The sequence below is a fragment of the Pseudomonas sp. LARHCG127 genome, assembly GCF_052871455.1.
Window position 1 is genome coordinate 167183 of the sequence record NZ_JBIXJT010000009.1, and the last position, 56386, is coordinate 223568.

At 61.1% G+C, this 56386-nt stretch carries 53 protein-coding genes, 9 tRNA genes and 2 pseudogenes (2 of these 64 cut by a window edge); 17 read left to right on the forward strand and 47 right to left on the reverse strand.

Going from position 1 to position 56386, the window contains the following annotated elements; genetic code table 11:
• A protein-coding gene (locus tag ACIPQ1_RS17230) for a TetR/AcrR family transcriptional regulator (RefSeq protein ID WP_446534497.1) crosses the window boundary here: on the reverse strand, positions 1-200 show its start. It extends 361 nt beyond the left edge of the window; the window shows 200 of its 561 coding nt (coding positions 1-200); it begins with the start codon at positions 198-200; its stop codon lies beyond the left edge, outside the window.
• A 126-nt stretch (positions 201-326) separates the two neighbouring features.
• On the opposite strand from ACIPQ1_RS17230, the gene ACIPQ1_RS17235 reads away from it, so the two are divergent.
• From ACIPQ1_RS17235 to ACIPQ1_RS17245, 3 genes and pseudogenes are all read left to right on the forward strand, one after another.
• Positions 327-971 (forward strand): DJ-1/PfpI family protein, encoded by a 645-nt coding sequence (locus ACIPQ1_RS17235; RefSeq protein ID WP_411385167.1) that lies wholly within the window; start codon positions 327-329, stop codon positions 969-971.
• Positions 972-995: 24 nt separating this feature from the next.
• Positions 996-1520 carry a DUF2867 domain-containing protein gene (locus ACIPQ1_RS17240; RefSeq protein WP_186707503.1) on the forward strand — a complete coding sequence of 175 codons (525 nt, stop codon included), beginning with the start codon at positions 996-998 and terminating at the stop codon, positions 1518-1520.
• 134 nt (positions 1521-1654) lie between these two features.
• Positions 1655-1963 (forward strand): annotated as a pseudogene (locus tag ACIPQ1_RS17245) (addiction module antidote protein).
• 133 nt (positions 1964-2096) lie between these two features.
• Here ACIPQ1_RS17245 and ACIPQ1_RS17250 read toward each other — a convergent pair.
• Positions 2097-2369, reverse strand: coding sequence for a hypothetical protein (locus ACIPQ1_RS17250; RefSeq protein ID WP_018610855.1), 273 nt, complete (start codon positions 2367-2369; stop codon positions 2097-2099).
• Positions 2370-2739: 370 nt separating this feature from the next.
• On the opposite strand from ACIPQ1_RS17250, the gene ACIPQ1_RS17255 reads away from it, so the two are divergent.
• Together ACIPQ1_RS17255 and ACIPQ1_RS17260 are read left to right on the forward strand one after the other, a co-directional pair.
• Positions 2740-3027 carry a type II toxin-antitoxin system Phd/YefM family antitoxin gene (locus tag ACIPQ1_RS17255; protein ID WP_411385168.1) on the forward strand — a complete coding sequence of 96 codons (288 nt, stop codon included), beginning with the start codon at positions 2740-2742 and terminating at the stop codon, positions 3025-3027.
• Positions 3017-3304 carry a type II toxin-antitoxin system RelE family toxin gene (locus ACIPQ1_RS17260; RefSeq protein ID WP_053123438.1) on the forward strand — a complete coding sequence of 96 codons (288 nt, stop codon included), beginning with the start codon at positions 3017-3019 and terminating at the stop codon, positions 3302-3304. Before ACIPQ1_RS17255 ends, ACIPQ1_RS17260 begins: the two co-directional genes overlap by 11 nt.
• Before the next feature lie 444 nt (positions 3305-3748).
• Here the strand turns inward: ACIPQ1_RS17260 and ACIPQ1_RS17265 are convergent, their stop codons facing one another.
• From ACIPQ1_RS17265 to ACIPQ1_RS17275, 3 genes are all read right to left on the reverse strand, one after another.
• Positions 3749-4264 (reverse strand): hypothetical protein, encoded by a 516-nt coding sequence (locus tag ACIPQ1_RS17265; protein ID WP_411385169.1) that lies wholly within the window; start codon positions 4262-4264, stop codon positions 3749-3751.
• A 108-nt stretch (positions 4265-4372) separates the two neighbouring features.
• Positions 4373-4810, reverse strand: a complete 438-nt coding sequence (locus ACIPQ1_RS17270) for a type II toxin-antitoxin system YafO family toxin (protein ID WP_250963089.1) — start codon at positions 4808-4810, stop codon at positions 4373-4375.
• The gene (locus tag ACIPQ1_RS17275) at positions 4810-5262 is read right to left on the reverse strand and encodes a hypothetical protein (protein ID WP_411385171.1); all 453 of its coding nucleotides are present in this window, start codon (positions 5260-5262) and stop codon (positions 4810-4812) included. The genes ACIPQ1_RS17270 and ACIPQ1_RS17275 overlap by 1 nt, the downstream gene beginning before the upstream one ends.
• A gap of 485 nt (positions 5263-5747) precedes the next feature.
• Here ACIPQ1_RS17275 and ACIPQ1_RS17280 point away from each other — a divergent pair, with 485 nt between their 5' ends.
• Positions 5748-6035, forward strand: a complete 288-nt coding sequence (locus tag ACIPQ1_RS17280; protein WP_446534498.1) for a type II toxin-antitoxin system Phd/YefM family antitoxin — start codon at positions 5748-5750, stop codon at positions 6033-6035.
• Between the two features lie 144 nt (positions 6036-6179).
• Here the strand turns inward: ACIPQ1_RS17280 and ACIPQ1_RS17285 are convergent, their stop codons facing one another.
• From ACIPQ1_RS17285 to ACIPQ1_RS17295, 3 genes are all read right to left on the reverse strand, one after another.
• Positions 6180-7415, reverse strand: a complete 1236-nt coding sequence (locus tag ACIPQ1_RS17285) for an FYVE zinc finger domain-containing protein (RefSeq protein ID WP_446534499.1) — start codon at positions 7413-7415, stop codon at positions 6180-6182.
• Positions 7416-7848: 433 nt separating this feature from the next.
• Positions 7849-8493 (reverse strand): hypothetical protein, encoded by a 645-nt coding sequence (locus ACIPQ1_RS17290; RefSeq protein WP_250963085.1) that lies wholly within the window; start codon positions 8491-8493, stop codon positions 7849-7851.
• A gap of 85 nt (positions 8494-8578) precedes the next feature.
• Positions 8579-8655, reverse strand: a tRNA-Val gene (locus tag ACIPQ1_RS17295).
• Positions 8656-8838: 183 nt separating this feature from the next.
• Between ACIPQ1_RS17295 and ACIPQ1_RS17300 the strand changes: the two genes are divergently transcribed.
• A complete protein-coding gene (locus ACIPQ1_RS17300) occupies positions 8839-10122 on the forward strand; it encodes an NAD(P)/FAD-dependent oxidoreductase (RefSeq protein WP_446534500.1) in 1284 nt (427 codons plus the stop codon).
• A gap of 193 nt (positions 10123-10315) precedes the next feature.
• Here the strand turns inward: ACIPQ1_RS17300 and ACIPQ1_RS17305 are convergent.
• From ACIPQ1_RS17305 to leuC, 19 genes are all read right to left on the reverse strand, one after another.
• Positions 10316-10392: transfer RNA gene (locus ACIPQ1_RS17305), tRNA-Asp, on the reverse strand.
• Positions 10393-10481: 89 nt separating this feature from the next.
• Positions 10482-10558 (reverse strand) — tRNA-Asp (locus ACIPQ1_RS17310).
• A 58-nt stretch (positions 10559-10616) separates the two neighbouring features.
• Positions 10617-10692: transfer RNA gene (locus ACIPQ1_RS17315), tRNA-Val, on the reverse strand.
• 103 nt (positions 10693-10795) lie between these two features.
• On the reverse strand, positions 10796-11569 hold the full coding sequence (locus tag ACIPQ1_RS17320; RefSeq protein WP_186707446.1) for an SDR family oxidoreductase: 774 nt from the start codon (positions 11567-11569) through the stop codon (positions 10796-10798).
• Positions 11566-12777 carry an O-succinylhomoserine sulfhydrylase gene (locus ACIPQ1_RS17325; RefSeq protein WP_186707445.1) on the reverse strand — a complete coding sequence of 404 codons (1212 nt, stop codon included), beginning with the start codon at positions 12775-12777 and terminating at the stop codon, positions 11566-11568. Before ACIPQ1_RS17325 ends, ACIPQ1_RS17320 begins: the two co-directional genes overlap by 4 nt.
• Positions 12778-12834: 57 nt before the next feature.
• Positions 12835-14340, reverse strand: coding sequence for an amidophosphoribosyltransferase (gene purF / locus ACIPQ1_RS17330; RefSeq protein ID WP_186707444.1), 1506 nt, complete (start codon positions 14338-14340; stop codon positions 12835-12837).
• Positions 14341-14380: 40 nt separating this feature from the next.
• A complete protein-coding gene (locus ACIPQ1_RS17335) occupies positions 14381-14941 on the reverse strand; it encodes a CvpA family protein (RefSeq protein WP_030142022.1) in 561 nt (186 codons plus the stop codon).
• An 89-nt stretch (positions 14942-15030) separates the two neighbouring features.
• Positions 15031-15702 carry an SPOR domain-containing protein gene (locus tag ACIPQ1_RS17340; RefSeq protein ID WP_411385173.1) on the reverse strand — a complete coding sequence of 224 codons (672 nt, stop codon included), beginning with the start codon at positions 15700-15702 and terminating at the stop codon, positions 15031-15033.
• Positions 15686-16993 carry a bifunctional tetrahydrofolate synthase/dihydrofolate synthase gene (folC, locus tag ACIPQ1_RS17345; RefSeq protein WP_411385174.1) on the reverse strand — a complete coding sequence of 436 codons (1308 nt, stop codon included), beginning with the start codon at positions 16991-16993 and terminating at the stop codon, positions 15686-15688. The genes ACIPQ1_RS17340 and folC overlap by 17 nt, the downstream gene beginning before the upstream one ends.
• Entirely contained in the window at positions 16990-17910 is a 921-nt protein-coding gene (accD, locus tag ACIPQ1_RS17350) for an acetyl-CoA carboxylase, carboxyltransferase subunit beta (RefSeq protein ID WP_003179765.1), read from the reverse strand. The genes folC and accD overlap by 4 nt, the downstream gene beginning before the upstream one ends.
• 265 nt (positions 17911-18175) lie before the next feature.
• Positions 18176-18799 (reverse strand): phosphoribosylanthranilate isomerase, encoded by a 624-nt coding sequence (locus ACIPQ1_RS17355; protein ID WP_186707441.1) that lies wholly within the window; start codon positions 18797-18799, stop codon positions 18176-18178.
• Positions 18800-18862: 63 nt separating this feature from the next.
• Entirely contained in the window at positions 18863-19687 is an 825-nt protein-coding gene (truA, locus tag ACIPQ1_RS17360) for a tRNA pseudouridine(38-40) synthase TruA (RefSeq protein ID WP_003203852.1), read from the reverse strand.
• Positions 19688-20003: 316 nt separating this feature from the next.
• A complete protein-coding gene (locus tag ACIPQ1_RS17365) occupies positions 20004-22601 on the reverse strand; it encodes a FimV/HubP family polar landmark protein (protein WP_446534501.1) in 2598 nt (865 codons plus the stop codon).
• A 209-nt stretch (positions 22602-22810) separates the two neighbouring features.
• Positions 22811-23821, reverse strand: coding sequence for an aspartate-semialdehyde dehydrogenase (locus tag ACIPQ1_RS17370; protein WP_446534502.1), 1011 nt, complete (start codon positions 23819-23821; stop codon positions 22811-22813).
• A gap of 264 nt (positions 23822-24085) precedes the next feature.
• Positions 24086-25198, reverse strand: coding sequence for an aspartate-semialdehyde dehydrogenase (gene asd, locus ACIPQ1_RS17375; protein WP_053185893.1), 1113 nt, complete (start codon positions 25196-25198; stop codon positions 24086-24088).
• A 54-nt stretch (positions 25199-25252) separates the two neighbouring features.
• Positions 25253-26335: a 3-isopropylmalate dehydrogenase gene (gene leuB / locus ACIPQ1_RS17380; protein ID WP_207966796.1), complete on the reverse strand. Its 1083-nt coding sequence runs from the start codon at positions 26333-26335 to the stop codon at positions 25253-25255.
• Between the two features lie 66 nt (positions 26336-26401).
• Positions 26402-27166, reverse strand: coding sequence for a class I SAM-dependent methyltransferase (locus ACIPQ1_RS17385; RefSeq protein WP_446534503.1), 765 nt, complete (start codon positions 27164-27166; stop codon positions 26402-26404).
• Positions 27167-27311: 145 nt separating this feature from the next.
• Entirely contained in the window at positions 27312-27956 is a 645-nt protein-coding gene (gene leuD / locus ACIPQ1_RS17390) for a 3-isopropylmalate dehydratase small subunit (RefSeq protein WP_003203864.1), read from the reverse strand.
• 11 nt (positions 27957-27967) lie between these two features.
• Positions 27968-29386, reverse strand: a complete 1419-nt coding sequence (gene leuC / locus ACIPQ1_RS17395; RefSeq protein ID WP_003203866.1) for a 3-isopropylmalate dehydratase large subunit — start codon at positions 29384-29386, stop codon at positions 27968-27970.
• Between the two features lie 157 nt (positions 29387-29543).
• On the opposite strand from leuC, the gene ACIPQ1_RS17400 reads away from it, so the two are divergent.
• Both ACIPQ1_RS17400 and ACIPQ1_RS17405 read left to right on the forward strand, forming a co-directional pair.
• A complete protein-coding gene (locus ACIPQ1_RS17400) occupies positions 29544-30434 on the forward strand; it encodes a LysR family transcriptional regulator (RefSeq protein ID WP_186707435.1) in 891 nt (296 codons plus the stop codon).
• Positions 30435-30505: 71 nt separating this feature from the next.
• Positions 30506-33784 carry an EAL domain-containing protein gene (locus ACIPQ1_RS17405; RefSeq protein ID WP_411385177.1) on the forward strand — a complete coding sequence of 1093 codons (3279 nt, stop codon included), beginning with the start codon at positions 30506-30508 and terminating at the stop codon, positions 33782-33784.
• A 232-nt stretch (positions 33785-34016) separates the two neighbouring features.
• On the opposite strand, the gene ACIPQ1_RS17410 is transcribed toward ACIPQ1_RS17405, so the two are convergent.
• The 11 genes from ACIPQ1_RS17410 to uvrB form a co-directional block, all read right to left on the reverse strand.
• On the reverse strand, positions 34017-34469 hold the full coding sequence (locus ACIPQ1_RS17410; RefSeq protein ID WP_053123476.1) for an Hsp20 family protein: 453 nt from the start codon (positions 34467-34469) through the stop codon (positions 34017-34019).
• Positions 34470-34589: 120 nt separating this feature from the next.
• A complete protein-coding gene (locus tag ACIPQ1_RS17415) occupies positions 34590-35549 on the reverse strand; it encodes a tRNA dihydrouridine synthase (protein ID WP_250965485.1) in 960 nt (319 codons plus the stop codon).
• A gap of 247 nt (positions 35550-35796) precedes the next feature.
• Complete coding sequence (locus ACIPQ1_RS17420; protein ID WP_250965486.1) at positions 35797-36246, reverse strand: acyl-CoA thioesterase; 450 nt, start codon at positions 36244-36246, stop codon at positions 35797-35799.
• A 45-nt stretch (positions 36247-36291) separates the two neighbouring features.
• Complete coding sequence (locus ACIPQ1_RS17425; RefSeq protein WP_250965487.1) at positions 36292-37125, reverse strand: alpha/beta fold hydrolase; 834 nt, start codon at positions 37123-37125, stop codon at positions 36292-36294.
• A 28-nt stretch (positions 37126-37153) separates the two neighbouring features.
• The gene (locus tag ACIPQ1_RS17430; protein WP_058546579.1) at positions 37154-37693 is read right to left on the reverse strand and encodes a TetR/AcrR family transcriptional regulator; all 540 of its coding nucleotides are present in this window, start codon (positions 37691-37693) and stop codon (positions 37154-37156) included.
• Positions 37694-37874: 181 nt separating this feature from the next.
• A tRNA-Glu gene (locus ACIPQ1_RS17435) sits at positions 37875-37950 on the reverse strand.
• Between the two features lie 75 nt (positions 37951-38025).
• A tRNA-Ala gene (locus ACIPQ1_RS17440) sits at positions 38026-38101 on the reverse strand.
• Between the two features lie 53 nt (positions 38102-38154).
• Positions 38155-38230, reverse strand: a tRNA-Glu gene (locus tag ACIPQ1_RS17445).
• Between the two features lie 79 nt (positions 38231-38309).
• Positions 38310-38385 (reverse strand) — tRNA-Ala (locus ACIPQ1_RS17450).
• Positions 38386-38531: 146 nt separating this feature from the next.
• A complete protein-coding gene (gene gltX / locus ACIPQ1_RS17455) occupies positions 38532-40013 on the reverse strand; it encodes a glutamate--tRNA ligase (RefSeq protein WP_250965488.1) in 1482 nt (493 codons plus the stop codon).
• 245 nt (positions 40014-40258) lie between these two features.
• Positions 40259-42274, reverse strand: a complete 2016-nt coding sequence (gene uvrB / locus ACIPQ1_RS17460) for an excinuclease ABC subunit UvrB (protein ID WP_411385179.1) — start codon at positions 42272-42274, stop codon at positions 40259-40261.
• 332 nt (positions 42275-42606) lie between these two features.
• Between uvrB and ACIPQ1_RS17465 the strand changes: the two genes are divergently transcribed.
• Complete coding sequence (locus ACIPQ1_RS17465) at positions 42607-43803, forward strand: amino acid aminotransferase (RefSeq protein WP_250965490.1); 1197 nt, start codon at positions 42607-42609, stop codon at positions 43801-43803.
• A 291-nt stretch (positions 43804-44094) separates the two neighbouring features.
• Here the strand turns inward: ACIPQ1_RS17465 and ACIPQ1_RS17470 are convergent, their stop codons facing one another.
• Positions 44095-44322: a hypothetical protein gene (locus ACIPQ1_RS17470; RefSeq protein ID WP_014337443.1), complete on the reverse strand. Its 228-nt coding sequence runs from the start codon at positions 44320-44322 to the stop codon at positions 44095-44097.
• Between the two features lie 235 nt (positions 44323-44557).
• On the opposite strand from ACIPQ1_RS17470, the gene ACIPQ1_RS17475 reads away from it, so the two are divergent.
• From ACIPQ1_RS17475 to ACIPQ1_RS17485, 3 genes are all read left to right on the forward strand, one after another.
• Positions 44558-44633, forward strand: a tRNA-Asn gene (locus tag ACIPQ1_RS17475).
• Positions 44634-44881: 248 nt separating this feature from the next.
• Positions 44882-45076, forward strand: coding sequence for a hypothetical protein (locus tag ACIPQ1_RS17480; protein ID WP_003203896.1), 195 nt, complete (start codon positions 44882-44884; stop codon positions 45074-45076).
• Positions 45077-45165: 89 nt separating this feature from the next.
• A complete protein-coding gene (locus tag ACIPQ1_RS17485) occupies positions 45166-45348 on the forward strand; it encodes a hypothetical protein (protein WP_003203898.1) in 183 nt (60 codons plus the stop codon).
• Here ACIPQ1_RS17485 and ACIPQ1_RS17490 read toward each other — a convergent pair.
• Positions 45345-46406, reverse strand: coding sequence for an AI-2E family transporter (locus tag ACIPQ1_RS17490; protein WP_446534504.1), 1062 nt, complete (start codon positions 46404-46406; stop codon positions 45345-45347). The two genes, ACIPQ1_RS17485 and ACIPQ1_RS17490, sit on opposite strands and share 4 nt — an antisense overlap.
• A 148-nt stretch (positions 46407-46554) precedes the next feature.
• On the opposite strand from ACIPQ1_RS17490, the gene trhP reads away from it, so the two are divergent.
• Positions 46555-47886, forward strand: coding sequence for a prephenate-dependent tRNA uridine(34) hydroxylase TrhP (trhP, locus tag ACIPQ1_RS17495; RefSeq protein ID WP_446534505.1), 1332 nt, complete (start codon positions 46555-46557; stop codon positions 47884-47886).
• Between the two features lie 289 nt (positions 47887-48175).
• On the opposite strand, the gene ACIPQ1_RS17500 is transcribed toward trhP, so the two are convergent.
• The 7 genes and pseudogenes from ACIPQ1_RS17500 to ACIPQ1_RS17530 form a co-directional block, all read right to left on the reverse strand.
• Positions 48176-48997: a methyl-accepting chemotaxis protein gene (locus ACIPQ1_RS17500; protein ID WP_370873826.1), complete on the reverse strand. Its 822-nt coding sequence runs from the start codon at positions 48995-48997 to the stop codon at positions 48176-48178.
• 36 nt (positions 48998-49033) lie between these two features.
• Positions 49034-49855: pseudogene (locus tag ACIPQ1_RS17505) on the reverse strand (cache domain-containing protein); the annotation flags it as partial.
• Positions 49856-50066: 211 nt separating this feature from the next.
• Positions 50067-51383 (reverse strand): Na+/H+ antiporter family protein, encoded by a 1317-nt coding sequence (locus tag ACIPQ1_RS17510; RefSeq protein ID WP_446534533.1) that lies wholly within the window; start codon positions 51381-51383, stop codon positions 50067-50069.
• Between the two features lie 283 nt (positions 51384-51666).
• The gene (locus ACIPQ1_RS17515; RefSeq protein WP_411385182.1) at positions 51667-52980 is read right to left on the reverse strand and encodes a sensor histidine kinase; all 1314 of its coding nucleotides are present in this window, start codon (positions 52978-52980) and stop codon (positions 51667-51669) included.
• The gene (locus ACIPQ1_RS17520; protein WP_053123507.1) at positions 52977-53645 is read right to left on the reverse strand and encodes a response regulator transcription factor; all 669 of its coding nucleotides are present in this window, start codon (positions 53643-53645) and stop codon (positions 52977-52979) included. Before ACIPQ1_RS17520 ends, ACIPQ1_RS17515 begins: the two co-directional genes overlap by 4 nt.
• Positions 53645-53956, reverse strand: a complete 312-nt coding sequence (locus ACIPQ1_RS17525) for a PepSY domain-containing protein (protein WP_411385183.1) — start codon at positions 53954-53956, stop codon at positions 53645-53647. Before ACIPQ1_RS17525 ends, ACIPQ1_RS17520 begins: the two co-directional genes overlap by 1 nt.
• Positions 53956-54264, reverse strand: coding sequence for a PepSY domain-containing protein (locus ACIPQ1_RS17530; protein WP_411385184.1), 309 nt, complete (start codon positions 54262-54264; stop codon positions 53956-53958). Before ACIPQ1_RS17530 ends, ACIPQ1_RS17525 begins: the two co-directional genes overlap by 1 nt.
• 227 nt (positions 54265-54491) lie before the next feature.
• On the opposite strand from ACIPQ1_RS17530, the gene ACIPQ1_RS17535 reads away from it, so the two are divergent.
• The 3 genes from ACIPQ1_RS17535 to ACIPQ1_RS17545 form a co-directional block, all read left to right on the forward strand.
• Complete coding sequence (locus tag ACIPQ1_RS17535) at positions 54492-55571, forward strand: patatin-like phospholipase family protein (protein WP_446534506.1); 1080 nt, start codon at positions 54492-54494, stop codon at positions 55569-55571.
• An 82-nt stretch (positions 55572-55653) separates the two neighbouring features.
• Complete coding sequence (gene queD / locus ACIPQ1_RS17540; RefSeq protein ID WP_003203918.1) at positions 55654-56010, forward strand: 6-carboxytetrahydropterin synthase QueD; 357 nt, start codon at positions 55654-55656, stop codon at positions 56008-56010.
• 272 nt (positions 56011-56282) lie between these two features.
• Positions 56283-56386: the beginning of an alpha/beta fold hydrolase gene (locus tag ACIPQ1_RS17545; RefSeq protein WP_446534507.1), read on the forward strand. The gene runs 724 nt beyond the window's last position; only the first 104 of its 828 coding nucleotides appear in the window; it begins with the start codon at positions 56283-56285; its stop codon lies off the right edge, out of view.

The following is a 56386-nucleotide window of genomic DNA, read 5'->3' on the forward strand; positions in this document are numbered from 1 at the left end:
ATGCGCTCCGTGTAGTCTTCTTCCCAAGCGGCCAGCAAGGTGCGAACAAAGTCTTCGCGATTGCGGAAATGGTGATAGAACGATCCGCGGGTCACATTCAATCGGCGCGATAGACTCTCGGCTGACACGCCAATATGCCCTGTCTGGTCGAGGGCCTCGAAACCAGCCGCGATCCAATGGTGACGCGTTAGTTTTTCCATCCGTTATTTCGCTCCTTATTTATCGCCATACAGGCTGTGTATGGCGCGCAACCGATCGATACCCTGCGAACACCAGCAAAGATGGCCGTTGCGTTTTGCACGCCAGCACTTTTCATGGAGCTCGCCTTGAAGAAAATCGTCCTGGTTGCTTTCGACCAATTCACCGATATCGACCTATTCCTGATGTGGGACATCTTAGGCCGCAACACCGAGGACTGGCACGTCCGAATATTGGGTTCCAGCCCTGTCGTACGATCGGCGCATGGCCTGCCTGTTTCGGTGCACGGTCCGCTTTCCGAGGCCAATAGTGCCGACGCGGTATTGTTCGCCAGCGGCAAGGAAGGAATACCCGCCGCACTGGCCTCCCCGGATTTCCTGCCGTCGTTTGAACTTGACCCCAAACGCCAGCGAATCGGCTCCATCTGCGCCGGCGCTTTCATTCTCCAACGGCTTGGGCTGCTCAGCGGCCGAGCAACGACACACCCGGATGCACGATCGGGCTTGCAAGCCCTGGGACTTGAGCCCGTGGACCAGCCTCTTGTATGCCGGGGCAACGTCGCAACCGCTGGCGGATGCCTTTCGGCGCTCTATCTGGTGGGATGGTTGGTTGAATCCTGGTTCGATGCCGACAAGCGCCGCGCGACGTTGCTCCCTGTCCTGCCCGCGGGGCAGCAGGCGCTGTATGATGCGCTGATCGGGCTCAGTATCCGACAAGGAGAAGTGGCCGCCTCCCAACAAGAAACGCGACATGGCATGTCATCTAATTGGTAGTTAGCACTCAGGAAGAGATCCCCGATGCCCCGAGAATTTGAGCTCATTATGTCTGTGCCGGTCCCCTCGAGGTCCGGCGTCACCCACCTTTACAAGTCGACGAACTTGGCGGACGCCTTTGCGATTCGACTCCCTGCGGGCACATCCAGCGATCCAGAGGTGCTCGCTCGATTCATCCTTTCCCACCAGCCATCCTGGATCGGATGGCTCATGAAAGTCCGAGACACTGTCGTTGCCTGTTTTGGTCTCAAGACAGCCAGGCATTTGGCGACACTTGCCCATCGGATTCAAATCTTCAAGGTCTACAGCACCGACCAGACTGAAATCGTGTTGGGAGAGGACGACAAGCACCTCGACTTCCGCATATCGATCCTGTGTTCTGGAGAGGTAGAGCAGGAAGGTAGTCGCCAACTGGTTTTTTCAACCGTGGTGCAGTGCCACAACCGTCTGGGCCGGGCCTACATTTTCGTTATTGCCCCGTTCCATCGTTTGGTTGTTAAGGCGAGCCTACGCCGTGCAGCGCGTATTGGTTGGCCTTTGGCTGCCTGAGCCGCGACACCACAAATCCCGTGGCGAGGGAGCTTGCTCCCGCTGGGTGGCGAAGCCGCCCCAAAAAAGGGATGGCGAAAGACTAGGGACAGACCAGGGTTTTGAGCTAAGAAATTGGCAAAGGAAATTTGAACATGAGCCAACACTTGACGACATTTGACATGGCGGCACTGCTCGATAGCGACGAAGCAATCAGTGAGTACTTTTCTCAAGTGCTGATTGATGGTGATAGCGAGGAGTTTCTCCGAGCGATCGGTTATGTCGCCAAGGCCCAAGGCATGGCGCAGATTGCTAAAGACTCTGGCAGGGGCCGAGAAAGCTTGTAGAAGGCGTTCGCACCTGGATCAAAGCCGAGATTCGATACCGTACTCAAGGTCATTCATGCGCTAGGCATTGATCTTCATGCGCAGCCTGGGCATGGAGCTGAACATTCGCCTGCCTGAGTATGGGTTTCCTTGTTCTTTGGCTTCGCCTCTTCTTTACCCATCCTGCAGTCAATGGGGACACATGCCCTGCCCTCTTGAATTTTCTCCCAAGCTTTATGAAAACGGGCGACTGATTAGTCGCCCGTTTTCATTATTCCGCCACCTGCGCCCGCAATCGTCTTCCGATCACATCCATGACATCACAGCCATCGCGCAATGACGTGGTCAGCAATTTACAAAAATCAGTGAGCACCACGGTGTCTGAGCTGATGTCCGAGCGAAACGCGATATTTTCCAAGACTTGGGTCACCGTTCGGATGCGGTAATCGGCGGTTTCGAAAAGGACGTCCAGAGGCGCTTCGGTGTCGATGAGCAGGGTTGCGGGGATGCAGTCGATGCCGGTAATGGGCATGTATCGGGTCATGAGCAGTACCTCTTCAATTGATAAGGAGCAGAAGCTTCTGCGCTTCATTCAATCGAGTCGCCAAACCCGAATCGCCATCTGGGCGATATAGAGACAATAAGTTGCCTATCCAGATGCTGCAATGCGCTGGTTTCCGAGGTTTGTGTAGGAATTTGCGTCAATACCTTTCGCGGCTCTCGTTTGAGCCTTCATAAGTCGCAGCGGCAAAAAACCCTCTCCTTTTCCCTTTTCCCGCCCTCCTTTCTCCCGAAACAAAAATGTCCGGCGCGGTCAAGCTCCATCCAACCTTAGAACGAGGGATTGGAACGCTGAACGCTTGCCTACACAGCATCAAAAGACCAGAATAACGACCTAAATCGGAGTCTTAGCTATGCAGAATATCCTGGCCGATGTGGCCGTCAGCGTATCCGAACTCAAGAAGAATCCCTCTGCGGTCCTGAGCGGCGCCAACGGCTTGCCCGTGGCCGTGCTGAATCACAACCGCGTTATGGGTTACATGGTCCCTGCCAACGTGTACGAGGCGATGGTTGAGCGCTTGGACGAACTGGAACTGGTTCACTTGGTCAAGGCACGGCTCGACGCCAACGAAACACCCGTTCAAGTATCTCTCGACGATCTCATCAGCGAGGCCGAGGCAGATATCGCCAATGGCCGTTGAGTACGGAGTCGAGTGGGATCCGAAAGCGCTGAAGGAACTGCGCAAACTCGACGGCACCATCCGCCTCCAGTTCTTGCGAAAGCTCCAAGAACGGCAGGCCGGGCCACGAGTGCCAGGAGATGCGCTTCACGGCATGAAGGACTGCTACAAGATCAAATTGCGCGGCGCCGGCTACCGACTCGTGTACCGCGTTGAGGATGGACGGATTGTCATCCTAGTGCTGGCCGTCGGCAAGCGGGAACGAAGCAGCGTCTACGATTCGGCCAAGAATCGGTAGGCAGATAAAAGAAGCCCGGCGCTGAGTGAATTAGGGGCAGACCACGATTAGAGCTCACCTGTACTCAACCTCCCCATAGTTGTGGTCTGTCCTCGTTTCTTCGATTGTTGACCGTCAAAAGCTGGCACAGCGTAATTACACCGAGTTGAGTGGAACTGCGAGAGCGGATATAGACAATAGGAGTCGACTTCAACTTCAGGTGTCGACAATGTCCAAGCTATCCCGCTTCATTTTTCGCTTCATCCTGCTCCTCACACTGCTGTGCTTCTTACGATCGGACTCGACACCACCTCGGGTTGATGCGGAACCAACTGAAGGTTCCCGGAAGGAAGCTAACGCCGGTAACGCTTTTGGGCTCAGGGGAACCGAGGGGGACAGACCACAATTTTGGTCCGTCTAAAATCGACCAGTCTCATAATCGGTCTGTCCCCCGCTTTCCCGGGTTCAGCACTTGAAAAGCATATTGCACCGAGCACACCACCCTTCAGCTGCGCTCCGGCTCATTGGAAAACGGAGCGGAGGATGACTTGTATCGGCAACCATCAGAACCAATGTGAATCTTATGAATCTACGCCGAATCTCGTCGACTGGAACGCCCATGCCCGCCCCATCGACTATTTGAAGCACGCCGCCCGATACCTTGCTGTCAATCTGTTGCCACTCAAACTGCCAGCCTGTTACCCACGTGAAGTCTCGAACTTGATAATCGCCGGTGGCGCTTTGGCATTGAGTGAGTTTTTTGTTGGAAGGGTCAAAGGCAAAAAATAGGGGGCTTGGAAAGCCGAGCAACTGAGTATCGTCAAGGCTCAGGCCTTCTTTTAGGTTGATGGACGCTACAAGTGCTTTTGCTCGTCTCTTGCGCCGTATCAAGTGCCATATAGCGAGGCAAAAAATAGAAATAGAAGCCAGGAAGAGCTGACGTCCTTCGACGGTAAGCTTACCGGACGAAAACTCTATCATGCCCCACACGAATCCTATCGTCGCAAGCCCCGATACCCAAGCAACGGGGATCACTATACTGTTAGCAAGGCTAGCTCCAAGCGTCCTCAAACAGTTTTTCATCATAATTCAGTTTTCGTCTCGGAATTTTTTTGCCAGTATCCCAAGCCTAGTCATCACGGCATTGACCTTCGCCTTGTCGTGCGCATACGGCGCGAAGAATGCCAGGATCATGTATCGGTCTTCGTAAAGCTCGCCCTGTACGTAGACTAAAGCGGCATCCAGCTGCGGCCGCTTTATGTCGCATTTTCTGTAGGCTTGCCGATCGGAAGCCCTGAACGTTTGGGGTGGTAGAGCGATATGAATATGGCGAAGTTGGCCGGATCGAGCCGCTGCCGGCTCGTGATATGGCTGATCACACCCCATATAACTGGGAAGTGTCTGACCTTTGCTAACCATGCAGACGGTAAAATCTTTAATTATCTGGTCTAGTGCAAAAGGATGGGCTGCGAGTGCCAACTCGATATCAGCCTGCAATTCAGGATGGATTTCGACTCGAATAACCACTATCCGATTTGATCGATCAGACGCTGCGTGTTGCGGGTCGTCAGGGTTTTCAGCCCTTCCAAGTCGATATCACTCTCGATGACATTCGGGACGATCGTGCGTTGACGTATCAGGGAATCATTCATCGCCGCGACCGAGCGCGCCTTCGCTACAGCTCGAAGCAGCGTATTGAATTCTTTTTCGCGCCCGACCGGAGTACCTGCTTCACGGAGCCTCTTCTCTACAAACCTCAGGTTGTCTGCGATCAAGCCAAAAGGATGGTCTTCCAGATGGCATTCTGGAACGTCTGCCTCGCACAAAATCCTGGTGTATTTACTCATGTCGGTTTCGAGCCTGCGCAGTTCGCCAACAACACTTTTCACTAGATCCTGCACATTCGCCTGGGTCCGCTTCGCTGCTGCAGTTGATTGTTTGGCTGGCACTACTTCCGCATGCGCCATTTGATCAGTCATGACCAAGCATGCCGCAACCATAGTCATGGCGATGGTCGGCCCCGACCAAGGGCCTTTGCTTTGAGCTGCTACTGTCATAACGTCACCAAATCTATCGAATTGCTCAAATACTATACAGTGAAATCAAGGCTCGATGCATGGCAGCGAGCAGCCGGTAGTCAAACCAGCGATACGCCTATCCACCGTTTTACCAAATCTTTTTCCTGAAAATATCCAGAGCGTAACGCGATGGAAAACCTCCGGCGAGGGGCTCAGGACCTGATTAGCGCCCTTGAAAACATTTTCAGAAACCTCCTACGTCGCAGTTTTACAGCAGCGGCAAAAAAATCCGTCCCCTTTTCCCTTTCCGCCACCCTTTTCCCCGAAATAAAAACGTCCGGCGCAGCCAAGCTCCATCCAACCTTTGAACGAGCGGTTGGAACGCTGAACGCTTGCCTACACAGCACCAAAAGACCAGATTAACGACCTAAATCGGAGTCTTATCTATGCAGAATATTCTGGCCGATGTGGCCGTCAGCGTATCCGAACTCAAGAAGAACTCCTCTGCCGTCCTGAGCGGCGCCAACGGCTTGCCCGTGGCCGTGCTGAATCACAACCGCGTTATGGGTTACATGGTTCCTGCCAACGTGTACGAGGCGATGGTTGAGCGTCTGGACGAACTGGAACTGGTTCACTTGGTCAAGGCACGGCTCGATGCCAACGAAACACCCGTTCGAGTATCTCTCGACGATCTCATCAGCGAGGCCGAGGCAGATATCGCCAATGACCGTTGAGGATGGACGAATTGTCATCCTGGTGCTGACCGTCGGCAAGCGGGAACGAAGCAGCGTCTACGATTCGGCCAAGAGCAGATAGGCAGATACAAGAAGCCCAGCGCAGGCCGGGCTATCGTGGTCTGCCCCGTTTTCCGGCAGCAATCAGCCGCTAGCACAGGATTTACAGACGCGCAGATTCCCTGTCTCGGGCGCTTTCCCCGGCCGGATAGCCGGCATTGGTACCACCTTCGTCTCTTTGCTGCAGTTATCACAAAAAATGCCGCCGCACGCTCGACAGTGGTGCTTACGGGTAAAGACGCCAAAGGAGGTATTGCAGCCGGGGCAGCGCTGGACGCTGTCGTCTGGTTTCCAAAGACTGGGTCGGCTTTGCAATTGGCGAAACACGTCCTGCCCACCGGGAACTTCCGCAGCCTTGTAGAACGTTTCGATTCCTTTATGCACGCTCGTCGCGCCGGTCATGACCTCGTGGTACGTGTGGGTCGAACTCTGGCTGGTCGGCATGAAATGAAAGAAGGCGACAATACAGAACGCCAGTGCGGCAAGGCTATCATCGTCATCGATACCCATTTGCTTGGCGGCGTAAACCATATCCATCGCCGAGCCGGATTTACCTGCCCAGATGGAGTTGTTCAGGCTGCGCTGGTTGACGATCCAGAGGTTGTCCTCCGCAAGGCTGTATTTCTCGTTCTCGATGCGCATACCTTGGGTAGTGCCTCGATTTGGCGTCTTGAATCTGTTGCAACGGCAGAAGTCGTGGATAGCGGCGACCTTTTTATACAGCCGGGTCAGCGGCAGTTCGTTTGCGAGGGCGACGACAATGTCCCGAGTCCAATCCAGTGTGGCGCCGCGGCCGTAGTACGACTCGCCCTCAGGGCAGTTGCGTTCTCTGTTGGCGATAGCCCGCTGGATATTCCCTATCAATCGGTCCAGCACATAACGTTCGAACATCTTGACGTTGGCGAGGACATCGAGCGCCAGGCGCTCTTCTTTTTGCCTGTTATCCGTGGCTGCGACATGCCCTCGTAGCGCGGTGATCAGCGCGTCGATCGAGGTGAATATTTTTTCCTGTGTGCTTTGCAATGCCAGACCGGTAGGTGCACCGTCCAAGCGCCCGGCAGGCGCGAACGGACTGCTCGAAGACACGGAGACGAATTGCCCGCGGGACCTGCCGCTCGCAATGGGTGCTGCTACCCAATCATTGAACGTTGGCAGAAGCAGCGCCGATTCGTCGGCGGCGAGCCGTGGCGCCACGTACGTGCTCCAGAATGCCGCCCTGGGCAGTTTGCTGCTGAAACGTCGGATCTTTTCCTCCCGCACCAGTTGCTCCACGCCCTCATCGGCGCAATCGAAAACAAGGATCTCGTTGACCGTTAACATGGCTCGTCCTTGAGAGAAAAAACTGGCGGGTGGATCGCTTGGCCGCTTAGCAACACGTGGCTGCGCTAGCCATCAGTGATGGCCTGTGCATTCTCGAAAGTCTTGTATGCCGCAGTGCTTACTTCGCTCGATTTGACGATCGAGAGCAAGTGCTCCAAGGCATCAACTTGCGCTTGATTGCTCATGGCTCGCGCCTTGACCTGACCCAATGTCGGAACACCAAGGAATAGCCCACAAACTCGAATCTCGCCAACCGACGTAAAAACTGGGGGACGTAAAAACTGAGGACAGCCCCTGATTTGCGTCAGGACGTGTTCGCGCGCAACCTGAAACCGCCCTCTCTTTATTCGCCGCAACGCAAAAGCCCCGACCTAAGTCGGGGCTTTCTCGCTTCTGCTAGACGCAAACCCCGCTCGATGGCGGGCTGTACTTGCTAGTTTTTGCAGACCACCTGCGGAGCCGCAGCAGGCGTTAGCTTTTGTGGGACCACAATGGAAGTGCCAGGCACCGCGCTCAGTTCGAGAACCGCCAACATGCAAATAAGCGCTTGCTCGCCATCTTTGTTTAGACTGCCATCCACCCCTACCACCGCTTCGTAATCTTTCCCTGGTTCCAGCTTGTAGACGAGCGCCTGGCCACCACAGGTCCGATAAGTGTTGCCATTGCCCGCAATGGTCGCGCCCCAGGTTGCAATCTGGAATGGCAGATCCGTTCTGACGCGATACTCGGTTACGACCTCTTGGTAAGCCCCTTCCCCCCTCCGAATCGCAGGGATGTACTGGATAAGACTGGGCCAAACTCTTTTCGGTACGCCAACGCTCGCCGATTTCAGGGGATACTGCGGATAGTTGATGTTCGCTGTCCCGTCCCGCCCGAAACGTCCGGCTTCAGCCATTTTATGCCGGGTAGCAGGAGCACAACTACCGACGACGCTATCTCCGTACACATCGGAGTTCGTGATAACGCGAACACGCGCCACGCCCTCTGATTGAGTAGGCTCTTCATATGGAACTGAAGGTATTCCAGAGCAACCAGCAAGTGCTACAGCAAGAAAAGTTAGGGAAGTGACAACCCGCATGACCATGTCCTTATGTGTGCGCCAACAAAAAAGGGCCCACCTTTCGGTGGGCCCTTCTAGACCGCCCAGCAGAGCGGATTTTGTTTGGTAGGCGCGATTGGACTCGAACCAACGACCCCCACCATGTCAAGGTGGTGCTCTAACCAACTGAGCTACGTGCCTGCTGTGAGGCGGCATTCTACGGAATTCCGGAGGGGTGTCAACACCTTTTTTTCACCTAACCCTATGAATATGCAAAATATTTAATTTCGCCGCCGCAACGAAGAATCGGGGGTGGCTGGCGGCCGATTTTTATCTCGGGTAGGATCGTCGCATTCGTAAAAAATATAAAACAGAGGTTCCAGAATGACGAACACAACCTACCCAGCGTCCTATTACGCCGCATCGGCCAACCCGGCGCCGTCGCGCCCAGCCCTGCAGGACGATGTGGAAACCGATGTATGCGTGATCGGTGCGGGGTATACGGGGTTGTCTTCTGCGCTGTTTTTGCTGGAGAACGGTTTCAAGGTCACTGTGCTTGAGGCGGCCAAGGTCGGCTTTGGCGCTTCGGGTCGCAACGGTGGGCAGATCGTTAACAGTTATAGCCGCGACATTGATGTGATCGAACGCAGCGTCGGTCCTCAGCAGGCGCAGTTGCTGGGCAACATGGCGTTCGAGGGCGGACGGATCATTCGCGAGCGGGTGGCGAAGTATCAGATTCAGTGTGATTTGAAGGACGGCGGTGTATTCGCCGCCCTCACCGCTAAACAGATGGGCCACCTGGAGTCGCAGAAGCGTTTATGGGAGCGTTTCGGTCATACCCAGCTGGAACTGCTGGACCAGCGGCGCATTCGCGAGGTGGTGGCTTGCGACGAGTACGTGGGCGGCATGCTCGATATGAGCGGTGGGCATATTCATCCGCTCAACCTGGCGCTGGGCGAAGCGGCGGCGGTGGAGTCGCTGGGTGGGGTGATTTATGAGCAGTCGCCTGCGGTGCACATCGAGCGCGGTGCCAGTCCGGTTGTGCATACGCCGCAGGGCAAGGTCAGGGCCAAGTTCATTATCGTGGCCGGTAACGCTTACTTGGGCAATCTGGTGCCGGAGTTGGCGGCCAAGTCGATGCCTTGCGGTACTCAGGTGATCGCCACCGAGCCGTTGGGCGATGAGCTGGCTCGTAGCCTGTTACCACAGGATTATTGCGTCGAAGACTGCAACTACTTGCTCGACTACTACCGGCTGACAGGCGACAAGCGTCTGATCTTCGGTGGCGGCGTGGTATATGGCGCGAGGGATCCGGCGAACATTGAGGCGATCATTCGGCCGAAGATGCTCAAGGCATTCCCGCAGCTCAAGGATGTGAAGATCGATTACGCCTGGACCGGCAATTTCCTGCTGACGCTGTCGCGTCTTCCGCAGGTCGGGCGGCTGGGAGATAACATTTATTATTCCCAGGGCTGCAGCGGTCACGGCGTGACGTATACGCACTTGGCGGGCAAGGTGCTGGCCGAGGCGCTGCGTGGGCAGGCTGAGCGTTTTGATGCGTTTGCGGACCTGCCCCACTACCCCTTCCCCGGCGGTCAGTTGTTGCGTACGCCTTTTGCGGCGATGGGGGCTTGGTATTACGGGTTGCGGGATAAATTGGGGTTCTGAAGCCACCTACACCAAGGGCTGCTTCGCAGCCCAGCGGGAGCAAGCTCCCTCGCCACAGAATCCAACCCATAGATCGCAGTACGCCGAAAACAAAAAACCCCGGTCTTTCGACCAGGGTCTTTGCTATCGACTAGAAGGAGCTTTGCAGCTTTCTTCCTAGCTTCAAGGCGTTCAGTGGGCCTCGAAGCAGATATGGCGCAGCGGACGGGACTCGAACCCGCGACCCCCGGCGTGACAGGCCGGTATTCTAACCGACTGAACTACCGCTGCGTATCGCTATGGACTTGCGTCCAGTTAACTCGTCTGATCAAAACCCTTGGGTCTGGATCTCGAACCAGGCGAACCTGCTTCGGAAAATATGGCGCAGCGGACGGGACTCGAACCCGCGACCCCCGGCGTGACAGGCCGGTATTCTAACCGACTGAACTACCGCTGCGCGTCGGTGGAGGCTTTTGACAGCTTCCGTCTTGCTTTCGCAAAACTCTCGTAAAACATGGTGGGTGATGACGGGATCGAACCGCCGACATTCTGCTTGTAAGGCAGACGCTCTCCCAGCTGAGCTAATCACCCTTTGCTTCGTTGAGGCCGCGAAATTTACGCAGGTACCGAAGCTAAGTCAATAGCAGGGTTGAAGTTTTTTCAAAACAGTTTCAAACGGTACCGGCAACCGTCCTCACTCATAAATCATTTTCTTGGTCATGCCGCCGTCCACCACGAACTCCTGCCCCGTGACAAAACCGGCATTGCGCGACAACAGCCACGCCACCATGGCCGCCACGTCCTCTACCGTCCCTACCCTGCCCGCCGGATGCTGGGCGTGATCGGCGTCGGTCAGGGGTTGCGCGCGACGCTGGGACGGATCCCGTGCATCGATCCAGCCGGGGCTGACAGCGTTGACCCGGATCTCCGGCCCAAGGCTGATTGCCAGGGCATGAGTCAGGGCCAGCAGGCCGCCCTTGCTCGCCGCATAGGCTTCTGTGTCCGGTTCTGACTGCGCAGCGCGGGTCGAGGCCAGGTTGACGATGGCGCCGTTGTGGGCGCGCAGATACGGCGCGCAGTGCTTGGCCAGCAGCATCGGCCCACCCAGGTTCACCGCCAGGACCCGATTCCAATAAGCCAGGTCCAGGCTTTCGAGGGTGATGTTGTGCGGATCGGCGATGGCCGCGTTGCACACCAGCGCGTCTAGCCGTCCGAACTGTCCAAGCACCTCGGCGATACCGGTGGCAACCTGCCCCTCATCCGCCACGTCCATGGCGATGAACCAGGCATTGTCACCCAGGCTCTTCGCCACCTTGGACCCGCGTTCGCGATCCAGATCGGTCAGCACCACCTGCCAGCCTTCACAAATAAGCCAGGCGGCAATGCCCAGGCCAATGCCCCGTGCGGCGCCCGTAACCAGTGCAACCCGGCCATGAGTGCCGCTCGGCGGCGTAGCCAGCTCGATCACAAGGCCGCCAACCCGCGGGCCAGGTCGACTTGCAGGTCCGCCACGTCTTCCAGGCCGACCGCAACGCGGATCAGGCTGTCACGAATACCCGCCGATTCACGTTCCTGGGGCGACAGGCGACCGTGGGAAGTGGTGCTCGGGTGGGTAATCGTGGTCTTGCTGTCGCCCAGGTTGGCGGTGATGGAAATCAACCGGGTCGCGTCGATGAAGCGCCAGGCGCCTTCCTTGCCGCCCTTGACCTCGAAGCTCACCACCGCACCGAAACCGCGCTGCTGACGCAGGGCCAGGTCATGTTGCGGATGGCTCTTGAGGCCGGCGTAGTGCACTTTCTCGATGCCGTCCTGCTGCTCCAGCCACTCGGCCAGGGCCTGGGCGTTGGCGCAATGGGCTTTCATGCGCAGGCCGAGGGTTTCCAGGCCCTTGAGGAAAATCCAGGCGTTGAACGGGCTGAGGGTCGGCCCAGCGGTGCGCAGGAAACCCACCACTTCTTTCATCTGCTCGCCACGACCGGCCACGACGCCGCCCATGCAACGGCCCTGGCCGTCGATGAACTTGGTTGCCGAATGCACCACCACGTCCGCGCCCAGCTTCAGCGGTTGCTGCAGCGCCGGGGTGCAGAAGCAGTTATCGACCACCAGCATGGCGCCCTTGGCGTGGGCGATTTCCGCCAGTGCGGCGATGTCCACCAGTTCGGCCAGGGGGTTGGAAGGCGACTCGACGAAAAGCAGCTTGGTATTGGCCTTGATGGCAGCATCCCAAGCGGACAGGTCCGCCAGGGGCACGTAGTCGACTTCCACACCGAAACGCTTGAAGTACTTTTCGAACAGGCTGATGGTCGAACCGAAGACGCTGCGCGATACCAGCACGTGATCGCCGGCACTGCACAGGCTCATCACCACGGCCATGATCGCAGCCATGCCGGTGGCGGTCGCCACGGCTTGCTCGGCGCCTTCCAGGGCGGCGATGCGTTCTTCGAACGCACGCACGGTCGGGTTGGTGTAGCGCGAGTAGACGTTGCCCGGTACCTCGCCGGCAAACCGCGCCGCGGCGTCGGCAGCGGTGCGGAACACGTAGCTGGAGGTAAAGAACATCGGGTCGCCATGTTCGGCTTCCGGTGTACGGTGCTGACCCGCGCGAACCGCCAGGGTATCGAACGCTACGCCTTCAAGGTCGCTGTCCAGCCGACCGGCATCCCAATCCTGACTCATGCTGCCACTCCTGTAATCGGTTAAACGCAAACCGGCCCCTCGGGGCCGGTTGGTGACTCAGTTGTTGTACAGATCGATGATCGCACTGACCGCCTGGGTCTTGGCCTTGGACGCATCGTTACGCGCGTTCTCGATCCTGTTCAGGTAGACCTCGTCGATGTCGCCGGTGACGTACTTGCCGTCGAATACCGCGCAATCGAACTGCTCGATCTTGATCTTGCCGCCGCCTACCGCTTCGATCAGGTCCGGCAGGTCCTGGTAGATCAGCCAGTCGGCACCGATCAGGTCGGCCACGTCCTGGGTCGTGCGGTTATGCGCGATCAGCTCGTGGGCGCTCGGCATGTCGATGCCGTAGACGTTCGGGTAGCGCACGGCCGGGGCCGCAGAGCAGAAATACACGTTCTTGGCGCCGGCTTCGCGGGCCATCTGGATGATCTGCTTGCAGGTGGTGCCACGGACGATGGAGTCATCCACCAGCATCACGTTCTTGCCGCGGAATTCCAGTTCGATTGCGTTGAGCTTCTGGCGTACGGATTTTTTCCGTGCGGCCTGGCCCGGCATGATGAAGGTCCGGCCGATATAGCGGTTCTTCACAAAGCCTTCGCGGAACTTGACGCCCAGGTGGTTCGCCAGTTCCAGGGCCGCGGTGCGGCTGGTGTCCGGGATCGGGATGACCACGTCGATGTCGTGTTCCGGACGCTCGCGCAGGATCTTGTCGGCCAGCTTCTCGCCCATGCGCAGGCGCGCCTTGTAGACCGAGATGCCGTCGATGATCGAGTCCGGACGCGCCAGGTAGACGTGTTCGAAGATGCACGGGGTCAGGGACGGGTTGGTCGCGCACTGACGGGTGTGCAGCTTGCCATCTTCAGTGATGTAGACCGCTTCGCCCGGGGCCAGGTCGCGGATCAGGGTGAAACCCAGCACGTCCAGGGACACGCTTTCCGAGGCGATCATGTACTCGACGCCTTCGTCGGTGTGACGCTGGCCGAACACGATCGGACGGATGCCGTGGGGATCGCGGAAACCGACGATGCCGTAGCCGGTGATCATCGCCACGACTGCGTAGCCGCCCACGCAACGGTTGTGCACGTCGGTCACGGCGGCGAACACGTCTTCTTCGGTCGGCTGCAGCTTGCCGCGCTGGGCCAGCTCATGGGCGAACACGTTGAGCATCACTTCCGAGTCGGAACTGGTGTTGACGTGGCGCAAGTCAGACTCGTAGATCTCCTTGGCCAGTTGCTCGACGTTGGTCAGGTTGCCGTTGTGCGCCAGGGTGATGCCGTAAGGCGAGTTGACGTAGAACGGCTGGGCTTCAGCCGACGTCGAGCTGCCCGCGGTGGGGTAGCGCACGTGGCCGATACCCATGTGGCCGACCAGGCGCTGCATGTGACGCTGGTGGAACACGTCACGCACCAGGCCGTTGTCCTTGCGCAGGAATAACCGGCCGTCATGGCTGGTCACGATACCGGCAGCGTCCTGGCCGCGGTGCTGGAGCACGGTTAGCGCGTCATACAGCGCCTGATTGACGTTCGACTTACCGACGATACCGACGATGCCACACATGCGACGCAACCCCTACTTAATGGATCTGAACTGAACACACTTACTGCGGCGTTTTGGCCGTCGGCAAGAGGTGTTCCTTGAACGGTATTTCAGCGGGTACGCTGATACCGCTGGCAAGCCACTGACTGCTCCAACCCAGGATCAGGTTTTTGGACCAGTCTGCGACCAATAGAAATTGTGGCACGAGCCGGGACTCCTGCCACCACGTATCCTGCTGTACCGGCCCCAGGCTCAAGAGCCCGACGGCCACGACCACCAGCAACGCGCCACGCGCCGCGCCGAAGGCCATGCCCAGGAACCGGTCCGTCCCGGAAAGCCCGGTGACGCGAATCAGTTCGCCGATCAGATAATTGATCATTGCGCCCACCAGCAAGGTGGCGATAAACAAGATGGCACAGCCCGCGATCACGCGGGCCGAGGGAGTTTCGATGTATCCGGCGAGGTACTGGGACAGCGAACCACCAAACATCCAGGCGACGACTCCCGCGATGATCCAGGTCAGCAGCGAGAGGGCTTCCTTGACGAAGCCGCGGCTCAGACTGATCAATGCGGAGATGGCGACGATCGCAACGATCGCCCAGTCAACCCAGGTAAATGGCACGGTGCAGCCTACAGACGGATAAGGCGGCGCATTTTAGCAGAGCGCAGGGCTGTCGGTAAGCTGCGTGATTCAAATCAGCTAAAACGCTGTCAGCCGCGCTCTGGCTGGAAGCGCACCACGAAACCCTTGAGGTTCTGCTGGCGGCTGAGCAGGTCACGCAGTCGGTCGGCCTCGGCGCGCTCGATCAGCGGACCGACAAACACCCGGTTCTTGCCATCGGCGGAACGGATATAGGCGTTGTAGCCCTGGCTGCGCAAGGTTTTCTGCAGGTTTTCGGCACTTTCACGACTGGTCAGGCTGGCCAGTTGCACCGACCAGCTGACCGACAGGCCATTGGCATCCACACGGCTCTGGGTCGTGTCCGGCTTGGTCGGAGCAGCGGTGATCGGCTGGCTCGGGGCCGGCTTGACCGCCGGCGTCGCCGGAACAGGCACGGGTGCGACAGCCGGCTTGCTCGGCGCGGCGGGAGCCGGCGTGGCAGGCGCAGGTGCTATCGGCGTGGAAGGCACAACAGGTTGCTCGGCCAGTTCCTCGTCGCTTGGCACAGGCTCTTGAGGCAACGCCTGGGGCTCAGGCACGACCACGGGCTCGACCTGTACGGGCGGCACCGAAGGCGCCTGGGGCGCGGCTGGCGCGTCGACCGTGACCTGGCGCTGCTCGTCCTGACGGGAAAACAGCATCGGCAGGAAAATCACCGCCAGGGCCACCAACACCAGGGCCCCGACCATGCGCTGCTTGTACGCCTTATCCAGCAATGCCATCTGCAGCTTCCTCCGTGGAGCGCCGGGCCAACCATTGAAGGGCCTCGGCAACACAAAAAAATGATCCGAACAGCAGGATTTCGTCATCGGCCGTCGCCAGGGCACACTGCCCTTCCAGGGCGGCGGCCACGCTGGCGTAGGCTTGCACTGGAGCGCCATGACGCTGCAAAGCGCCGTGCAACTCAGCGGCCGTACGCGTGCGCGGCGAATCCAGCGGCGTCACCGCCCAGTGCTGGACACTAGCATTCAACGCCTCGACAACGCCATCCAGATCCTTGTCGGACAGCAGTCCGAACACCGCCAGGCGCCGCCCCGCCACGGGCCGTCGTGCGAGGCGCTCGGCCAGGTACTGCGCCGCATGGGGATTATGGCCGACGTCCAGCAACAGGTTCAGGCGCTTGCCTTGCCAATCGAACTGACGGCGATCAAGGCGCCCGACCACACGGGTCGCCTGCAACGCCTGGACAATTTGCCCGGCTTCCCAGGGCAAGCCCAGCAACAGGTAGGCCTGGAGCGCCAGCGCGGCGTTTTCCATCGGTAAATCCAGCAGTGGCAGATCACGCAACTCCACCGGATTGCCACGCAGGTCAGTACCGCGCCACTGCCAATGCTGCTCGGTCATCGCCAGGTCGAAATCCCGCCCACGCAAAAAGAACGGGCAACTGAGCTCGCGGACCTTGTCCAACAATGGCTGGGGAGGATTGAGATCGCCACAGAGTGCAGGCGCCCCCTGGCGAAAGATGCCGGCCTTCTCGAAGGCCACGGATTCGCGGGTATCGCCCAGGTAATCGGCATGGTCCACGCCAATGCTGGTGACCAGTGCGATGTCGGCGTCCACCAGGTTGACCGTGTCCAGGCGCCCGCCCAGGCCGACTTCCAGCACCACCGCGTCGAGACCGGCACGGGCAAACAACCAGAACGCCGCCAGGGTGCCCATCTCGAAATAGGTCAGGGTTGTATCGCCTCGCCCGGCTTCCACCGCGGCAAAGGCTTCGCACAGCTGGGCGTCCGTGGCTTCGACGCCATTCACCTGCACCCGCTCGTTGTAGCGCAGCAGATGCGGCGAGCTGTAGACACCGACGCTCAGCCCCTGGGCCCGCAGCAGCGAGGCCACGAAGGCGCAGGTCGAACCTTTGCCATTGGTGCCGGTGACGGTGATCACCCGGGGCGCCGGCTTGGCCAGTCCCATGCGGGACGCTACCGTTCGCGAGCGCTCCAGCCCCATGTCGATGGCTGTTGGATGCAACTGCTCGAGGTAGGCAAGCCAGTCGCCCAGGGTGCGTTGGGTCATAGCCCGGCAGGCACTGGCGGAACGACGATCGGCTCGATCGGTGCAGCGACGAACTTCGGCGTCGGCAGCCCCATCAGTTGCGCCAGCAGGTTGCCCAGGCGCGGACGCAACTCCTGACGATGAATGATCATGTCGATGGCGCCGTGCTCCAACAGGAATTCACTGCGCTGGAAGCCTTCCGGCAGTTTTTCACGCACGGTCTGCTCGATCACACGCGGCCCGGCAAAACCGATCAGGGCTTTCGGCTCGCCGACGATCACGTCGCCCAGCATCGCCAGACTGGCGGAAACACCACCGTAGACGGGGTCGGTCAGCACCGAGATGAACGGAATGCCTTCTTCACGCAGACGCGCCAGCACCGCGGAGGTCTTGGCCATTTGCATCAGGGAGATCAGTGCTTCCTGCATCCGCGCACCGCCGGAAGCGGCGAAGCAGATCATCGGGCAACGGTTTTCCAGGGCATGGTTGGCGGCACGAACGAAACGCTCGCCGACGATGGCGCCCATGGAACCGCCCATGAAGGAGAATTCGAAAGCCGAGACCACCACCGGCATGCCCAGCAAGGTGCCGCTCATGGACACCAGGGCGTCTTTTTCACCGGTCTGCTTCTGGGCAGCGGTCAGGCGATCCTTGTACTTCTTGCCGTCGCGGAATTTCAGGCGATCCACCGGCTCCAGGTCGGCGCCCAGCTCCACGCGGCCTTCCGCGTCCAGAAAGATATCGATACGGGCACGCGCGCCGATGCGCATGTGGTGGTTGCACTTGGGGCAAACGTCCAGGGTCTTTTCCAGCTCGGGACGGTACAGCACCGCCTCGCAGGATGGACATTTGTGCCACAGACCTTCAGGCACCGAGCTTTTCTTCACCTCGGAACGCATGATCGAAGGGATCAGTTTGTCTACCAACCAGTTGCTCATGCTTTCTTTCTCCAGTACCGGCGGCCCGAACGCTCTGGTTCGCGGCCCCGCGTATGCCCTTGAGCTAAATTCATTGTGCGGCGAGGATCGAACGGCCACCACGGTCAGCGCGAAACATGACCTGCGTGCAGCCCAACCTCCTCTGCCATCCCGGCAACCGCTGCACCGCGGTTGCCCCTACGCTATCGGCCCACCCGAAGGCGGTGCCTGCCTGCTTTGTACAGTGCAGGTATGGACGGCGGCAGTCTGCCAGCCGTCACATTGACTACTGGCTGTTGCGAACAGCAGCCAGGAATGCACGAATCTTTGCCGGATCCTTGATGCCCTTGCCCTGCTCCACCCCGCCACTCACATCCACCGCATACGGACGAACCTGGCGAATGGCCGAGGCGACGTTTTCCGCCGTCAAGCCACCGGCCAGGATGATCGGCTTGCTCAGCCCTTGTGGCACCAGCGACCAATCAAATGCTTCGCCGGTACCGCCGGGCACGCCTTCCACATAGGTGTCCAGCAAGATGCCGCTGGCACTGGCAAAGGCTTCGCAAGCGGCGGCGATGTCGTCACCGGCCTTGACTCGCAACGCCTTGATGTACGGGCGATGCCAGCCTTCGCAATCGGCCGGGGTTTCATCGCCATGGAACTGCAACAGGCCCAGCGGCACCGCATCGAGGATCTCACCCAGCTCGCAACGACTGGCATTGACGAACAACCCTACCGGGGTCACGAACGGTGGCAGGGCCTGGATGATCGCCCGCGCCTGCTGCACCGTCACCGCCCGCGGGCTCTTGGCGTAGAACACCAGCCCGATGGCATCGGCCCCGGCCTCGACCGCCGCCAACGCGTCCTCGACGCGAGTGATCCCGCAAATCTTGCTGCGAACGACCGGCATGGTGGGTAAAACCTCGGGCAAATCCTTGAAAGTCCCGGATGGTAACAAATGCTGCGGAGGGCGTCAGCCGTCAAGTTCCGAGAAGCCCGTGAGGAAATGCGGCCCGATGTAACGCTCTGGCAGCTCGAATTCATCGCGATATTCGACCTGCACCAGGTACAAGCCAAACGGGTGCGCCGTGACGCCACCGGAACGGCGGATGCGACTGTCGAGCACTTCCTTGATCCATTCCACCGGCCGCTCGCCGGCACCAATGGTCATCAGCACGCCGGCAATGTTGCGCACCATGTGATGCAAGAAGGCACTGGCGCGGATGTCGAGCACGATCATCTTGCCGTGACGGGTCACCCGCAGGTGGTGCAACTCCTTGATCGGCGACTTGGCCTGGCACTGGCCGGCACGGAAGGCGCTGAAGTCATGGACGCCGACCAGGTATTGCGCGGCCTCGGCCATGCGCTCGACATCCAGCGGGCGGTGGTTCCAGGTGATCTCTTCGTTCAGGTGCGCCGGGCGAATCTGGTCGTTGTAGATCACGTAGCGGTAACGCCGGGCGATGGCCTTGAAGCGCGCGTGAAAATGCGCCGGCATCACCTTGGCCCAACTGACGCTGACGTCGTGGGGCAAGTTGATGTTCGCGCCCATGACCCAGGCCTTCATCGAGCGCTCGACCTGGGTGTCGAAATGCACCACCTGGCCACAGGCATGCACACCGGCATCGGTACGACCAGCGCAATGCAGCGACACGGGCGAATCGGCGACTTTGGACAGTGCGTTTTCGAGGGTTTCCTGCACCGTCAATACACCGGACGCCTGGCGCTGCCAGCCACGGTAGCGCGAGCCTTTGTATTCAACGCCCAAGGCGATCCGGAAAAAGCCGTCGGCCGCCATTTCGGCGGCCGGGTTGTCTATGTTTGCCAAGGAATTACAGCCTGCTGAGGTACGCAAAGGCGGGCATTATAAGGCCGGCTGGGCGGGATGCCAGTGCAATAGATAGCCCTGTGGTGAATGGACTCACGCCATCGTCGGATCGCCGCCCGGAGCAAGCTCGCTCCCACAAGGATCTGCGGTGAGTGTTGAACGTCTGGGCACCCGAGAACCCTGTGGGAGCGAGCTTGCTCGCGATGAGGCCAGCCCAGACACTATAAATCCCGCCGCAAACAAAAACGGCAGCCTCACCGGCTGCCGTTCTTGTATAACCACTGACTCAAGCGAGGCGCGACAACATCTCCTGCGCTTCGCTCTTCTGGGTGGCGTCGCCTTCGCTGAGGACTTCGCCGAGGATGTCGCGGGCGCCGTCGTTGTCGCCCATGTCGATGTAGGCCTGGGCCAGATCGAGCTTGGTCGCCACCTCATCGGTGCCGCTGAGGAAGTCGAAGTCCGGTTCGTCTTCAGCGCCAACCAGGGCATCTTCGGCGGTGAACGTCGGCTGGCCCAGGCTGTCGGACAGGCGATCCAGCTCGGCGTTGACATCGTCCAGCTCGGACTCGAAGGCATCCTTGGGCGCATCGTGCGCATCCATTTCGTCCGACAGGGACAGATCGAAATCCGCCGGCAGCTCAAGATCGTCGGCCGGCGTATCGGCCAAGGCCGGCGTTTCAGGCGCAGGCACATCCAGGCCCTTGAGGTCGTCGTCCAGGTCCAGCAGGAAGTCTTCATCGTCGAGCGCAGGGATCGGGGTCGGCGCATCGGCGCCCAGGTCCAGGTCGAATTCCGACAAGTCGTCCAGGCTTTCGTTGGCCTCGGTCTGCTGCTTGAGCACCGATTCGAAGCTCAAGTCGTCGTCTTCCGGGAACGCGTCCAGTTCGGCGACAGGCTCCTGTGCTGGCGCGACCGGGGTCGTCTCCAGGTCATCCAGGCTCAGGTCGAAGGCGCTGTCCAGCTCCTCATCGGTCGGCGATTTGTCTTCCAGCAAGTCCTTGACGTACTGCGCGTCCAGTTCTGCCGCAACGGCCGCAGCGGCCAGGCCAGCGGCGGTCGCGACCACCATGGCCGGGAAACGGCTTTTCAGCTGTTCGACCTGGGCGAAGTTGTCGCCATTGGCCACCAACTGGCGTTCCTGGGCGACAAAGGCGTCGCGGTCGCCCTGCTGACCGTAGACTTCCATCAACTTCAGGCGCAGGTCGCTGCGCTGGGGCTCGGCCTTGATGCCTTGCTCAAGCAGGTCGGCGGCCTGGTTCAAACGGCCGCGGTCGATATGGGACTGGGCCTGGGGCAGTACGTCGTCGGAGCGCTCGGCGGCCGGCGCCACCAAAGGCGCGGCGATAGGCGGCGTGACCACCACGGGCGCGACCACCGGGGCCGGCTTGGGCACGGGTGCAGGAGCCGGCGCGGGTTTTGGCTCGAGTTTTACGCTAGGCGGTGGAACATCAATGCCCTCGAAGCTGCTCGGGGGCAGATCGAGCTCCGGGGAGAAGTCCGCCTCCTCCTCAAGGGCTCGGGCCATGCGCAAGTGTTTTTCCGCTTCCTGTTGGGCCTTGCGGCGACGGGCGAGCAACAACAGCAGCAACAGCAGGAGCAACGCGCCGCCGCCAATCAAACCCAACAGGATCGGATTGGTCAGGAGGTCGTTGTATTTTTGCTCGTTGGACGCGGCAGGCGTCGGCTCGACCGCCGTGGCAGGCGGGGTCGCTTCCGGGGCCGGCGTGGGTGCAACTGCGGGGGCCTGTGGCGCTGGCGCAGGGGTCAACTCGGCGGACATCGCCGGGGGCGCCTCGCCAGCGGGTGCCTCGCCAGCCGGAGGAATGGCGGCGCCTTCGGCCTGCATCTTCGCCAGTTGATTGTTCTTCAGCTCGATCAGGCGCTGCAGCTTGTCCAGTTGGCTCTGCAGATCCGCCATGCGGCTTTTCAGTTCTTCGTTATCCCGGCGCGCCGAATCGAGGCTTTCCTGGGTAACCGCCAGCTTGTTGGAAAGCGCCTGGGCATCGCCGGCAGCGCCCTTGCCGCCCGCCTTCGCCGCATCGGCCGACACCAGGCTCAAGTTGTCGCGACCGGCCGCCTGGGCCGGCGCGCCTTCGCCACGGCCACGCTTGGTGGCGTCCAACTGCTGCTTGCCGGCACCCGCCACGCCACGCCGTCCCGAGCGCCAGGCGGCGTTCTGCGCCGCCACTTCGGCGATGGCCTGGGGTTGCGGCAACGCTGTGCTTTGTACCGGGTCAGGCAGGCGCAACACCTGGCCGGTCTTGAGCAGGTTGATGTTGCCGTTGATGAACGCGTTCGGGTTCAACGCCTGGATCGCCAGCATGGTTTGCTGGACCGACCCACCGTTGCGCACCTTCGCGGCGATTTCCCACAGGGTATCGCGCGGCGTGGTGGTGTACTGGGAAGGCTTGGTGGCCCCGGTGACCGGCGTGGACACGACCTGGGGCGGTTTCGCCCGGGCGGCATCGGCGGCCTGTGGCGAGAATTTGGATGGATCGAGCAGTACGCTGTAGTCGCGCAAGAGGCGGCCGTTGGGCCACATCACTTGCACCAGGAACTTGACCATCGGTTCGGACAACGGCCGGCTGGACGTGACCCGCAGGACACTCTTGCCGTTGGCGTTGATCACTGGGGTGAAGCTCAGGTCGCTGAGAAAGGCTTGGCGATCAATGCCCGCCTTGGCGAATTCTTCGGGTGGAGCCAGGCTCGGCACCACTTCGGCGGCAGTCAGTTGCTGGACATCGAGCAGTTCGATTTCGGCGACCAGGGGCTGGTTCGGCGGCGACTTGAGGGTCAATTCCCCGAGCCCGAGCGCTTGCGCCATACCGGAGGACAGCGCCGAGGCGGCCGCTATTGCTAACACCAGTTTGCGAACTTGAACCATAGCCTCTTCCTTTGTTTGAACATTCCTCGGCCAGCGAGAAGGTATTGATGCCGCTGCCGTAAGGCATTGCGCGCAGCCCCGAAGCGACGGTGCGCGCGATCATTTCACTCATGCCCCGGGAAGTCCCCCAGAGGGATGTTCGCCTTCAGCATTCCGACCAAGCATAGCGCCCAGCTAGAATCATTCGACAAATTGACGCCAAGTATCTTTTACAGCAACTCTTTTATCAACAACTCAGCCACCTGCACGGCATTGAGCGCCGCACCCTTGCGCACGTTATCTGACGTCAGCCACATATTTAGTTCAGCCGGATCGTCGATCCCACCGCGCACCCGACCAACGTAGACCACATCCTGCCCCACTGCATCACCCACCGCGGTCGGGTAATCGCCCGCCTCCACCAGCTCGATACCGGGCGCCGCCTCCAAGGCCGCGCTCACCTTGGCCAGGTCGACGGCATTGGCAGACTGCACGGTCACGCTAAAGCTATCGCCAAAAAACACCGGGGCTTGAATGCAAGTGACGGAAATCTTTAACAAAGGTTGATTCAGCACCTGGCGCAACTCACGGACCAGGCGCTTTTCCAGCGACGTATGGCCCTGCTCGTCCGGCGCACCGACCTGGGCCAACAGATTGAACGCCATTTGCCGGTCAAAGAACGTTGGCTCCAGCGGACGGGCGTTGAGCAGCTCGGCGGTCTGGCGCGCCAGCTCGCTCACGGCCGCGCGGCCCTGGGCCGATACCGCGAGGCTGGCGGTCAGGCTGATGCGCTGCAAATCCAGGCATTCGCGCAGCGGCGCGAGCACCACCGCCAAGGCCGTGGCCGATGCGCTGGGGCTGCTGACCTGCAGCGGCTTGCCCAGGCCAGCCAGGACCTGGGCGTTGGCTTCCGGCACGATCTGCGGCGCCTGCTCGGGCGGCAACGCGCCGGACAAATCGATCAGTGCACAGCCGGCCGCCGTGGCTCGCGGGGCGAAACTCAGGGTCACCGCCGGGCCGGCGGCGAAGAACACCAGTTGGACTTTGCTGAAATCGAATTCGTCGACCTCGCGTACCCGCACGTTTTTATTGCGAAACATCACCGAGCTGCCTGCCGATTCGCTGCTGGCCAGCAGGTGCAGGTTGCCGACCGGGAAGTCCCGCTCTTCGAGAATCTGGACAAGGGTTTCGCCGACAGTACCGGTGGCGCCGATCACGGCAATATCAAAGGACTGGCTCATGGGTCTACCTCAGGTAAAACGTGGGGAGCGGCACTTTACCGGGTGGTGGGTGGGCAGGCAATTGGGCAGGGGGATTTGCGGTGCCTGGGTTGGCCCCATCGCGAGCAAGCTCGCTCCCACAGGTTTTGTGTCCACTGAAGATCCCATGTGGGAGCGAGCTTGCTCGCGATGAGGCCGCCCCTGACACCACATGCCTCAAGCGGCTCTTCCAATAAAAAACCCGCGCCTCTCACAAGGCACGGGTTCTTTCACAGCGACAATCGATCAACGCTCGAGCAGGATCCGCAGCATGCGGCGCAGCGGTTCGGCCGCGCCCCACAGCAACTGGTCGCCGACGGTGAAGGCACCGACGAATTGCGAACCCATGTTCAGTTTGCGCAGACGGCCCACCGGTACATTCAGGGTGCCGGTGACCTTGGTCGGGCTCAGCTCCTGCATGCTGGTCTCGCGATTGTTCGGCACCAGCTTGACCCAAGGGTTGTGCTGGCTGATCAGGCCTTCGATGTCGGCGATCGGCACGTCTTTGTTCAGCTTGATGGTCAGCGCCTGGCTGTGGCAACGCATGGCGCCGATGCGCACGCAGATGCCGTCCACCGGGATCGGGCTCTTGAAGCGACCCAGGATCTTGTTGGTTTCGGCCTGGGCCTTCCATTCTTCACGACTCTGACCGTTAGGCAGTTCCTTGTCGATCCAAGGAATCAGGCTGCCGGCCAACGGCACGCCGAAGTTTTCGGTCGGGTAGGCATCGCTGCGCATCGCCTCGGCGACCTTGCGGTCGATGTCGAGGATGGCGCTGGCCGGGTTGGCCAGGTCATCGGCGACGGCGGCGTGGGTCGCGCCCATCTGCTTGATCAGCTCACGCATGTTCTGCGCGCCGGCACCGGACGCCGCCTGGTAGGTCATGGCGCTCATCCACTCCACCAGACCGGCTTCGAACAGGCCACCCAGGCCCATCAGCATCAGGCTGACGGTGCAGTTGCCGCCGATGTAGTTCTTGGTGCCCGCGTCCAACTGCTGGTCGATGACCTTGCGGTTCACCGGGTCGAGGATGATCACCGCATCGTCCTGCATGCGCAGGCTGGAAGCGGCGTCGATCCAGTAACCCTGCCAGCCGGCTTCACGCAGCTTGGGGAATACTTCGCTGGTGTAGTCGCCGCCCTGGCAGGTCAGGATCACGTCAAGGGTCTTGAGCTCTTCGATGCTGTAGGCATCCTTGAGCACACCGGTGTCCTTGCCCACGGACGGGCCCTGGCCACCGACATTGGACGTGGTGAAAAACACCGGCTCAATGAGATCGAAATCCTGCTCTTCCAGCATTCGCTGCATGAGCACGGAACCGACCATGCCGCGCCAACCGATCAGACCTACACGTTTCATCGCAACTACACCTATACAAAAGTGGGCCACCGTCGAAGCGGTGGGCCCGAAAGATTACAGATTCCGCAGCGCCGCGACTACTGCATCGCCCATTTGCTGCGTACCGACTTTGGTACAACCTTGCGACCAGATATCACCGGTGCGCAAGCCTTGGTCCAAGACCACGCTGACGGCTTTTTCGATCGCGTCGGCGGCATCGTTCAAGTTGAAGCTGTAGCGCAGCATCATCGACACCGACAGGATGGTCGCCAATGGGTTGGCAATGCCTTGCCCGGCGATGTCAGGCGCCGAGCCGTGGCACGGCTCATACATGCCCTTGTTGTTGGCATCCAGGGAGGCCGACGGCAGCATGCCGATGGAACCGGTGAGCATCGACGCTTCGTCGGACAGGATGTCGCCGAACATATTGTCGGTGACGATCACGTCGAATTGCTTCGGCGCACGCACCAGTTGCATGGCGGCGTTGTCGACGTACATGTGGCTCAGCTCGATGTCCGGGTAATCCTGGGCCACCTGCTCGACCACTTCACGCCAAAGTTGGCTGGAAGCCAGCACGTTGGCCTTGTCCACCGAGCACAGCTTCTTGCCACGCACGCGGGCCATGTCGAAGCCGACCCGGGCGATACGGCGAATTTCGCTTTCGCTGTACGGCAGGGTGTCGTAGGCCTGGCGCTCGCCGTTTTCCAGCTCACGGGTGCCACGCGGGGCGCCGAAGTAGATACCGCCGGTCAGCTCACGGACGATGAGGATGTCCAGGCCCGAGACGATTTCCGGCTTCAGGCTGGAGGCATCGGCCAGTTGCGGGTAAAGGATCGCTGGACGCAGGTTGCCGAACAGGCCCAGTTGCGCGCGAATCTTCAGCAGGCCGCGCTCGGGGCGGATGTCGCGTTCGATCTTGTCCCATTTCGGGCCGCCCACGGCGCCCAGCAGCACGGCATCGGCGGCACGGGCACGATCCAGGGTTTCATCGGCCAGGGGCACGCCGTGCTTGTCGATGGCCGCGCCGCCGATCACGTCGTGGCTGAGCTCGAAGCCCAGGCCGTACTTGTCGTTCGCCAGTTCCAGGACCTTGACCGCCTCGGCCATGATTTCCGGACCAATGCCATCACCTGGGAGAATCAGAATCTGCTTGCTCATGCTTTCCTCATTTGCTCTGTCGACACGGGCCCGGGCTTCGTACCCAAGGCCGGGCCGGGAAAAATGCTATCGCTCGGCCCACAGCACCAGTACATCTGTACTGAACGAACCATCGGCCTCAATCTCAAAATATTCACACACTTCGTCGCCCATCGAACGCTGCAGCTGGAGAATGGCCGCACGCATCACCTCGGGCGTGCGCATGCGCTCGACCCAGGAGCGGTACTCCAGGCGCAGGCGCTGGCGCGAGGTGCTGCGGGTGTGCAGCCCCGCTTCGCTGACCTGGCGCAACCATTCGTCGGCCGAATAATCGCGCACATGGCTGGTGTCGCGCAGCACTTCGATGCTTTGCAGGTACGTGTCCAGCAACGGAATGCCCGGCGACAGGATGTCAATGAACGCCATCACCCCGCCCGGCTTGAGCACCCGCCGGACTTCCCGCAGCGCCAGGCCGAGGTCGCTCCAATGATGCGCCGAATAACGGCTGAACACGAAGTCGAACTCAGCGTCGGCGAACGGCAGGCGCTCGGCGGCGCCACGAACCGTGCTGATATTGCCCAAGCCACGCTCGGCAGCCGCCGTGGCGACCACGTCAAGCATCTGCTGGGACAAATCATAAGCCACCACTTCACCAGCCAGTGGCGCCACATGGAAACTCACATGGCCAGCGCCGCACCCCAGGTCCAGCACACGGGCATCGCCACGACCGGCCAACGCAGCCTGTAGCAGCGCGAATTCAGCGCCCTGGGCGTGCACGGCACTGCTCAGGTAGGCCGAGGCCTGTTCACCGAATTGCTTTTGGACGACTTGGCTGTGGGCGGTGCTGGTCATGGGTAGCTTCCTTTGGGGTATGTCTGTTATGGCCTCATCGCGAGCAAGCTCGCTCCCACAGGGGATTTGCGGTGTTCACAAAATATGTGTGGGAGCGAGCTTGCTCGCGAAGGCGCCTGCACTGACGACATCAATCTCAGGTCAATCAAGCATCGCGAAACAACCAAGGCTGGCTCGCCCGATGCTTGGCCTCGAACGCGGCAATCGCCTCGCCGTCCTGCAAGGTCAGGCCGATGTCATCCAGGCCGTTGAGCAGGCAATGCTTGCGGAACGCATCGATCTCGAAACCCAGCACCTTACCGTCGGGACGGGTCACGGTCTGGGCGGCCAAGTCGATCTGCAATTGATAGCCGGGGTTGGCCTCGACCTGCTGGAACAGTTCATCCACGTCAGCATCGCTGAGGATGATCGGCAGCAAGCCGTTCTTGAAGCTGTTATTGAAGAAGATGTCGGCGTAGCTCGGCGCGATGATGCTGCGGAAACCGTATTCTTCCAGGGCCCATGGCGCGTGCTCGCGGCTCGAACCGCAGCCGAAGTTCTCCCGGGCCAGCAACACGCTGGCGCCCTGGTAACGCTCGGCGTTGAGCACGAAATCCTTGTTCAGCGGCCGCTTGGAGTTGTCCTGGTACGGCTGGCCGACGTCCAGGTAGCGCCATTCGTCGAACAGGTTCGGGCCAAAACCGGTGCGCTTGATGGACTTCAAGAACTGCTTGGGAATGATCTGGTCGGTGTCGACGTTGGCACGATCCAAAGGCGCGACAAGACCGGTGTGCTGGGTAAAAGCTTTCATGCTGCGCTCCTTCAGATCAATTCGCGGACGTCGACGAAACGGCCGTTGACGGCGGCCGCGGCGGCCATGGCCGGGCTCACCAGGTGCGTACGGCCACCGGCGCCTTGACGGCCTTCGAAGTTACGGTTGGAGGTGGAGGCGCAATGCTCGCCCGACTCCAGGCGATCGGGGTTCATCGCCAGGCACATCGAGCACCCTGGCTCACGCCACTCGAAACCGGCTTCGAGGAAAATCTTGTCCAGCCCTTCCGCTTCGGCCTGGGCTTTCACCAGGCCCGAGCCCGGCACCACGATGGCCTGCTTGATGGTCGAGGCCACCTTGCGGCCCTTGGCGATCACCGCTGCGGCGCGCAAGTCTTCAATCCGCGAGTTGGTGCAAGAACCGATGAACACGCGATCGAGCTGAATGTCGGTGATCGCCTGGTTGGCGCTCAAGCCCATGTATTTCAAGGCGCGGACAATGGAATCGCGCTTGACCAGGTCCATTTCCTTGGCCGGATCCGGTACGTTCTGGTCCACGGCCAAAACCATCTCCGGCGAAGTGCCCCAGCTCACTTGCGGCTTGATCTGCGTCGCGTCGAGCTCGACCACCGTGTCGAACTTGGCATCGGCATCGGAGACCAGGTCTTTCCAGGCCTCGACCGCCATGTCCCATTCCGCGCCTTTTGGCGAGAACGGACGGCCCTTGACGTATTCCACGGTTTTTTCATCGGCGGCCACCAGGCCGACGCGGGCGCCAGCCTCGATGGACATGTTGCAGATCGTCATGCGGCCTTCGACGGACAAGTCGCGGATCGCGCTGCCAGCGAACTCGATGGCATGGCCGTTACCGCCGGCGGTGCCGATCTTGCCGATCACGGCCAGGACGATGTCCTTGGCGGTCACCCCGAACGGCAACTTGCCTTCGACGCGCACCAGCATGTTTTTCATTTTCTTGGCGACCAGGCACTGGGTGGCGAGCACATGCTCCACCTCGGACGTGCCGATGCCATGGGCCAGGGCGCCAAAAGCACCGTGGGTCGAGGTGTGCGAGTCGCCGCAGACCACGGTCATGCCGGGCAAGGTCGCGCCCTGCTCCGGGCCGATGACGTGGACGATGCCCTGGCGCACATCGTTCATCTTGAATTCGACGATGCCGTATTCGTCACAGTTATCGTCGAGGGTCTGGACTTGCAGGCGCGAGACCTGGTCGGCAATCGCTTCGATGCCGCCCTTGCGCTCCGGCGTGGTCGGTACGTTGTGGTCCGGGGTCGCGATGTTGGCATCGATGCGCCACGGCTTGCGTCCGGCCAGGCGCAGGCCTTCGAAGGCCTGCGGCGACGTCACTTCGTGAATGATGTGGCGATCGATGTAGATCAGCGCCGAGCCATCGTCGCGCTGCTTGACCAAATGCGAATCCCAGAGCTTGTCGTAGAGCGTTTTGCCGGCCATCAGACGGTTTCCTCATCAGCTTGTTTCTATGCCCCGGGCCTTGAACGAATCAATAACCCCTTGGCTTGTGAGGCTGATCCTATGGGGTTACATTAAATAACTCAAATTCATATTTTTCATGCTTTGCATAACCAACTGGAATCTGACCGGAACCGCCATGGACCTCGCCAACCTCAATGCTTTTATTGCCATCGCCGAGACGGGCAGTTTCTCCGGCGCCGGCGAACGCCTGCACCTGACCCAGCCGGCCATCAGCAAGCGCATTGCCGGTCTTGAGCAGCAGCTCAAGGTGCGCCTGTTCGACCGCCTGGGCCGTGAGGTGGGCCTGACCGAGGCCGGCCGAGCCCTGTTGCCACGCGCTTATCAGATCCTCAACGTACTCGACGACACCCGCCGCGCCCTGACCAACCTGACCGGCGAAGTGACCGGGCGCCTGACCCTCGCCACCAGCCACCACATCGGCCTGCATCGCCTGCCGCCTTTACTGAGGGAGTTCACCCGCCGCTATCCCCAGGTGGCGCTGGATATCCAGTTCCTGGATTCGGAAGTGGCCTACGAAGAAATCCTCCATGGCCGAGCGGAACTGGCCGTCATCACCCTCGCCCCCGAACCCCACACGCTGGTACGGGCTACGCCGGTGTGGGACGACCCCCTGGATTTCGTGGTCGCCCCGGAGCATGCCTTGCTGGAGAAGGGCGCGGTGAGCCTGGCGGACATCGCCTTGCATCCGGCGGTGTTCCCCGGGGGCAACACCTTTACCCACCACATCGTTCAACGGCTGTTCGAGGCCCAGGGCCTGACGCCGAACATCGCCATGAGCACGAATTATCTGGAAACCATAAAAATGATGGTTTCCATAGGCCTGGCCTGGAGCGTTCTGCCGCGCACCATGCTCGACGAACAAGTGGCGCGCATTCCTTTACCGGGCATACAGCTCAGTCGCCAGCTAGGCTATATCTTGCACACCGAACGGACGCTATCGAACGCCGCACGGGCTTTCATGGCCTTACTGGACGCACAAATCGATTTGCCAAGGAAAAAGGCATAGGTTGTGCCACGCCTGTAGGGCCTTGAATGCCTGTGCTTAATACCCACACCCGCTCAAGGCTCGCTAGAAAAATGCCCAAACCCGCTGACCATCTCCCGCCCCTGCCGCGCATCCAGGCGCTCGACCCGAAGCGGTCCGAGCAAAGCTGGGACAGCGCGCCACAGTTGCTGGCCGCCCTGAACGGCGCGCGGCTGGGCGCCTGGTCGTGGGACATCGAGAGCGGACGGATCAGTTGGTCCCGCGGCACCCAGGCGCTGTTCGGCTTCGATCCGCGCCAGCCGTTGCCAGCCGACGTGGACTACCTCGACCTGCTGTTGCCCGAAGACCGGGCCAGGGCCGTGCGCGCCTTTCATGCGGCGGTGGCCGGGGCGCCGCTGGAACAGGCCATGCACCATCGCATCGTCTGGCCCGACGGCAGCCTGCACTGGCTGGAGATCAGTGGCAGCGTGCTGCCCGACAAACACGGTCGTCCGCGCATGATCGGGGTGATTCGCGAAATCACCCATCAGCGCGAGCGGGAACAGGCGCTGCGCAGCTCGGAAAAACGCTTCGCCACGCTCTTTCATCTGTGCCCGAACATGGTCCTGCTGACCCGCCAGGAAGACGGCCTGATCAGCGAGGCCAACCAGTATTTCGAAAGCCTGTTCGGTTGGCCGGTGCATGACGTGATCGGCCGCACCACGCTGGAGCTGGGCTTGTGGGTTGACCCCAAGCAGCGGGCGAAACTGGTGGAGGCGACCAAGGCCAAGGGCGAACTGATCAGCATGGAGGTGGAATTCCGGGCCAGCAACGGTCAGATCCATAACGGCATTCTCAGTGCGCAGAAAGTCGAACTCGAAGGCCAGCCGTACCTGCTGAGCACGTTCCTCGACACCACTGAGCGCAAACTCGCCGAGCAGGCGCTCAAGGACAGCCAGGAACGCCTGGACCTGGCCCTCGACTCGGCGCAACTGGGCACCTGGGACTGGCACATTCCCAGCGGCATGCTCTACGGCTCGGCCCGGGCCGCGCAGCTCCATGGCCTGGAACCCAAGCCGTTCCACGAATCGTTCGATGCGTTTTTCGAGGGGGTGCCCACCGAGGAACGCAACAACATGCGCAACGCCTACCGCAGCCTGCGGGAAGGCCCGGCGGGCAATTACCAGCTGACCTACCGCGTACAACTGCCGGACGGCAGCTCGCGCTACCTGGAAAGCCGCGCCCGGCTCCACCGCAACAACGACGGCAGCCCCTTGCGCATGGCCGGGACCTTGCTGGACATCACCGACCAGGTGGAACGCGAACAGAGCCTGGCCGCTTCGGAAGAGAAATTCGCCACGCTGTTCCAGGTCAGTCCCGACCCGATCTGCGTCACTCACCAAGACAGTGGTCGGTTCCTCGAGATCAACTCCAGCTTCACCCAGACTTTTGGCTGGACCACCCGCGACGTGATCGGCCTCAGTGCCGACCAAATTGGCCTCTGGGATGCCTCGGGCAGCAGCCTGCAACGCATCGAACGGGTGATCCGCGAACAATCGCTGAACAATGTCGCCATCGTCGTTCACCATAAGAACGGCCAGCCGCTGACCTGCGTGATTTCCAGCCGGCAAATCAACGTTGGCAACCAGCCGTGCATCGTCACGACCTTGCGCGACATCACGCAGCAGCAACGCTCCGAAGCCGCTCTCAAGGCCAGCGAGGAGAAATTCGCCAAGGCGTTTCATTCCAGCCCCGACGCCATCACCATTACCGAACTCGAAAGCGGTCGCTACCTGGAAGTCAACGACGGCTTCTGCCGGCTGACCGGCTACCGCGCCGACGAAGTGATCGGGCGTACGGTCTACGAAGTGGGCATCTGGGCCGAAGAAAAACAGCGCGCCGCCCTGCTGGCCGAACTGCAACTCAAGGGTCGTGTAGTCCACCAGGAAATGCTCGGGCGCAATAAACGGGGGGAAATCCTTACGGTAGAGGTCTCGGTCGAGCCCATCATCCTCAATGAAACCGCCTGCCTGCTGTTGACCGCCCGGGACGTCAGCCTGCTGCGCAATGCCGAAGCCCAGATCCGCCACCTGGCCTATCACGACTCGCTGACCAACCTGCCCAACCGGGCCTTGCTGTTGGACCGCCTGAGCCAGCAGATCGCCCTGCTCAAGCGTCACAACTTGCGGGGTGCCCTGCTGTTTCTCGACCTGGACCACTTCAAGCACATCAACGACTCCCTCGGTCACCCGGTGGGCGATACCGTGCTTAAAATCATCACTGCCCGCCTGGAAGCCAGCGTGCGCCTGGAAGACACCGTTGCACGACTGGGCGGCGACGAGTTCGTGGTTTTGCTCAGCGGCCTGGAAGGCTCGCGCAGCCAGGTCAGCAAGCAAGTGCAGACCCTGGCCGACACCCTGCGTGAACTGCTCTCGGAACCCATGTTTCTCGATGGCCAACGCCTGCAGGTCACGCCAAGCATCGGCATCGCGCTGATCCCCGACCACGGCTCCACGCCCACCGATTTGCTCAAGCGCGCGGACATCGCGCTGTACCGCGCCAAGGATTCGGGACGCAACACCTCGCAGATGTTCCACAACACCATGCAAAAAGCTGCCAGCGAACGGCTGCGCATGGAAACCGATCTGCGTCAGGCCCTGGCCCGCGGCGAGTTCAGCCTGCATTTCCAGCCTCAGGTCGACGCCCGGGACAACCGCATCGTCGGCGCCGAAGCCCTGGTGCGCTGGCACCACCCGGAGCTCGGCGCCCAATCGCCCAATGAATTCATCAAAGTGCTGGAAGACAGCGGCCTGATCCTCGAAGTCGGGACCTGGATCCTCGATGAAGCCTGCGACGGCTTCAAGCAACTGATCGCCAAGGGCAAGATCGACCCGCAGCGATTCAGCCTGTGCGTGAACATCAGCCCACGGCAGTTCCGCCAGAGTGACTTCGTCGAACGCATCGAAAACAGCCTGGCCCACCACGGCCTGCCTTGCTCGCTGCTGAAACTGGAGATCACCGAAGGCATCGTGATCCAGAACCTCGACGACACCATCGCCAAGATGCGCCGACTCAAGAAACTGGGGGTGAGCTTCGCCATGGACGATTTCGGCACCGGTTATTCGTCGCTGACCTACCTCAAGCGCCTGCCGGTGGACACGCTGAAAATCGACCAGTCATTCGTGCGCGACGCCACCACCGACCCCAACGACGCCGAAATCATCCGCGCCATCGTCGCCATGGCCCGCAGCCTCAACCTGGTAATGATTGCCGAAGGCGTGGAGACCCTGGAGCAACTGCACTTCCTGCAAGGGCTCGATTGCCATTTGTACCAGGGTTACCTGCACAGTCGGCCGTTGCCGCTGGAGGCGTTTGAGCGGTTGTTGCCCTAGGTGTTCGGGATAGGGAGCTTTTGTGGCGAGGGAGCTTGCTCCCGCTGGGCTGCGCAGCGGCCCCAAAAATAGAAGATTCGCCTCAGACCAGCCTGACGCACCGAGTTGACTGGTTTCAGGGTCGCTTCGCGCCCAGCGGGAGCAAGCTCCCTCGCCACAATTGATCTTCCATACCCCCCCACCAATAAATGAAAAAGGGCGCCATATGGCGCCCTTCTTCAGTTGCGATGCATCAGTTTTGCAGCGCGGGTTGCTGCTGCGCCCCGTTGATCGGGATGCGCTTGGCTTTCGCCTCTTCCGGAACCACTCGCAACAGGTCGATGCTCAACAGACCGTTGCGCAGGCCAGCGGACTTGATCTCGATATGGTCCGCCAACCGGAAGGACAGCTTGAACGCACGCTGGGCAATGCCCTGGTGCAGGAAAGTGACGCTGTCGTTGCTGGCTTCACGCTTGCCGCCACTGATGGTCAGCACGCCTTTTTCCACTTGCAGGTCCAGGTCTTCTTCCTGGAAGCCGGCGGCGGCGACCACGATGCGGTACTCGTCATCACCATGTTTTTCCACATTGTAGGGTGGATAGCTGCTGCCTGGTTCGTTGCGCAGGGCGGTTTCGAACAAATCGTTGAAACGGTCGAAGCCTACCGAGGAACGGAACAGGGGGGCCAGCGAAAATGCAGTACTCATGATTCAAATCTCCTGAAAAATTCAGCAAGGTTTTTTGTCTCCGCGACCCGAATTCGGCATCGCGTAACCCCTATCTAGGGTCCGCCAAATACTTTTCAAGAGGTTTTTTTGAAATTTTTTTCAGGCCGCTTCGGTGCGCTGAACACCCAGCAAATGCCCCACCGCGTCGAGGTCGGTTTCCCGGCGCAGGGCGGTAAACAGCGCCACCGCTTCGGGGTAATTGCGGGTCAACATCGCCAGCCACTGCTTCAGACGGCCCGGCGCCTGGCGCGGTGTCAGTTGCTCGACCACTTGCCCCCAGAAGTCGTGAAGCATCGGTTGCAGCTCGGCCCAGGACATCTCGACCACCTCTTCGCCAGCCCGGGCGGCGGCGATCTGCCGGGCCAGGTCAGGGCGGGAAACGAGGCCGCGACCGAGCATGATGTCCTCGACACCGCTGATTTCGCGGCAACGGCGCCAATCCTCGACACTCCAGATATCGCCATTGGCGAACACCGGCACCTTGACCACTTCCTGGACGCGGGGGATCCACTCCCAATGGGCCGGGGGCTTGTAGCCGTCGACCTTGGTTCGCGCATGCACCACGATATGCGCAGCGCCGCCTTCAGCCAACGCCGTGGCACAGACCAATGCACCGTCCGGACTATCGAAACCCAGGCGCATCTTGGCCGTCACCGGGATGTGTTTCGGCACGGCGCGGCGCACATGTTCGACGATTTCGTTAAGCAGTTCCGGTTCCTTGAGCAATACCGCCCCGCCCCGGGATTTGTTCACGGTCTTGGCCGGGCAACCGAAGTTCAGGTCGATCACCTCCGAGCCCAATTCACATGCCAACGCGGCGTTTTCCGCCAGGCATACCGGATCGGAGCCGAGCAACTGCACCCGCAACGGCACGCCGGCAGCCGTTTGGGCACCGGTCAGCAGCTCAGGAGCGAGCTTGTGGAAATAGGCCGGCGTGAGCAGACGGTCGTTGACGCGGATGAACTCGGTGACACACCAGTCGATACCGCCAACACGGGTCAGGACGTCCCGCAGGATGTTGTCGACCAACCCTTCCATGGGCGCCAGGGCAATTTGCATGGAAACACATACTCGAACGAAAAAACGTGCGGCAGTTTACCGGATTTTGCCCCAGACATCGGAATTCACCACCAAACCCTGTGGGAGCGAGCTTGCTCGCGATGGCGGTGGGTCAGCTTGCGAAGATGCTGGATGTACCGCCGTCATCGCGAGCAAGCTCGCTCCCACACCGGTTCCAAGACGCCCACAAAATCGAAATCCACCACCAATCCCTGTGGGAGCCGGGCTTGCTCGCGATGGCGGTGGGTCAGTCTATGAAGAGGCCAGTTGAATTCAGCGCCACGCCATAACCTTCAATGAATTCCGGTGGCATGCGCTTGGGCCGGCCGCTGGACAATTCGATGCAGACAAAAGTGGTCTGGGCCCGCAGCAGCGTGGTGTTGTCGCTGGGACGGACCAGTTGGAAATGCCGGGTCATTTTCAGGCGCTGGTCCCAGTCGACGATCCAGGTCGCCAATTGCAGCTCGTCGCCCTCATAGGCGGCCGCCAGGTAATCGATTTCATGCCGCACCACGGCCATGGCCCGATCCAGGCGCCGGTACTCCACCAGATCCAGGCCCAGGCGCTGGGAATGGCGCCAGGCGCAGCGCTCGAGCCAGGTGACGTACACCGCGTTGTTGGCGTGGCCCAGCCCGTCGATGTCTTCGGCATTGACCTGAAGATCAATGATGAATGGCGTTGCCCGATCCCAGCCCATGCCCCTCTCCCGGTCGAATTTGGATCGGGGCAGTGTACCGGATGCTCAAGCCGATTGCCGCGCTTGCAGGCTGCGACCGGCCAGCAGTGATAACACGCCATCAATGACACGTGGATCGGCCAGCACCCGCTGATGCCCGCCCTGCGGCAGTCGCAGCAAGCGACTGTCGAACCAGGCCTCATGAATCAACTGCGACTCCTTGACCGAAACCGACGTGTCGTCCTCGGCATGGACGATCAACCCCGGCACGTCCAGCTGATAATGCGCTACATCCATCTTCGAGGCCGACATGCCCACATCGTTTTCCACCTGGCGAATGAAGGCCGAACGCGCCTTGGGCGGCAGGCCCATCATCCGGGAGAAACCGCGCAGCACCCCAAGAATGCGCGCAGGCGCGGCGATGCTGACCAGCGTCTCGGTACGCAACCCCAGCTGGACGGCCAACATGGCACTGGCGCCGCCCATGGAATGCCCGATCACCGCCTGCAACGGCGGCAGCTCGGCGGCGGCTTCGAGCATGGCCCGGGCGAACAACAGGACATTCGCCTCGCGACCCGGTGAGCGACCATGGGCCGGACCGTCCAGCGCCACGACCGTGTAACCGGCATCCACCAGGGCCGTGATCAGCGCCGCGAACTGGGTGGGCCGCCCTTCCCAGCCATGCATCAGCAGGACTGCCGGACCTTTGCCCCAGCGCAAGGCCGAGAGACCGAAGCGCAAGGTGACTCGCTGGGACGTCGCCAGCAACGGCAGCTCCCAATCCCGTGGCGGCAAGTTTCGAGGGCGCATGAACAGCGAGCGCATCTGTTTTGCCACCAAGCCCGGAGCCACCCAACCCAGCGTGCCATTGACGCCACGAATCCAGCTCAACCTGTCCATCGCTCATCTCCAGGGCTTGCGCCTCAGTTCAACGCACCGCCGACTTGGCGGCGCGCAGCAAACGATCCGATAACTCTCCCGGGCCCAACGCCCGTGCCAGGGCCAGGCCACCGACCATCAACGCGATATCGGCCAAAGCCTTGTCGGCGTCCTCCGGGCTGGCCGCCAATTGCGCGACCATCAACTCGATGTGCTCATTGAGCACCTCACGAAACGCATCCGGCAGCCGCCCGAGCTCACCGACCGACGCCGGGATCGGGCAGGCTTGCTCGGTGGAATCGCGGTGCTTGCGTGACAGATAGAACGCGGCGACCAGGGCACGTCGTTCTTCGCCTGTCAGCTCGCCGTCCATATCGGCGATCAAGCCGCGGCGGCGATTAAGCAGTTGCTTGAAAGCCTCCAGCATCAAGGCATCCTTGCTTTCGAAATGGGCGTAAAAACCGCCCACCGTCAGTCCGGCTGCGCCCATCACCTCGCCCACGCTCGGCTCTGCCGGCCCACGCTGGATCAGCGCATCGCTGGCGGCCTTGAGAATGCGTTCACGGGTTTGTGCCTTTTTATCGCTCATCGTCGCCTCCGAATATTACGATTGAAATATTATCCATGTAATAATTTTCCGCAAGCGGAAATTTTGACCGCCGGTCAGAGAAGTGTTTTTCAAGGATAGGAAATTGGCCAGACGCCAGACAAACAAAAGGGCCATTCAAGAATTGAATGACCCTTATAAAATCCCGCAGAGCGGGTAATCGTGGCGTCCCCTAGGGGACTCGAACCCCTGTTACCGCCGTGAAAGGGCGGTGTCCTAGGCCACTAGACGAAGGGGACACAAACCTTCTAACGTGATCAGTGCTGAGAACTGATCGCTTCAAGGCCGGTGTGGCCAGACCTCGAAGTGTAAATTGGTGGAGCTAGACGGGATCGAACCGTCGACCTCTTGCATGCCATGCAAGCGCTCTCCCAGCTGAGCTATAGCCCCGGATTTTTCGCCTCGCGGCGGAGCGACATCTTGCAACATCGCTTCTGTAAAACTGGCGTCCCCTAGGGGACTCGAACCCCTGTTACCGCCGTGAAAGGGCGGTGTCCTAGGCCACTAGACGAAGGGGACGCAAACCCTTCTATACAACTGATCAACGCTGAGTGTTGATCGCTTCAAGGCCGGTGTGGCCAGGCCTTGAAGTGTAAATTGGTGGAGCTAGACGGGATCGAACCGTCGACCTCTTGCATGCCATGCAAGCGCTCTCCCAGCTGAGCTATAGCCCCTCATCGCTGAGGACGGGGCGAATCTTAAGGGCGTATCGGAGGGCTGTCAAATTTATTTTCAACAAATTTGAAAATTTTTTGCCGGGATAACAATCACTTACCGACAAACCCCGGAAAACCGGGGTATGTCCTGCCTCATGGAGCGCTTAGGCGATCGCGCCCAGCAGTTTTTCCCACTCCTTGTTTTCCTTCTTCGACACGCCACCGAGCAGATCGATGGCCTGGCGCAGACGGAAACGGGTCAGGTCCGGCCCGAGAATTTCCATCGCATCGAGCACCGACACCGAGCTGGCCTGGCCGGTAATGGCGGCGAACATCAACGGCATGGCATCGCGCAATTTCAACTCCAGCGACTCCACCACGGCCTGGATGGTCGCGGTGATGCTGTCCTTCTCCCACTGACGCAGGCTTTCCAGCTTCCACAGGATCAGTTGCATCAACTGGCGCACCTGGTCGCCGGAGAGCTTCTTGGATTCGAACAACTTCGCGTCCGGCGTCACGCCACCGGCGAAGAAGAAGCCGGCCAGCGGGGCGATCTGGCTGAAGGTCTCTACCCTGCCCTGCACATGGGGAGCGATCTTCATCATGTACTCGGGGTTCAATGCCCACTTCTGCACGCGAGCGGCAAACTCTTCCACCGGCAGGTCCCGCAGCCACTGGCCGTTGAGCCACGACAGCTTCTCGACGTCGAAGATCGGCCCGCCCAGGGAGACGCGCGACAGGTCGAAGTGCTCGACCATTTCCTGCAGCGAGAACTTCTCGCGTTCGTCCGGCATCGACCAGCCCATGCGGCCCAGGTAGTTGAGCATGGCCTCGGGCATGAAGCCCATGCGCTCGTAGAAGGTCACCGAGGTCGGGTTCTTGCGCTTGGACAGCTTGCTCTTGTCCGGGTTACGCAGCAGCGGCATGTAGCACAGCTGCGGCTGTTCCCAGCCGAAGTATTCGTAGAGCAGGATCAGTTTCGGCGCGGACGGCAGCCATTCTTCACCGCGCAGTACGTGAGTGATGCCCATCAGGTGATCGTCGACCACGTTGGCCAGGAAGTACGTCGGCAGGCCATCGGTCTTCATCAGCACTTGCATGTCCATGCGATCCCACGGGATCTCGACATCGCCACGCAGCATGTCCGGCACGATGCAGACGCCTTCGGTCGGTACTTTCATGCGAATCACATGGGGCTCGCCAGCGGCCAGGCGCCGGGCGACTTCTTCCTTGGACAGCAGCAGCGCCCGGCCGTCGTAGCGCGGGGTTTCGCCACGGGCCATTTGCTCGGCGCGCATCTGGTCCAGTTCTTCGGCGGTGCAGAAGCAAGGGAACGCATGCCCCATGTCCACCAGCTGCTGGCAGTACTGCTTGTAGATCTCGCCGCGCTCGCTCTGGCGATACGGGCCGTGCGGGCCGCCGACGTCCGGGCCTTCGCTCCAGTCGATCCCCAACCAGCGCAGGGCATCGAAGATCTGCTGTTCGGACTCGCGGGTCGAACGCAACTGGTCGGTGTCCTCGATCCGCAGGATGAACTCGCCGCCATGCTGCTTGGCAAAGCAATAGTTGAACAAAGCGATATAGGCGGTGCCGACATGGGGATCGCCAGTAGGCGAAGGCGCGATGCGGGTGCGGACGGTGGTCATGGCATGTCTCGGAAAGAATATAAAAGCGAAGATCGAACAGGGGGCGAATGGTAACAGGCGATGGCGGGCGGGCTCCAGTGAGAGCGGGATTTGTGTGGCCAGTCGTTAGACCGAGTCGCGCCCATCGCGAGCAAGCTCGCTCCCACACTGGACCGCATCCAGTCCAGACGACTTGGTTTCCTGTGGGAGCGAGCTTGCTCCGGGCGGCGTTCCGACGATGAGGCCCTTAAGTGCGCCACAAAACCTCAGACAGTCAGCAACCGCTCCCGCAACTTGCCAATCTCATCGCGCAATTGCGCCGCCGCCTCGAACTCCAGGTCCCGGGCCAGTTGGTACATTTTCTCTTCCAGCTGCCGGATCCGCTTGGTGATTTCGCTCGGCGAGCGCAGTTCGGCCTCGTAGCGGGCGCTCTCTTCGGCGGCCTTGGCCATGCCCTTGCGCTTCTTGCTGCGCGAGCCGGGCACGGTGGCGCCTTCCATGATGTCGGCGACGTCCTTGAACACACCCTTGGGGGTGATGCCGTTGGCCAGGTTGAAGGCGATCTGCTTGTCGCGGCGGCGCTCGGTCTCGCCGATGGCCCGCTCCATGGAACCGGTGATGCGGTCGGCATACAGGATCGCCCGGCCATTGAGGTTACGTGCCGCGCGACCAATGGTCTGGATCAACGAACGCTCGGAACGCAGGAAACCTTCCTTGTCCGCATCGAGAATCGCCACCAGCGACACTTCCGGCATGTCCAGGCCTTCGCGCAGCAGGTTGATGCCCACCAGTACATCGAAGGTGCCCAGGCGCAGGTCGCGGATGATTTCGACCCGTTCCACGGTGTCGATGTCCGAGTGCAGGTAACGCACCCGCACGCCATGGTCGGCCAGGTAGTCGGTGAGATCCTCGGACATGCGCTTGGTCAGCGTAGTAACAAGCACTCGCTCTTCCAGTGCCACGCGCTTGGTAATTTCCGAGAGCAGGTCGTCGACCTGGGTCAGCGCCGGGCGCACTTCAATCTGCGGGTCGACCAGCCCGGTCGGCCGGACCAATTGCTCGATGACGCGGCCGGCATGCTCGGCTTCGTAGTTGCCGGGGGTGGCCGAGACGAAAATCGTCTGCGGGCTCACGCTCTCCCATTCATCGAAACGCATCGGGCGGTTGTCCAGGGCCGAGGGCAGGCGGAAACCGTACTCCACCAGTGTTTCCTTGCGCGAACGGTCGCCTTTGTACATGGCGCCGACCTGGGGCACGCTGACGTGGGATTCGTCGATCACCAGCAAGGCATCGGCGGGCAAGTAATCATACAAGGTGGGCGGCGGCGCACCCGCCGGGCGACCCGACAAGTAGCGCGAGTAGTTCTCGATGCCGTTGCAGTAGCCCAGTTCCAGGATCATCTCCAGGTCGAAGCGGGTGCGTTGCTCCAGGCGCTGGGCTTCCACCAACTTGTTGTTCGAACGCAGGTACTCCAGGCGCTCCTGCAACTCGACCTTGATCCCTTCGATGGCGTCCAGCAGGGTTTCCCGGGGCGTCACGTAGTGGCTCTTGGGGTAGAACGTGAAGCGGGGCAACTTGCGGATCACTTCGCCGGTCAGCGGGTCGAACGCCGAGATACTCTCCACTTCATCGTCGAACAGCTCGATGCGGATCGCTTCCAGGTCCGATTCCGCCGGATAGATGTCGATCACATCGCCGCGCACCCGGAACGTCGCCCGGGCGAAATCCATGTCGTTGCGGGTGTACTGCAAGTCCGCCAGGCGCCGCAGCAAGGCGCGCTGGTCGAGTTTGTCGCCACGGTCCACGTGCAGCACCATCTTCAGGTAGGTTTCCGGGCTGCCCAGACCGTAGATGCACGACACCGTGGTGACGATGATCGCGTCCTTGCGCTCGAGCAACGCCTTGGTCGCCGACAGTCGCATCTGTTCGATGTGATCGTTGATCGAGGCATCCTTCTCGATGAAGGTGTCCGAGGACGGCACGTAGGCCTCGGGCTGGTAGTAGTCGTAGTAGGAAACGAAGTACTCCACGGCGTTGTTCGGGAAAAACGCCTTGAACTCTCCATAGAGCTGCGCCGCCAGGGTCTTGTTCGGCGCCAGCACCAGGGTCGGGCGCTGCACCTGGGCGATCACATTGGCGATGCTGAAGGTCTTGCCCGAACCGGTCACACCGAGCAACGTCTGGTGCGCCAGCCCGGCCTCGATACCCTCGACCATCAGGCGGATGGCTTCCGGCTGATCGCCGGCGGGCTGGAAGCGGGTGACTAGCTGGAATTCAGACATGACATAACCTCTGGATTCACCCCTGTCGGCCAGCCGACAGGAACGAGAAAGACCGAAACGACTGATGTCGTCCGAGGAAAAAGCTGGGATGCACACAATGTGGAGGTGAATGCCTTCGCTTTCAAGACGAACGTCCTACACGCCTTGAAGACTTTGACGCGGCGAGAGGACTAACGGTCGAAAAAAATCGAAAAAACTTACCGTAAAAGCCGAATCGCCTGTCGCCGTGCCGGGTGATGGCCTCTATACTAGCTCCCCGTTTGTGCACCGCTCTAGTGCATTCGGCTGGAGCGCCACACGTCCCCTCACTCTCCATTCAGAGCCGCGCACTAATGAGCCTGTTTTCCGCTGTCGAATTGGCACCCCGCGACCCCATCCTGGGCCTCAACGAAGCTTTCAACGCCGACACCCGTACCAATAAGGTGAACCTGGGGGTGGGTGTTTACTGCAACGAGGAAGGGCGCATTCCATTGCTGCGCGCCGTTGTCGAAGCCGAGACGATTCGCGTGGCTCAGCACGTTTCCCGTGGTTACCTGCCGATCGACGGCATTGCCGCCTACGACCAGGCCGTGCAGACCTTGCTGTTTGGCAAGGACTCGGCGCTGATCGCTTCCGGCCGCGTCATCACCACCCAGGCCGTCGGCGGCACCGGCGCACTGAAGATCGGTGCCGACTTCCTCAAGCAACTGCTGCCTGGCGCCGTCGTCGCCATCAGCGACCCGAGCTGGGAAAACCACCGCGCCCTGTTCGAAACCGCCGGCTTCCCGGTGCAGAACTACCGCTACTACGACGCCGCCACCCACGACGTGAACCGCAGCGGCCTGCTGGAAGACCTCAACGCCCTGCCCGACCGTTCGATCGTTGTGCTGCACGCTTGCTGCCATAACCCGACCGGCGTGGACCTGAGCCCGGAAGACTGGAAAAACGTGCTGGCCGTGGTCAAGGCCAAGAACCACGTACCGTTCCTGGACATGGCCTACCAGGGCTTTGGCGAAGGCATCGACGAAGACGCGGCGGCCGTGCGCCTGTTCGCCGAGTCGGGGCTGACCTTCTTTGCCTCCAGCTCGTTCTCCAAATCGTTCTCGTTGTACGGCGAGCGCGTTGGCGCCCTGTCGATCGTCAGCGAATCGAAGGAAGAAAGTGCCCGCGTGCTGTCCCAGGTCAAGCGCGTGATCCGCACCAACTACTCCAACCCGCCAACCCATGGCGCCAGCATCGTTGCTGCCGTGCTCAACAGCCCCGAGCTGCGCGCGCAGTGGGAAGCCGAACTGGCCGAAATGCGCCTGCGGATTCGCGGCATGCGCGACCAGATGGTCGACATGCTGGCCAAGGCCGCGCCGCACCACGACTTCAGCTTCGTCGCCCGCCAGAGCGGGATGTTCTCCTACTCCGGCCTGACCGTTGAACAAGTGACGCGCCTGCGCAACGAGTTTGGTATCTATGCCCTGGACACCGGCCGCATCTGCGTGGCCGCGCTGAACCAGAACAACATCGATGCGGTGACCAAGGCCATCGTCCAGGTGATCTGACGCCTCGACGCTGGATGAAAAAACGGGAAGCCATTGGCTTCCCTTTTTTTGACCTGATGTTTTGTGGCTTGCTTCTGTGGTCTGTTTCTGTGGTTTTGTTTCTGTGGCGAGGGAGCTTGCTCCCGCTGGGCTGCGCAGCAGCCCTAAAACCAACCACCTCGGTATTTCAGACTGATTTAACCAAGCATTTTGGGGCTGCTTCGCAGCCCAGCGGGAGCAAGCTCCCTCGCCACAAAAGCAAACCACAAAAACAAAACCACAAAAGCACCGGGCACGACACTCTCGCTGAAGCTACAGCTCCGTCGCCCGCTGGCTCGCCGCATCGTCATAGATGACATACAACGACTCAGCCACTTGGCTCTTGATCGCCTTGGTGCTTTCCAGCCCCAGGACAAACCCCTCGGCCTTGCCACCGGCGCGATTCAGCGCCTCGGCGGTGCTGGCCTGGGTAATGGCGTCGTACAGTTTCTCGGCATGAGGCCCCACGCCCTTGGGCAAACTGATCTGGGCGGTACTCACAGGCACACCTCGGCGCAACGGGCTGTGTGAAGGGGTAACAGATGGTTCATGGCGCGTACCTCAATGTCGGCGAATGGCCGGCAGCGCGTCCTGCCACTTCCGGGCAACCATGGTAGCCCTCTCCCGCCGTTGCGGTAACTGCCAATCGTTGATTGTCCCTCAATGGGCAGCAGGAATGCGCCGCCCGGCAATAGACGCTTGACTTCTCTTTTCCAATCAGTAACATACGCGCCATTCCGCGATAGCTCAGTTGGTAGAGCAAGTGACTGTTAATCACTGGGTCCCTGGTTCGAGTCCAGGTCGTGGAGCCAGACAGCAACACACAAAAAGCCCCTGGATCGAAAGATCCAGGGGCTTTTTTGTGGGCAAAAAACAGGTGGATGGCCATATAAGCCTGGCCGAGGTCGCTGCCGGAACAACAATCCGGCACCAAAAAGGCAATATGGTCCGGATCCTGCTTTCTTTTTCCGACAACCCAAGCTGTCACGTGAGCGTCATGACAGGGCCGCAAACTGGCTCTGTCCGCCAACAACAGCTTCATAAAAACAAGGACGAAGGTATGCCCACACAAAACCCCCATCGCATTGTCGGCCTGTGCACCTCCAGCAAGGTGTACAACGTACTGACCGAACTCAAGCAACTGGAAGGCCACCGCAGCGCCAAATTCCTTTCCCTGCTGGCGGAAAACCTGGTGCGCAAGGGCCTGCTCAATGAGCAGGAAGTGGTGCACATGCTCGATCTGGTCGTCGATTGAGCGGCATCGATTCCTACTATTGAGCCAGTTGATTTTCCGTCCTTCCCCCTGAGCCGTAAGGTAACCCCATCGATTGATGGAGGTTTCCCATGCCCAAGGTTCAAATCATGTCTGTCATTGGCAGCGCCGTCCCCGCCCCACTCCGGGAGCTCGGGTTGCTGGCCTGCTGGTATCTGGTGCAGGACGGCGTGACCATCAGCGGCCCGCTGACTTCACTGCCCGCCGCACAGGCGCTGTCGCAACGTATCGGGCCCTATTTGTTGAGCGCCTAGGGCAGTTGCACCCGCGGCGAGCCTTCGACAAACAAGGCCCAGCACGACATGAACAGCGCGGCGATCAGCGGCCCGATCACGAAGCCGTTCAGTCCGAACACCGCCAGCCCACCCAGTGTCGAGACCAGCACCAGGTAGTCGGGCATCTTGGTGTCCTTGCCCACCAGGATCGGCCGCAGGAAATTGTCCACCAGGCCAATCACGAACACTCCGAACAACGTCAGCACCACGCCCTGCCAAATCGCTCCCGAGAGCAGGAAATACACCGCCACCGGCGCCCAGACAAGACCTGCCCCCACCGCAGGCAACAATGACAGGAACGCCATCAGCACCGCCCAGGGCAATACCGTCGGGATCCCCAGGATCCAGAAGATCAGCCCCCCCAGCGCACCTTGGGTAATGGCGACCAACAGATTGCCTTTCACGGTAGCCCGCACCACCCGATTGAATTTCAACTGCAAGCGGCGTTTTTGATGTTCCGCCAAGGGAATGGCCGTGCGTACCTTGCGCACCAGCTCCGCACCGTCGCGCAGAAAGAAGAACAGCAGATAGAGCATCACGAAGAAGCTGACCAGGAACTGAAAGGTACCCTGGCCGAAACTGAAGGCCTGGGTGGCGAAGAATTCGCTGCCCTGCATCGCGCTCTTGACGATCTTGTCACGCAAGCCGCTCAGGTTGCCCAGGCCGAAGCGGTCCAGCAGATTCTGGAAGTACGGCGGCAAGGCATCCTTGAAGCGGGCCAGGTAATCGGCAATGTCCAGCTCACCGCTTTCCAGGCTCTTGTACAGCGCCGCTCCCTCCTGGACCAGCAACATGCTGATGACAATCACCGGCAGGATCGCGATGACCACACAGATGCTCAAGGTGAACAACGACGTGAGATTGCGGTGCCAACCGAACTTGAACTGCAGGCGGCGCTGCATCGGCGCAAAGACGATACCCAGGATCACCGCCCAGAATACCGCCCCGTAGAACGGCAGCAGAATCCAGATAAAGGCGACCGTGACCAGCACCAGCAGCAACATCTGGGCTTTGTTTTGCAGCATCTTTCGATTCATCAGCTTTCCATGTCCAAAGGCGAGATACACATTAGTCAGCCAGGACTCGCCGGAGTGCCATCACGCTTGCACTGTGCCCTTGATCCAAATCAATAAGGCCTGGCCGACCCTGGCGTACCCTCCGCCCTTTTTGCGACCTGACCCCACCATGACCTTCGCCGCCCCCGAACTGCTGGCACCCGCCGGCACCCTGAAAAACATGCGTTATGCCTTCGCCTACGGTGCCGACGCGGTGTACGCCGGCCAGCCGCGCTACAGCCTGCGAGTGCGCAACAACGAATTCGACCACGGGAACCTGGCCTTGGGCATCGCCGAGGCCCAGGCCATGGGCAAGCGCTTCTACGTGGTGGTGAACATTGCCCCGCACAACGCCAAGCTGCGGACCTTTCTCAAAGACCTCGAACCGGTGATTGCCATGGCACCGGACGCGCTGATCATGTCCGACCCGGGATTGATCATGCTGGTTCGCCGGCATTTTCCGCAGATGCCAATTCACCTGTCGGTGCAAGCCAACACGGTGAACTGGGCGAGCGTCGAGTTCTGGCAGCAGCAAGGCTTGAGGCGGATCATCCTGTCCCGGGAACTGTCCCTGGAGGAAATCGCCGAGATTCGCGAGCAAGTCCCGGCCATGGAGCTGGAAGTGTTCGTCCATGGGGCGCTGTGCATGGCCTATTCGGGGCGCTGCCTGCTGTCCGGTTACTTGAACAAGCGCGACGCCAACCAGGGCAGCTGCACCAACGCCTGCCGCTGGAAGTATTCGGCGCAGCCGGCGGTGGAAAACGCCGTGGGCGACATTGTGCAGAGCTATCAGCCCGAACCGACCCTGGGCCTCGGCGCGCCCACCGACCAGGTGTTTCTGCTCCAGGAAGCCAATCGCCCGGACGAGTCCATGCCGGCCTTCGAGGACGAGCACGGCACCTACATCATGAACGCCAAGGACCTGCGGGCCGTGCAACACGTCGAGCGCCTGGCGCGCATGGGCGTGCATTCCTTGAAAATCGAAGGCCGCACCAAGTCGCACTTCTATTGCGCGCGCACCACCCAGGTGTATCGCCGGGCCATCGATGATGCGGTGGCCGGCCGGGAATTCGATCGCGGCCTGATGACCGACCTGGAGTCCCTGGCCCAGCGTGGCTACACCGAAGGCTTCCTGAGACGCCACGTGCATGACGAGTACCAGAATTACCAGAACGGCAGCTCAGTGTCGGAGCGTCAGCAGTTCGTCGGCGAACTGACCGGCGAACGGCGCGAGCGCCTGGCCGAAGTGCGGGTGAAGAACCGTTTTGGCCTGGGTGATCACATGGAACTGATGACCCCCAAGGGCAACTTCCACTTCGACCTGCATCATCTGCAGGACATCAAGGGCCAGGCCATCGATGTGGCACCGGGGGACGGGCATGTGGTGTACGTGCCGATCCCGGATGCGGTGGATCTGCGGTTTGGGTTGTTGATGCGGGATGTCAGATCGGTGCCCACATGAGATCGATTCGTGGCGAGGGAGCTTGCTCCCGCTGGGCTGCGCAGCAGCCCCTATAACCCCAGGTAAGCAGGACCACTGAGCTGCCTGTTGAATGGGGCCGCTGCGCGGCCCAGCGGGAGCAAGCTCCCTCGCCACAATGGTGTATGACTTGAATTAGCGGAACGACTTGCCCGGAAGAAACTGCCGAAGGCTGCGATCCTCCGCTTCCGATAGGGCCTGGTAGCCCAGGCGAAAACATCTGGATCGAGAGCGAAAGATCGCAGCCTTCGGCAGCTCCTGCTGCTCCGGGTCAGATCCGGAACTGCCCCACCAGTTGACCCAGGCGCTGCCCCAGGTCGGCCAGGCTGCGGGACGTCTGGGCGCCGAGTTGGGTTTCGTCGGCGACGCTGTCCACGGCCACGGCGATCTGATGCACGCTGCGGTTGATTTCTTCGGCCACGGCGGTCTGTTCTTCGGCGGCGCTGGCGATCTGGGCGTTCATCGAGTTGATGGTGCCGATCAGCTGCGCCATGGTGTCCAGGGAGGCGCCCGCCTCGTTGGCCCGTTCCGAGGTGCCATCGCCGGCCTCGCTGGAACGACGCATCGCTTCCACTGCCGCGTGGGTGCCCGATTGCAGCCGGTCGATCATGCCCTGGATTTCCTGGGTACTTTGCTGGGTCCGGCTGGCCAGGGCCCGCACTTCATCGGCCACCACCGCGAATCCACGCCCCGCCTCGCCGGCACGCGCGGCCTCGATGGCGGCGTTGAGGGCCAGCAGGTTGGTCTGCTCGGCGATCGAACGAATCACCCCGAGCACACTGACAATCGAAGCCACGTCTTGCTGCAGGCTGTCCAAGGACACGCCGCTGCTGCGGATATCGTTCACCAGCGCATGAATCTGTTGGATGCTGCCTGCCACCACGCGCTTGGCCGATTGGCCTTCTTCGTCGGTCTGCTGGGCCGCGACGGCAGCGCCCTGGGCACTGCGAGCGACTTCCTGGGCCGCCGAGGACATCTCGTTGATCGCCGTGGCGACCTGATCGGTTTCGTGGCGTTGACGCTCCATCGCCTGTTCGGAGCGCTGGGCCTGCTCGGAGACTTGGGTCACCAGGCCGGTCAGTTGCGAGGTCATGTCGGTGATCTGTCGCACCAGGCCGTGGATCTTGTCGACGAAGCGGTTGAACGAACCGGCCAACTGGCCCAGTTCATCCTGGCTGGTAATCGCCAGGCGCCGGGTCAGGTCACCCTCGCCCGCCGCGATGTCATCGAGGTTGTCTTTCATCAGGTGCAGGGGGCGCAGGATCGTGTTGGCGAGCACCAGGCCCACCACCGCAATCACCAGCAACACCACGGCGGCGATCCCGACAATGCTCAGTACCACGCCTTGCAGGCGATCGTGGACCTTGGCTTCCACCAGCGCCACCTGGGCTTCGATGCCGTCCAGGTTGACTGAACTACCGACCGCCAGGTCCCACTTGGGCAGGTATTCGGTGTAGCCGAGCTTGGGCACCAGGTCCTTGCTGCCGGGCAGCGGCGAGCTGTATTCCAGGTAATGCGTGCCGTCCTTGGCGACTTTCACCAGGTCACGGTTGACGTAGACACCGTTCGGGTCGCGGTTGTCCTTGAAGCTCTTGCCCACGCCATCGGGGCTGTTGGCCTTGAACAGACGAATGGTCTCGGAGTCGTAGCCGAAGAAATAGCCGTCCTTGCCGTAGCTGATATTGGACAGCAGCTTGATAGCCTGGGCTCGCGCCTCGTTATCACCCGGCGCGGCGGCATCGTAGAGCGGCTTGATCGCGGTCAGGCCCACCGCCACGTAGTTCTGCAGCGTGGCCTTGGCCTCGCTGAGCAGGCGCTCGCGGGTTTGCTGGACTTCTTTACCCGCTTGTTCCTTCAAGATGAAAGCCGTGGTCAGGCTGATGATCACGGCGGACAGCAATACCGGCAGTATCGCAAGGGACAGGACTTTAGCCTTCAGGCTCAGGCGCATGCTGTTCACTCTTGTTGGTGTTATTGGCGTGGTTAGCTGTATTAACGGCAGCGCACGGCAAAACTGTAGGACAAGGTGAACAGGGCTTAAGGGAAGGATTGAATTTAAGGGCCCTATCGCGAGCAAGCTCGCTCCCACAGGGCCCGGTGGTGTTCACACCGATCCACTGTGAGAGCGAGCTTGCTCGCGATGAAGGCGACTCGGTCCCGAGTTACAGGACCATCGCCGCCACCCAACCAAACGCCAGCAGTGGCAGGTTGTAGTGGATGAAGGTCGGGACCACGGTGTCCCAGATGTGATGGTGCTGGCCGTCGATGTTCAGGCCGGAGGTCGGGCCCAGGGTCGAGTCCGAGGCAGGCGAGCCGGCATCGCCCAGGGCACCGGCGGTGCCGACGATGCAGACGATTGCCAGCGGGCTGAAGCCCAGCTGCAGGCACAGCGGCACGAAAATCGTCGCCAGGATCGGCACCGTGGAAAACGACGAGCCGATGCCCATGGTCACCAGCAGCCCCACCAGCAACATCATCAGCGCGCCGATGCCCTTGTTGTGGCCGATCCAGGCCGCCGAGGTTTCCACCAGGCTTTGGACTTCACCGGTAGCCTTCATCACTTCGGCGAACCCTGAGGCGGCGATCATGATGAAGCCGATCATCGCCATCATCTTCATGCCTTCGGTGAACAGGTCGTCCGTCTCACGCCAACGCACCACCCCCGACAGCGAGAAAATCAGGAACCCGGCCAGGGCGCCGATGATCATCGAGTCCACCAGCAGCTGGATCGCGAACGCCGCCGCCACCGCAACCCCGGCCACGATCAGGCTCAGCAGGTTGTAGCGCACGGCCACTTGCTCGGCCTTGGCGATCTTCTTCAGGTCATAGACGCGTTTCTTGCGGTACGTGATGAACGACAGCGCCAGGCCAAACACCATGCCCAGCGCCGGGATGCCCATGGCGTGGGTGATATTGATGCCACTGATATCGACGCCGCTGCGGGCGACATTGGCCAGCAGGATTTCATTGAGGAAGATGTTGCCGAAGCCCACCGGCAGGAACATATAGGGGGTGATCAGGCCGAAGGTCATGACGCAGGCGATCAAGCGACGGTCCAGCTGCAGCTTGGTCAGCACGTAGAGCAGCGGCGGCACCAGCAGCGGGATGAAAGCGATGTGGATCGGCAGGATGTTCTGGGAAGCGACCGCGACCGTGCCCAGCAGACCGATCAGCACCCATTTGACGCCCGAGCCACCGGCGACGTCCTGGCGATCCACCAGGGCCAGGGCTTTGTCCGCCAGGGCGTGAGCCATGCCGGACTTGGCAATCGCCACGGCGAAGGCGCCGAGCAAGGCATAGGACAATGCCACCGTCGCACCGCCACCCAGGCCGGCATTGAACGCCTTGAGCGTCGCCTCGATCCCCAGGCCGCCCGTCAGGCCGCCCACCAACGCGCCGATAATCAGCGCGATCACCACATGCACACGGGACAGGCTGAGCACGAGCATGACGCCAACCGCGGCAATTACTGCATTTATCATCGTTACCTCAAAGCACAGCGATGGAAAGCCACCGGACAAAAAGGTCGCGACTTTGCAGCAAGCAGCGGCAAGCTGCAAGGGCCGTGGGGCGGGTTTTCAATGACTTACCCTGTTTGAATCCACCACGGCCCTCTGTGGGAGCGAGCTTGCTCGCGATGGCGGTCTGACAGTCCATGCATCATTGCCGGGCACGGCGCCATCGCGAGCAAGCTCGCTCCCACAGGGGATTGGGGTTCATCCGATACCTTGAGCCTGCAGCCACAGGGGGTCTGTGCAGACCTCAACGCTTAGGCAACTCGATCACAACCTTCAACCCACCCCACTCGCTGTCATCCAACGCCAACAGCCCGCCCCAGGTGTCGACGATGTCCCGCACGATGCCCAGGCCGAGGCCGTGGCCATCGGTCTGTTCGTCCAGTCGCGTGCCGCGGCTGAACACCTGCTCGCGGCGGTCCGCGGGAATGCCCGGGCCATCGTCCTCCACCGCCAGGCTGAACCCTTCGGCGGTTTCGGTCAGGGTCAGGCGCACCTCGGCATCGGCCCATTTGCAGGCGTTGTCCAGCAGGTTGCCCAGCAGTTCCAGCAAGTCTTCACGGTCCCAGGGCAGGTGCAGGCCCGGTGGGGCGACGTAGCTCAGGTGCAGGTGCTCGCCATGGATCATGTTCAGCGTGGCCAGCAGCCCTGGCAGTTCGGCGTCGCAGTCCAGGTGCGCGCCGGGCAAGGCATCGCCGGACAGCCGGGCACGGTTGAGCTCGCGGTTCAGGCGCTGGCGGACCTGCTCCAATTGGTCGAGCAACAGTTTGCGCAGCTCGGGATAGGGGTCAAGCTTCTCGTTCGATGCCAGGCTTTGCAGCACCGCCAATGGGGTTTTCAAGGCATGGCCGAGGTTGCCCAGGGCGTTGCGCGAACGCTTGAGACTGTCTTCGGTGTGGGCCAGCAGATGGTTGATCTGCGCGACCAACGGTTCAAGCTCCCGTGGCACCTGTTCGTCCAGTTGCGTGCGCTGCCCGCGCTGCAATTGGGCGATCTGCTCCCGAGCCCGGTCCAGCGGACGCAAGGCCCGGCGCACGGTGATGCGTTGCAGCAACAGGATCAGCAACAGCCCCGCCAACCCGAGCCCGAGGCCGACCTGTTGCATCCGGCGAAAGCTGTCACGCACCGGCGTATAGTCCTGGGCCACGCTGATGGAAATCGCCTGGCCCAGCCGCCGATAGTCGGTACGCAGCACCAGCAGCTTCTGGCCCTCCGGGCCCAGTTGCAGATTGCTGTGCAAGCCTGGGTGGTCGAGCCGGGGCAACTCCTGGTCCCACAGCGAGCGGGAACGCCAGTGCACATCGGCAAAATCAATGCGGAAATAATGCCCGGAGAACGGTCGCTGATAGGCCGGCGACAGGCGCCGTTCATCCAGTTGCAAGCCCCGCGGGCCGCGCACCAGGGCCACCAGCAGGTTTTCACTGTCGTTGCGCAGTCCGGCTTCCAGGTAACGCTGCAAGCCCAGCTCGAACAGCCACAGGCTGGTTTGCGCCAGGATCAGGCCGACCACCACCATCACACCGATCAGGCCCAGGCTCAGGCGCCGCTGGATGGATCTCACTGCGCCTGCCCGCCGAACAGGTAACCCTGGCCGCGACGGGTTTCGATCACGCTGCGTCCCAGCTTGCGCCGCAGGTGATTGACATGAACTTCCAGCACGTTGGAATCGCGCTCGGTCTCACCGTCGTACAGGTGTTCAGCGAGATGGCTTTTGGAAAGGATCTGTTCGGGATGCAGCATGAAATAGCGCAACAGGCGAAACTCGGCCGCCGTGAGCTGGATGTCGGTGCCGTCGCGGACCACGCACTGGCGACTCTCATCCAGGTGCAACCCGGCGGCCTTGAGCGTCGGTTGGTTGACTTGGCCATGGGAGCGTCGCAACAGTGCCTGGATCCGCAAGTGCAGTTCTTCAGGATGAAACGGCTTGGTCAGGTAGTCGTCGGCACCGGCCTTGAGGCCTTCGATGCGCTCGGCCCAGGACCCACGGGCGGTGAGGATCAACACCGGCGTCGCCAGGCCACCAGCGCGCCACTGGGCCAACACGTCGAGCCCCGGCACACCCGGCAGGCCGAGGTCGAGAATGATCAAGTCGTAGGGCTCGCTGCTGCCTTGGTACACCGCGTCGCGACCGTCGGCGAGCCAATCGACGGCGTACCCTTGCCGTGCCAGCCCGGCCATCAATTCGTCCGCCAGGGGCACGTGATCTTCCACCAGAAGCAGGCGCATCAGTCTTCCTTATCTTTGAGTAAACGGCCGGTCTTGGCCTCCAGGTCCAGTTCGCGCACGACGCCGTCGGTGTCCAGCAGCTCGACTTCGTAAATATAGACGCCGTGTTTCTCCTCCAACTCGGCTTCCAGCAGTTTGGCGCCCGGGTGGCGGTCCAGCGCCTGTTGCAACAGATGCTCCAGCGGCAGGATAACGCCCTGCTGGCGCAGTTGCAGGGCCTCGTCCTGGTCCAGGTCACGGGCCACGGCCAGCGAACAAAACGCCAGCAACGCCAGCGCCCATCGGCTGCGGGCGCATAAATTAAGCTTCATTACAGATCCTGATGATTCTTGAGTACCGTGCCGTTGGTGGCGTCCAATTCCAGGTCCCACTCGATGCCCTTCGTATCGCGCAGGTCCACCTGGTAAATGTACTTGCCGTACGCTTCCTCCAACTCGGTCTCGGTGAAGGTGGCGCCAGGGTGCTTGACCAGGGCGGCGGCGTTGAGTTCTTCGACGGACAGGATGGTACCAGCGTCTTGCAGCTCACGGGCTTCGTCCACGCCCAGGTCTCGTGCATGAGCCAGGCTCGTACCAAGGGCCATGAGGATCGCGATGAAAAAGGCAGTCAGGCGGTTCATGGGTTGTCTCCTTTTTATAATCTTTGCCGGGGGACTGTATCGGGGTGAACTTAACTGAAACTGAATGGCCATCATGCGTAAAAAATCCTCTGTGGGAGCGAGCCTGCTCGCGATAGCGGTCTGTCTGCTGGCATCGATGTAGTTGAACCGACGTTATCGCGAGCAGGCTCGCTCCCACATTGACTTGTATCGCTATAATCATTCGCTTGTCTGTATTCGAGACCGGTATGACCGCTATCCATATCAAGTTTCCCGCCCTCACCCTCAAGGCCGGCCCCCGTGCGTTCGGACGGATTCGCCAGGCCGGCTTGAACGCCGTCGACGTCGGCATCCTGCCGGGCGCCGCCGGTGGACCCAAGGCCCTGGGCATCCAGGGGCTCGATCTTGCGCTGTTCGGCGAATGGCTGCCCGCCGCGCCCCGGGAGCGCTCGCTGATCGGGGCCTCGGTGGGGGCGTGGCGCTTCGCCAGCGCCTGCCTGCCGGATGCCGCCGAAGGGATCCGACGCCTGGGCACTTTGTACAACGAACAAAGCTTCGCCAAAGGCGTGACCATGGCCGGGGTCAGCCAGAGTTCGCAGCGCATGCTCGATGACTTGCTCGACGGCCGCGACACTTCGATCCTCGACAACCCGCGATACCGGCTCAACATCATGGTCGTCAAGAGCCACGGTCTGCTCGCCCAGGATCATCGCGGCCGGCTGGGCCTGGGATTGTCGTCGGTGATCGCCGACAACCTGCGGGGCCGTGGGCGGTTGTCGCGGCATTTCGAACGGTTGATCATCCATGACCCGCGCCTGGCCCCGCCCCTGCATCCGCTGAATGACTTTCCGTCGCGCTTCGTGCCCCTGGCGGCCGGCAACCTGCGCCAGGCCCTGCTGGCTTCGGGCTCGATCCCGATGATCATGGAAGGCGTGCGCGACCTGCCGGGTGCCGGTGCCGGCACCTTCCGCGACGGCGGTTTGCTGGACTATCACCTGGACTTGCCATATAGCGGCGAGGATATCGTACTGTACCCGCACTTCACCGACCGGGTCATTCCCGGTTGGTTCGACAAGGGCCTGCCGTGGCGCCGGGGCAACGTCGAGCGCCTGCAGGACGTGTTGCTGCTGGCTCCATCCCGGGAATACCTGGCGCGCCTGCCCTACGGCAAGCTGCCGGACCGTAACGATTTCAAGCGTTTCATGGGCGATGACCCGAGCCGTCGCAAGTATTGGCGCACGGCGATGGATGAGAGCCGGCGGCTCGGTGATGAGTTTTTGGAGCTGACGGCCAACGGTGGCTTGGGCGAGCGTTTGCTGACCCTTTAGTCAGCACGGTCGCGCAACGCCGTGATCAAACTGATAAACTCCGCCGCCTGCCTCGCGACCGATATCTAAAGAGCCCGAACCTGTGGAAATCTTCAAAGAGTTTACCTTCGAATCCGCCCACCGCCTGCCCCACGTGCCGGACGGCCACAAGTGCGGCCGCCTTCACGGTCACTCGTTCAAGGTGGCGATCCACCTGAGCGGCGATATTGATCCGCACACCGGCTGGATTCGCGACTTCTCGGAGATCAAGGCGATCTTCAAACCGCTCTACGAGCGCCTGGACCACAACTACCTCAACGACATTCCTGGCCTGGAAAACCCCACCAGCGAAGTCTTGGCCAAGTGGATCTGGAATGAGTTGAAGCCGTTGCTGCCGGAACTCAGCGCCATCCGCATCCACGAGACCTGCACCAGCGGTTGCATCTACCACGGCGAATAAAAACCGGCTCAGCTACCTGGCCTGGACATCTCCTAGAACACAGAAGCTTCTGTAGCATGGATGCTTCTGTGGCGAGGGAGCTTGCTCCCGCTGGGCTGCGCAGCAGTCCCAAAAACAGCGACCTCAATCAACCTGATACGCCGCAATCTCAGGCTTGAGGGCCGCTTCGCGCCCCAGCGGGAGCAAGCTCCCTCGCCACAAAGGTGTCTCCCCTGCTGAATCGCATTGGCCTATGCTCTACCCCCTGAGCCATTTTCCGGGGAGTATCGAGCATGACCCACTGGCCGCTGGATCAAACCTACGACTTCAACGGACACCCCATCCGCTACGCCATCCACGGCGACGGCCCGCCGCTGGTGTTCGTCCACGGCACGCC

Coding starts and splice junctions, on each gene's coding strand:
- ACIPQ1_RS17370 (WP_446534502.1), bottom strand. CDS start 23,821: ATGAGCCAGTCCTTTGATATTGCCGTGATCGGCGCCACCGGTACTGTC.
- ACIPQ1_RS17425 (WP_250965487.1), bottom strand. CDS start 37,125: ATGGACAGGTTGAGCTGGATTCGTGGCGTCAATGGCACGCTGGGTTGG.
- ACIPQ1_RS17490 (WP_446534504.1), bottom strand. CDS start 46,406: ATGAATCGAAAGATGCTGCAAAACAAAGCCCAGATGTTGCTGCTGGTG.
- ACIPQ1_RS17420 (WP_250965486.1), bottom strand. CDS start 36,246: ATGGGCTGGGATCGGGCAACGCCATTCATCATTGATCTTCAGGTCAAT.
- gltX (WP_250965488.1), bottom strand. CDS start 40,013: ATGACCACCGTCCGCACCCGCATCGCGCCTTCGCCTACTGGCGATCCC.
- ACIPQ1_RS17415 (WP_250965485.1), bottom strand. CDS start 35,549: ATGCAAATTGCCCTGGCGCCCATGGAAGGGTTGGTCGACAACATCCTG.
- ACIPQ1_RS17290 (WP_250963085.1), bottom strand. CDS start 8,493: ATGCGGGTTGTCACTTCCCTAACTTTTCTTGCTGTAGCACTTGCTGGT.
- ACIPQ1_RS17300 (WP_446534500.1), top strand. CDS start 8,839: ATGACGAACACAACCTACCCAGCGTCCTATTACGCCGCATCGGCCAAC.
- ACIPQ1_RS17340 (WP_411385173.1), bottom strand. CDS start 15,702: ATGGCATTGCTGGATAAGGCGTACAAGCAGCGCATGGTCGGGGCCCTG.
- ACIPQ1_RS17355 (WP_186707441.1), bottom strand. CDS start 18,799: ATGCCGGTCGTTCGCAGCAAGATTTGCGGGATCACTCGCGTCGAGGAC.
- ACIPQ1_RS17400 (WP_186707435.1), top strand. CDS start 29,544: ATGGACCTCGCCAACCTCAATGCTTTTATTGCCATCGCCGAGACGGGC.
- folC (WP_411385174.1), bottom strand. CDS start 16,993: ATGACCCAACGCACCCTGGGCGACTGGCTTGCCTACCTCGAGCAGTTG.
- ACIPQ1_RS17535 (WP_446534506.1), top strand. CDS start 54,492: ATGACCGCTATCCATATCAAGTTTCCCGCCCTCACCCTCAAGGCCGGC.
- purF (WP_186707444.1), bottom strand. CDS start 14,340: ATGTGTGGCATCGTCGGTATCGTCGGTAAGTCGAACGTCAATCAGGCG.
- uvrB (WP_411385179.1), bottom strand. CDS start 42,274: ATGTCTGAATTCCAGCTAGTCACCCGCTTCCAGCCCGCCGGCGATCAG.
- ACIPQ1_RS17260 (WP_053123438.1), top strand. CDS start 3,017: ATGGCCGTTGAGTACGGAGTCGAGTGGGATCCGAAAGCGCTGAAGGAA.
- ACIPQ1_RS17480 (WP_003203896.1), top strand. CDS start 44,882: ATGCCCACACAAAACCCCCATCGCATTGTCGGCCTGTGCACCTCCAGC.
- ACIPQ1_RS17530 (WP_411385184.1), bottom strand. CDS start 54,264: ATGAACCGCCTGACTGCCTTTTTCATCGCGATCCTCATGGCCCTTGGT.
- ACIPQ1_RS17365 (WP_446534501.1), bottom strand. CDS start 22,601: ATGGTTCAAGTTCGCAAACTGGTGTTAGCAATAGCGGCCGCCTCGGCG.
- ACIPQ1_RS17285 (WP_446534499.1), bottom strand. CDS start 7,415: ATGTTAACGGTCAACGAGATCCTTGTTTTCGATTGCGCCGATGAGGGC.
- ACIPQ1_RS17525 (WP_411385183.1), bottom strand. CDS start 53,956: ATGAAGCTTAATTTATGCGCCCGCAGCCGATGGGCGCTGGCGTTGCTG.
- accD (WP_003179765.1), bottom strand. CDS start 17,910: ATGAGCAACTGGTTGGTAGACAAACTGATCCCTTCGATCATGCGTTCC.
- ACIPQ1_RS17280 (WP_446534498.1), top strand. CDS start 5,748: ATGCAGAATATTCTGGCCGATGTGGCCGTCAGCGTATCCGAACTCAAG.
- ACIPQ1_RS17325 (WP_186707445.1), bottom strand. CDS start 12,777: ATGAGTCAGGATTGGGATGCCGGTCGGCTGGACAGCGACCTTGAAGGC.
- ACIPQ1_RS17275 (WP_411385171.1), bottom strand. CDS start 5,262: ATGACTGATCAAATGGCGCATGCGGAAGTAGTGCCAGCCAAACAATCA.
- asd (WP_053185893.1), bottom strand. CDS start 25,198: ATGAAACGTGTAGGTCTGATCGGTTGGCGCGGCATGGTCGGTTCCGTG.
- ACIPQ1_RS17485 (WP_003203898.1), top strand. CDS start 45,166: ATGCCCAAGGTTCAAATCATGTCTGTCATTGGCAGCGCCGTCCCCGCC.
- ACIPQ1_RS17385 (WP_446534503.1), bottom strand. CDS start 27,166: ATGACCAGCACCGCCCACAGCCAAGTCGTCCAAAAGCAATTCGGTGAA.
- ACIPQ1_RS17240 (WP_186707503.1), top strand. CDS start 996: ATGCCCCGAGAATTTGAGCTCATTATGTCTGTGCCGGTCCCCTCGAGG.
- ACIPQ1_RS17410 (WP_053123476.1), bottom strand. CDS start 34,469: ATGAGTACTGCATTTTCGCTGGCCCCCCTGTTCCGTTCCTCGGTAGGC.
- leuD (WP_003203864.1), bottom strand. CDS start 27,956: ATGAAAGCTTTTACCCAGCACACCGGTCTTGTCGCGCCTTTGGATCGT.
- leuC (WP_003203866.1), bottom strand. CDS start 29,386: ATGGCCGGCAAAACGCTCTACGACAAGCTCTGGGATTCGCATTTGGTC.
- ACIPQ1_RS17465 (WP_250965490.1), top strand. CDS start 42,607: ATGAGCCTGTTTTCCGCTGTCGAATTGGCACCCCGCGACCCCATCCTG.
- ACIPQ1_RS17520 (WP_053123507.1), bottom strand. CDS start 53,645: ATGCGCCTGCTTCTGGTGGAAGATCACGTGCCCCTGGCGGACGAATTG.
- leuB (WP_207966796.1), bottom strand. CDS start 26,335: ATGAGCAAGCAGATTCTGATTCTCCCAGGTGATGGCATTGGTCCGGAA.
- ACIPQ1_RS17265 (WP_411385169.1), bottom strand. CDS start 4,264: ATGATAGAGTTTTCGTCCGGTAAGCTTACCGTCGAAGGACGTCAGCTC.
- ACIPQ1_RS17250 (WP_018610855.1), bottom strand. CDS start 2,369: ATGACCCGATACATGCCCATTACCGGCATCGACTGCATCCCCGCAACC.
- ACIPQ1_RS17500 (WP_370873826.1), bottom strand. CDS start 48,997: ATGACCTCGCAACTGACCGGCCTGGTGACCCAAGTCTCCGAGCAGGCC.
- ACIPQ1_RS17255 (WP_411385168.1), top strand. CDS start 2,740: ATGCAGAATATCCTGGCCGATGTGGCCGTCAGCGTATCCGAACTCAAG.
- ACIPQ1_RS17405 (WP_411385177.1), top strand. CDS start 30,506: ATGCCCAAACCCGCTGACCATCTCCCGCCCCTGCCGCGCATCCAGGCG.
- trhP (WP_446534505.1), top strand. CDS start 46,555: ATGACCTTCGCCGCCCCCGAACTGCTGGCACCCGCCGGCACCCTGAAA.
- ACIPQ1_RS17430 (WP_058546579.1), bottom strand. CDS start 37,693: ATGAGCGATAAAAAGGCACAAACCCGTGAACGCATTCTCAAGGCCGCC.
- truA (WP_003203852.1), bottom strand. CDS start 19,687: ATGGCGGCCGACGGCTTTTTCCGGATCGCCTTGGGCGTTGAATACAAA.